General features: G+C 70.6%; 37 protein-coding genes and 1 pseudogene. 25 read left to right on the forward strand and 13 right to left on the reverse strand.

The window, feature by feature from the left end; translation table 11 throughout:
* The 5 genes and pseudogenes from ABZ857_RS41615 to ABZ857_RS41635 form a co-directional block, all read right to left on the reverse strand.
* Positions 1–344: pseudogene (locus ABZ857_RS41615) on the reverse strand (SGNH hydrolase); the annotation flags it as partial.
* A 2-nt stretch (positions 345–346) separates the two neighbouring features.
* Positions 347–472 (reverse strand): hypothetical protein, encoded by a 126-nt coding sequence (locus tag ABZ857_RS41620; protein WP_357055618.1) that lies wholly within the window; start codon positions 470–472, stop codon positions 347–349.
* 692 nt (positions 473–1,164) lie between these two features.
* A complete protein-coding gene (locus tag ABZ857_RS41625; RefSeq protein ID WP_357055621.1) occupies positions 1,165–2,190 on the reverse strand; it encodes a LacI family DNA-binding transcriptional regulator in 1,026 nt (341 codons plus the stop codon).
* A gap of 281 nt (positions 2,191–2,471) precedes the next feature.
* The gene (locus ABZ857_RS41630) at positions 2,472–4,238 is read right to left on the reverse strand and encodes a ricin-type beta-trefoil lectin domain protein (protein WP_357055624.1); all 1,767 of its coding nucleotides are present in this window, start codon (positions 4,236–4,238) and stop codon (positions 2,472–2,474) included.
* A gap of 312 nt (positions 4,239–4,550) precedes the next feature.
* Entirely contained in the window at positions 4,551–5,735 is a 1,185-nt protein-coding gene (locus ABZ857_RS41635) for a hypothetical protein (protein ID WP_357055627.1), read from the reverse strand.
* A 540-nt stretch (positions 5,736–6,275) separates the two neighbouring features.
* Here ABZ857_RS41635 and ABZ857_RS41640 point away from each other — a divergent pair.
* The 6 genes from ABZ857_RS41640 (at position 6,276) to ABZ857_RS41665 (ending at position 12,458) form a co-directional block, all read left to right on the forward strand.
* Positions 6,276–7,616, forward strand: coding sequence for an MFS transporter (locus ABZ857_RS41640; protein ID WP_357055630.1), 1,341 nt, complete (start codon positions 6,276–6,278; stop codon positions 7,614–7,616).
* A 73-nt stretch (positions 7,617–7,689) separates the two neighbouring features.
* Complete coding sequence (locus tag ABZ857_RS41645; RefSeq protein WP_357055633.1) at positions 7,690–8,475, forward strand: N-acyl homoserine lactonase family protein; 786 nt, start codon at positions 7,690–7,692, stop codon at positions 8,473–8,475.
* A gap of 91 nt (positions 8,476–8,566) precedes the next feature.
* Positions 8,567–9,022, forward strand: a complete 456-nt coding sequence (gene aroQ / locus ABZ857_RS41650; RefSeq protein ID WP_357055636.1) for a type II 3-dehydroquinate dehydratase — start codon at positions 8,567–8,569, stop codon at positions 9,020–9,022.
* Complete coding sequence (locus ABZ857_RS41655; RefSeq protein WP_357055639.1) at positions 9,019–9,873, forward strand: shikimate dehydrogenase; 855 nt, start codon at positions 9,019–9,021, stop codon at positions 9,871–9,873. Before aroQ ends, ABZ857_RS41655 begins: the two co-directional genes overlap by 4 nt.
* A gap of 10 nt (positions 9,874–9,883) precedes the next feature.
* Positions 9,884–11,746, forward strand: coding sequence for a TIM barrel protein (locus ABZ857_RS41660; protein WP_357055642.1), 1,863 nt, complete (start codon positions 9,884–9,886; stop codon positions 11,744–11,746).
* Positions 11,747–11,786: 40 nt separating this feature from the next.
* Entirely contained in the window at positions 11,787–12,458 is a 672-nt protein-coding gene (locus ABZ857_RS41665; protein ID WP_357055645.1) for a TetR family transcriptional regulator, read from the forward strand.
* A gap of 25 nt (positions 12,459–12,483) precedes the next feature.
* On the opposite strand, the gene ABZ857_RS41670 is transcribed toward ABZ857_RS41665, so the two are convergent.
* A complete protein-coding gene (locus tag ABZ857_RS41670; RefSeq protein WP_357055649.1) occupies positions 12,484–13,449 on the reverse strand; it encodes a ThuA domain-containing protein in 966 nt (321 codons plus the stop codon).
* A 189-nt stretch (positions 13,450–13,638) separates the two neighbouring features.
* On the opposite strand from ABZ857_RS41670, the gene ABZ857_RS41675 reads away from it, so the two are divergent.
* Positions 13,639–15,789 carry a PQQ-binding-like beta-propeller repeat protein gene (locus tag ABZ857_RS41675; RefSeq protein ID WP_357055652.1) on the forward strand — a complete coding sequence of 717 codons (2,151 nt, stop codon included), beginning with the start codon at positions 13,639–13,641 and terminating at the stop codon, positions 15,787–15,789.
* A 159-nt stretch (positions 15,790–15,948) separates the two neighbouring features.
* Here ABZ857_RS41675 and ABZ857_RS41680 read toward each other — a convergent pair whose 3' ends face one another.
* From ABZ857_RS41680 to ABZ857_RS41690, 3 genes are all read right to left on the reverse strand, one after another.
* Positions 15,949–16,725 carry a citryl-CoA lyase gene (locus ABZ857_RS41680; RefSeq protein ID WP_357055654.1) on the reverse strand — a complete coding sequence of 259 codons (777 nt, stop codon included), beginning with the start codon at positions 16,723–16,725 and terminating at the stop codon, positions 15,949–15,951.
* Positions 16,722–17,939: a CoA transferase gene (locus ABZ857_RS41685; protein ID WP_357055657.1), complete on the reverse strand. Its 1,218-nt coding sequence runs from the start codon at positions 17,937–17,939 to the stop codon at positions 16,722–16,724. The genes ABZ857_RS41680 and ABZ857_RS41685 overlap by 4 nt, the downstream gene beginning before the upstream one ends.
* A gap of 89 nt (positions 17,940–18,028) precedes the next feature.
* On the reverse strand, positions 18,029–18,793 hold the full coding sequence (locus ABZ857_RS41690) for an IclR family transcriptional regulator (protein WP_357055660.1): 765 nt from the start codon (positions 18,791–18,793) through the stop codon (positions 18,029–18,031).
* Between the two features lie 303 nt (positions 18,794–19,096).
* Here ABZ857_RS41690 and ABZ857_RS41695 point away from each other — a divergent pair, with 303 nt between their 5' ends.
* From ABZ857_RS41695 to ABZ857_RS41725, 7 genes are all read left to right on the forward strand, one after another.
* Positions 19,097–20,542, forward strand: a complete 1,446-nt coding sequence (locus ABZ857_RS41695) for an aldehyde dehydrogenase family protein (RefSeq protein WP_357055663.1) — start codon at positions 19,097–19,099, stop codon at positions 20,540–20,542.
* A 2-nt stretch (positions 20,543–20,544) separates the two neighbouring features.
* Positions 20,545–22,287, forward strand: coding sequence for a thiamine pyrophosphate-binding protein (locus ABZ857_RS41700; protein WP_357055666.1), 1,743 nt, complete (start codon positions 20,545–20,547; stop codon positions 22,285–22,287).
* A 153-nt stretch (positions 22,288–22,440) separates the two neighbouring features.
* Complete coding sequence (locus tag ABZ857_RS41705; protein ID WP_357055669.1) at positions 22,441–23,601, forward strand: ABC transporter substrate-binding protein; 1,161 nt, start codon at positions 22,441–22,443, stop codon at positions 23,599–23,601.
* Between the two features lie 49 nt (positions 23,602–23,650).
* A complete protein-coding gene (locus ABZ857_RS41710; RefSeq protein ID WP_357055672.1) occupies positions 23,651–24,520 on the forward strand; it encodes a branched-chain amino acid ABC transporter permease in 870 nt (289 codons plus the stop codon).
* A complete protein-coding gene (locus ABZ857_RS41715; RefSeq protein ID WP_357055675.1) occupies positions 24,517–26,328 on the forward strand; it encodes a branched-chain amino acid ABC transporter ATP-binding protein/permease in 1,812 nt (603 codons plus the stop codon). The genes ABZ857_RS41710 and ABZ857_RS41715 overlap by 4 nt, the downstream gene beginning before the upstream one ends.
* A complete protein-coding gene (locus tag ABZ857_RS41720) occupies positions 26,325–27,041 on the forward strand; it encodes an ABC transporter ATP-binding protein (RefSeq protein ID WP_357055677.1) in 717 nt (238 codons plus the stop codon). Before ABZ857_RS41715 ends, ABZ857_RS41720 begins: the two co-directional genes overlap by 4 nt.
* Positions 27,038–27,895 carry a DMT family transporter gene (locus ABZ857_RS41725; RefSeq protein ID WP_357055680.1) on the forward strand — a complete coding sequence of 286 codons (858 nt, stop codon included), beginning with the start codon at positions 27,038–27,040 and terminating at the stop codon, positions 27,893–27,895. The genes ABZ857_RS41720 and ABZ857_RS41725 overlap by 4 nt, the downstream gene beginning before the upstream one ends.
* 62 nt (positions 27,896–27,957) lie before the next feature.
* Here the strand turns inward: ABZ857_RS41725 and ABZ857_RS41730 are convergent, their stop codons facing one another.
* Complete coding sequence (locus ABZ857_RS41730) at positions 27,958–28,953, reverse strand: LacI family DNA-binding transcriptional regulator (protein WP_357055683.1); 996 nt, start codon at positions 28,951–28,953, stop codon at positions 27,958–27,960.
* Between the two features lie 443 nt (positions 28,954–29,396).
* Here ABZ857_RS41730 and ABZ857_RS41735 point away from each other — a divergent pair, with 443 nt between their 5' ends.
* From ABZ857_RS41735 to ABZ857_RS41780, 10 genes are all read left to right on the forward strand, one after another.
* Positions 29,397–30,788: a cellulase family glycosylhydrolase gene (locus ABZ857_RS41735; protein WP_357055686.1), complete on the forward strand. Its 1,392-nt coding sequence runs from the start codon at positions 29,397–29,399 to the stop codon at positions 30,786–30,788.
* Between the two features lie 455 nt (positions 30,789–31,243).
* The gene (locus ABZ857_RS41740; RefSeq protein WP_357055689.1) at positions 31,244–32,935 is read left to right on the forward strand and encodes an ABC transporter substrate-binding protein; all 1,692 of its coding nucleotides are present in this window, start codon (positions 31,244–31,246) and stop codon (positions 32,933–32,935) included.
* Between the two features lie 9 nt (positions 32,936–32,944).
* A complete protein-coding gene (locus ABZ857_RS41745; RefSeq protein WP_357055692.1) occupies positions 32,945–33,928 on the forward strand; it encodes an ABC transporter permease in 984 nt (327 codons plus the stop codon).
* A 13-nt stretch (positions 33,929–33,941) separates the two neighbouring features.
* On the forward strand, positions 33,942–35,741 hold the full coding sequence (locus ABZ857_RS41750) for a dipeptide/oligopeptide/nickel ABC transporter permease/ATP-binding protein (RefSeq protein ID WP_357055695.1): 1,800 nt from the start codon (positions 33,942–33,944) through the stop codon (positions 35,739–35,741).
* Entirely contained in the window at positions 35,738–36,637 is a 900-nt protein-coding gene (locus tag ABZ857_RS41755; RefSeq protein WP_357055698.1) for an ATP-binding cassette domain-containing protein, read from the forward strand. Before ABZ857_RS41750 ends, ABZ857_RS41755 begins: the two co-directional genes overlap by 4 nt.
* A 66-nt stretch (positions 36,638–36,703) precedes the next feature.
* A complete protein-coding gene (locus ABZ857_RS41760; RefSeq protein ID WP_357055701.1) occupies positions 36,704–37,921 on the forward strand; it encodes an ROK family transcriptional regulator in 1,218 nt (405 codons plus the stop codon).
* An 87-nt stretch (positions 37,922–38,008) separates the two neighbouring features.
* Positions 38,009–40,900, forward strand: a complete 2,892-nt coding sequence (locus ABZ857_RS41765; protein ID WP_357055704.1) for a glycoside hydrolase family 2 TIM barrel-domain containing protein — start codon at positions 38,009–38,011, stop codon at positions 40,898–40,900.
* Between the two features lie 58 nt (positions 40,901–40,958).
* Positions 40,959–43,013 (forward strand): alpha-galactosidase, encoded by a 2,055-nt coding sequence (locus ABZ857_RS41770; protein ID WP_357055707.1) that lies wholly within the window; start codon positions 40,959–40,961, stop codon positions 43,011–43,013.
* Between the two features lie 84 nt (positions 43,014–43,097).
* Complete coding sequence (locus ABZ857_RS41775) at positions 43,098–43,301, forward strand: hypothetical protein (protein WP_357055710.1); 204 nt, start codon at positions 43,098–43,100, stop codon at positions 43,299–43,301.
* 286 nt (positions 43,302–43,587) lie between these two features.
* Entirely contained in the window at positions 43,588–44,667 is a 1,080-nt protein-coding gene (locus tag ABZ857_RS41780; RefSeq protein WP_357055713.1) for an endonuclease/exonuclease/phosphatase family protein, read from the forward strand.
* Here the strand turns inward: ABZ857_RS41780 and ABZ857_RS41785 are convergent.
* Positions 44,657–44,935: an SDR family NAD(P)-dependent oxidoreductase gene (locus ABZ857_RS41785; RefSeq protein WP_357055715.1), complete on the reverse strand. Its 279-nt coding sequence runs from the start codon at positions 44,933–44,935 to the stop codon at positions 44,657–44,659. The genes ABZ857_RS41780 and ABZ857_RS41785 overlap by 11 nt on opposite strands.
* Positions 44,925–45,341: an ester cyclase gene (locus ABZ857_RS41790; RefSeq protein ID WP_357055718.1), complete on the reverse strand. Its 417-nt coding sequence runs from the start codon at positions 45,339–45,341 to the stop codon at positions 44,925–44,927. Before ABZ857_RS41790 ends, ABZ857_RS41785 begins: the two co-directional genes overlap by 11 nt.
* A gap of 71 nt (positions 45,342–45,412) precedes the next feature.
* Between ABZ857_RS41790 and ABZ857_RS41795 the strand changes: the two genes are divergently transcribed.
* Entirely contained in the window at positions 45,413–46,330 is a 918-nt protein-coding gene (locus ABZ857_RS41795; RefSeq protein WP_357055721.1) for a LysR substrate-binding domain-containing protein, read from the forward strand.
* Here ABZ857_RS41795 and ABZ857_RS41800 read toward each other — a convergent pair.
* Positions 46,279–46,550: hypothetical protein (locus ABZ857_RS41800; protein WP_357055724.1), on the reverse strand; the 272-nt coding region annotated here is incomplete at its 5' end. The genes ABZ857_RS41795 and ABZ857_RS41800 overlap by 52 nt on opposite strands.

A 46,550-nucleotide genomic window follows, 5' to 3' on the forward strand; every position in this document is an offset into this window, starting at 1 on the left:
GTGCGCGGGGTGAAGGTCCGCAGCCAGCCGGTGATGTTGGCGTCGATCTGGTCGATCCGCCACCCGGGGTGCCCCTCGTGGTCGTGGTCACCCAGACTCGCGGGCCCGTTGTACTGCGACCCGACGAAGTCGATCGTGTAACGGCCCGCGGCCAGGCGCTGCCACAGCCCGATCCGATAGCCGCCGGGCACCTGGGTGCCCTCGGTGATCGAGTCGCCCAGCGGCATGACCCGCACCCCGCCGTTCGACTCCGCGATGGCGGTACCCGTGCCCATCAGCGTGCCCGTCACCGCCACGACCATGGCCAGCAGTGCCGCGGTCGACCACCGTCTCCACGTGCGCACGGTCAGCCCTCCAACCGGATGTCGGTGAGGCCGGTTCGGCCCATGGCGGAACCCCGGCCGGCCTTCGCCGAGCCGGCTACGACGGTGACTCCGGCGCCGACCGGGCGCAGAAGGCATGCGATCTTCATAGGTGCTCCTGGGAGTGTGCGGGACAGACTGTGGAGCGTGCGGGACAGACTGCGCTGTTACCGCTCACATGCAGAGGGTGGACTAGGGGGCCGGTTCGTCGCCCGGCCCGCGCAGGAGCCGCCTTGATTCCGGCGGAATCCTGTTAACGCTAACATCAACGCCTACAAGGCCGCGCCTCCTCTCCCCGCCGACGTAGGTGGTGGTGCGGCGGAGCAAATACGACGCGCCGATCCCGCGTCAAGGCTCCCGTCCCTCTCCGGCCGGCCCTCCGGTCTGCCGGGGTGCCTCATCTGCTGCGACTGAGGCGGGCCTCGACCGCTGCGGGGTGCGGGAAATGAAAGTTTCACGACAACGCGCCGGCGCCGGCGAGTCGATCGAGCCTTCCGCGAGGGCTGACGAAATTTCACTCAGCAACGATCGGAAGAAATGCCAGCGTGACGGCCAGAGCTTCTCTTGTGGTCATCGAAACGATCTGTCTTGTTCTTGACGCGTTTCGCGATGGTTTCCAGAGTGACTGCCCGGACGGTCGTCTCCTGCGGGGCGGTGGCGGACGGCAGGGGCCGCCGTACTGCGGCACCAACCTCCGATGGGCCATCACCGCGGTGTGACCGAACTCCCGCGCCGCCCGCGTGCGACAGCCGGCGCGAGGGGAAGCACTCGCATGACGGCCGGGCGTGCCGCAGTGAAGGCGTCAGGAACGGTGATCCCGGGCGCGCGCGGGTCCGGTCGTGCCACGCAGGGAGATGGGCGGCGCGACCAGGAAATGGCCGTGCGGGGTGGCGGGATCGGCGATCAGCCGGATGAGCATCTCGACGGCGCGGGCGCCGAGCTCGCCGGCGGGCACGTCGGCGGCCGTGAGCGGAGGATGCAGGTTCTCCGCCCAGTGCCGCGCGGAGACGCCGGCGATGGAGAAGTCGCGGGGCACGACCAGGCCGGCCTGGGCGAGCGCGTGGTACATCCCGGGGGTGGCGGCCTCGTTGATGGTGGCGATGGCGGTCAGGTCGGGGTGCTCGTCGAGGAGCCGCTCGACGCAGGACACCCCCGATTGGGCGTCGTCGGCGCAGCACGTCTGCACACCGTGCAGACGACGCTCCGCCATCGCGCTGGTGAAACCGGCCTGGGCGCGGTGGCCGGGACCGTACCCGGCCGCCACCAGCTCCTCCGAGCGGTTGACCAGGGCGATGCGGCGATGCCCGAGGTCGGCGAGGTGGTGCACGCAGTTGGCGATCAGCTTCTCGTAGTCGATGTCCACCCAGGAGAGCTCCTCGGGGCGGCTGGTGCGGCCGATTCCGACGAAGGGCAGCCCGGCCTGCCGCAGGCGGGTGACCCGGTCGTCCTCCAGCCTTATCTCCATGAGGATGACGCCGTCCACGCGCCTGCCGCCGACCACACGCTCGAACGACCGGTCGTGCTCGCCCCCGGACGGTGACAACAGGACGTCCAGGTCGGCACGTGCGGCGGCGTCGACGACGCTGGCCACGAAGCCGAGCTGCATGTCGGTCAGGCGCCGGCTGGCAGGGGGGATGACCAGGCCGACGGTGTGGGTCCTGCCTTCCTTGAGTGCCTTGGCGGCGGCGTTGGGCCGGTAGCCCAGCTCGTCGATGACCGCTTGGATGCGCCGGCGGGTCTCCTCCGACACAGGGCGCTTGCCGCTGAGGGCGTAGGAGACGGTGCTGCGCGCCACGCCCGACCGTTTGGCGATCTCCCCGATGTTCACCGGCGCTCCTCACCTGATCCGACCGATACGCACATCGTAGGGTCGAATCGAGCGCGTGGAATGACGTCTGCGAATCCTGCGGTCTTCTACTCGGCCCCGTTGACTGTGCCGTCTACAGGCTTCGAAGCATGCGAACCGATTCGACTCCTCGGGGGACGAAGCGTGCGGGTCCTGCGTGCGGGCCGTGAGCCCACGAGGCCGGACGCCGGTTGGACGGGCGGTGCACGTCCAACCGGCGTGGCGGCTACAGGCGAAGCGAATGGGCGACGCCGGTCATCGAATCAGCTTCGGGTCCACTTCTGGCTGGTCGTGCCGGTGCAGGACCACAGTTGTGCCTTCGTGCCGTTCGAGGTGCCGAAGTTGCTCGCCTCAAGGCACAGGCCGGACTGCACGCCGGTGATGGTGCCGTCGGCGTTGACGTTCCACTGCTGGTTGGCCTGCCCGTTGCAGTCCCAGATGATCGCCCTGGTGCCGTTAGCGGTTCCGGCGGCCTCGGCGTCCAGGCACTTGTCGCCGTACACCTGCAGCTGCCGGGAGGAGGTGTACGTCCACTGCTGGTTGGCCTGGCCGTTGCAGTCCCACAACTGGAGCTGCGTGCCGTTCGTCCGCGACAGGTTCGGCACGTCGAGACAGCGGCCTGCGTTGACGTTGCGCAACGCCGACGTCGACCCGCCGCCGGTCGAGGGGGGCAGGAGCGTGATCGTGAAGGTGTCGTCGATGGCGGTGTGCGGCAGGTTGACGGTCGTGCCGTTGCCGGACAGGGTCGCCACGGTGTTCTGGACGGTGACGGGTCCCTGGACCGCGCCGCCGCCGTTGTACGGAACGCGCTCGACCACCACCCGCACCTGGTTGTTCTGCACGATGCCGCTCGTGGTGTCCAGACGCTGCAGGTTGACGGCGACGTTCCCGGTCGTGCTGCCTCCGCCGACCAGGATCTTCGCGTTCCCACTCGCCTTGGTGGCGAACGCGTCGTAGGAGGTGCTGGGGGTGACGGACACGATCTGGCCGGTCTGCGAGCCGTAGAAGCGGTAGACCCACCACTCGCCCTTCGGGGAGTACTGCCCCGCCGAGTTGTGGACGAGGAGACTGGCCAGGTCGTTGTGCAGGTTGCTTCCACCGGCCCAGTTGGCCCGCAGACCGTCGGCGCCGGCTCTTTCCAGCCGTGCGATGTACCAGGCGCCGTCGGCGGGGTTCTGCTCGTTGGACGCCCCGTACTCGTTGATCTGGTACGGGCGGGGGTGGGCGATGCCGCGGGAGTTGAGAGTGGTGTCGGCGGTGGCGACGTTGGAAACGGGGTCACCGGGCAGGGAGTGCCAGCTGACGATGTCGGGCACGACGTTGTTGGCCTTGACGTAGTCGAGGTACTGGGTCCACCAGCCGCTGGTGGACGGCACGCAGGCGCAGCTGGGGCCCACGATCAGGTGAGAGGGGAAGGCGGCGCGGATGCGCTGGTAGGCGCGGCGCCACATCTCGAAGTACTGCGACTGGGGACGGTTCCAGAACAGGGTGATGTTGGGCTCGTTCCAGATGTCCCACTGGACCGGAGCGCCGGTCGCCCGCACGTCGTCGATGACGCGGGTGAGGAAGTTGTCGTAGTCGGTCCAGTTGCCGCCGTCCCCCGGGAAGCGCGAGATCGGGTAGCCGTCGGCGCCCCACAGGTCGTGCACCAGCAGGACGAACTGGCCGCCCAGCGACCGGGTGCGCAGCAGCTGGGCGCGGGTGGCGTTCCAGCGGCGGTCGTACTTGCCCGACACCCATCCGCCGGGGCTGTCGAGCTGCGCGCCGCCGGCGCGCATGTACCGGAACTTCACGTCGGTGAAGTAGTTGTCCGGGGGCGCGGCCGCGTTCTCGGTCATGCCGTAGATCCACCCCGATGCCCGGTAGGCCGGGGAACCACCCGCGACCGAGAAGTCGACGGTGATGGACTCGTTGGCGGCCTGGGCCGGCGCGGCGGTCGCGACGACGGTCGCGACGACGAGCGTCGCGGCGGAGAGGAGGGCGGCCAGGCCGCGGCGGCGTCCATGCCGCCAACCGGAAGTGATGTTCACTCGTGACTCCTTCGACGGAAGGGGGGTGGGGATCGCAGGATGAGCCGCGGGCCTCGTCCTGGAGCCTGTGGTGTCGCCGTCCGGCGGTCGGGTGAAGCGAACGGGCGGTCTCAACGCGGGCGGCGCTGTCGAATCGATTCGCACACAGGGTAGATTTGGGCGAGAAGGCATGTCAATCACATGTGTCCCGTGTATGAAGGCCATATGACCCGATACCTGAACATGTGATGGTTCTTCGGGTTGGGGCGCGAAACTTTCAGCTCATGGCTGGTTTCGAATCGTTTCGCCGCAGTGCTTCGGCAAGCCCTGATATCAGTCGCGCGTGGTGAAAGCGCCGGCGGCGGACATGGCGGCGATGAGCCGGTGCCCCGGATAATCGGCGAGCCGAGGGAACCGCCCGCGGTGGTAGCAGGCCCAGTAGCTCGCCACGCGCTGCCGCATGAGGGCGAAGAGCCGGGGATTGTCGGTGAGGAAACGGCTGTAGGCCAGGTGGGCGGGGGAACCCGGGACGCCGAGGTCGCCGAGAGCGGCGTCGATGTCGGCCACGATCTCCAGGACGTATTCCCCGACGAGATGAACGACGTAGGGGAGGACCCATGGTTCAAGGCTGCCGATGATTTGTTTGAGGTGGTGCTGACGCACGAAGCCGTCGTGGTGGCGGGTGTAGAGGCAGTGCAGGATCGTCCGCTGGAGCGGTGTCAGGCCGTCGAGCCTTTCAGGGGAGACTTCCGGGTTGTAGATCCGTCCGGGGATGGTCACCCGGTCGTCGCCGACGGTCGCGCGGAACGAGCCCACCGGAGAGAAGCGGGCCTTGGGCAGGACGCGGACGGCGGCGCGGACCTCATGCGCGAGGGCATCGGGGAAGGCGCAGGTCGGCGACTCGTTCAGGCCGGAAGGGCCCGGCTCCCGGGCGTCGTCGACGCAGCCCACAACCTGACCGTGTAGCTCGGCGACCCACACCTGCGTGGCCGGGAGCATGACGTCGGTGATCCAGGCCTGGGTCTGCTCGTCGGAGTGCAGGCGGGGCAGGTAGGTCATCTGGGCGCGGGCGGCGAGGAAGACGTCGGTGATGGGCCCGGCGTCGCCGGACCAGGCGCGGCGGATCAGCGGCAGGGCGTCGTGCGCGATCAGTTCCGCCATCTTTCGAACGGTTCGAGGTCCGCCGGGCGATACGGCGCGTCTGTCGAGGTCCTGGACCCACTTGACCGCGACCGCGGCGACCTGGATGGGTTCGGTGCGCAGGCGGTCGGCGTCGTCCTCGGCGAACGCTTCGAGCACCTCTTCGTGCAGGATGTGCCGCCAGGTCGGCCGGCCTTCGGCTGAGGCGTCGGTCACGGCCCGTTTGGCGAGGTCGGCCTCGGGCTCGTACGCGGGCCCGGTGCCGTCGGGGTGTTCCTGCGGGCCCCACATCGCGTCCTGGGCGGCGCGTTCCGCTGCCACGTCGGTCAGCACTCGGTTCAGCGAACCGGGCAGGCCGTAACCGCCGGGCTGCGTCATCGTGTCGCTGTCCGTTCCTTGGACGCTGGTCCGGATGCCGGTCAGTCGAATCGACCGCCTGACCACTGTGCACGGTGGTGACGGCGTCGGGCGGCAGGACAAGGAACGCGACGGCGGGGTGACGCAACCACCTGGGCGGGATGATGGGCCGAAGTTGCCATGGACGCGGGAACCGAGCGTCCGGGCCACCTCGGCCGGTGGCGGCGCACGGCTGGAGGCGGGAGAGCCGGTGACCGGATCAGAGTGACCGCAGCCCAGGGGATCAGCGCGGGTAGACCTTGGGCTGGGGCGGGGTGGACTGTGAAGGACCTCTCACGGCCACCCTTGTAATGAACGAACTAGTGAGTTAACTTCAACGTCACAAGTCGCACTGGAACGGACACCCCGCACCAGACAGGGCTTGGCATCCTGTTATCCCTCAATAGGTAACTTTGCTATGGGTGAGCCCCTGGCCCGACACGGCACCCCCGTTCTCAGCGGTCACCCCACCCCCTTCGCGCGCGACCCGGGTCGCCGCCCGATGTCACAGAGGAGACCGCCGTGTCGGCTGTTCCCGAGGACCGTCCCCATGCCGCACCGGGCAAGCCCCGTAAGGCCGCGCTCGCCGCGTGGATCGGCAGCGCCCTGGAGTACTACGACTTCTTCATCTACGGCACCGCCGCAGCGCTGGTCTTCAGCAAGATCTTCTTTCCGGAGTCGGCCCCGGCGACCGGAACGCTGCTGGCGCTGGCGACCTTCGGCGTCGGCTATCTGGCCCGTCCCGTGGGCGCCTTCGTGCTCGGGCACATCGGTGACAAGTTCGGCCGCAAGCGGGTGCTGGTCGCCACGCTGGTCCTGATGGGACTGTCCACCTTCCTGGTCGGCTGCCTGCCGACGTACGCCGACATCGGCGTGCTCGCCCCCGTGCTGCTGGTCGTGCTGCGGCTGCTGCAGGGCTTCTCGGTGGCGGGGGAGCAGGCCGGAGCCAACTCCATGACCCTGGAGCACGCCCCGCCAGGACGCCGCGCCTACTACACGAGCTTCACGCTCAACGGCACCCAGGCCGGGCAGATCCTGGCCACGGCCGTCTTCCTCCCGATCGCGGCGCTCCCCGAGGACCAGCTGCTGACCTGGGGCTGGCGGGTGCCGTTCTGGCTCAGCCTGGTGGTCGCCGCGGTCGGTCTGCTGATCCGCAGGACCCTCGAGGAGACTCCCGCCTTCGAGCAGGAGGTGGCCGAGGGCGGCGTCGCCAAGATGCCGCTGGCCGTGCTGTTCCGCGACCACTGGAAGGACGTGCTGCGGGTGGTGGTGGCCGCCGTCATCGCGTCCGTCAGCACGATCTTCACGGTTCACGCGCTGTCCTACGCGGTGAACACGATGAAGCTCGACCGCACGCCCATGCTCTGGGTCGGGGTCCTGGCCAACGTGGCCGCCCTGATCGCCATCCCGCTGTTCGGAAGGCTCTCCGACCGGGTGGGCCGCAAGCCCGTGTTCGTCGGCGGCTCGCTGGGGTGCGCGCTGCTGATGTTCGGTTACCTGTGGTCGATCTCGGCGGGCGACTACCTGCTGATCTTCGTGATCGGCATCCTCATGTTCGGCGTCGTGCACAGCGCGACCAGCGGCGTGTGGCCGGCCTTCTACGGCGAGATGTTCAGCACCCGCGTGCGGTTGTCGGGGATGGCCGTCGGCACCCAGATCGGCTTCGCGATCGCCGGGTTCGCGCCCACGATCGCCACCGCCGTCGCGGGCACCGGCCCAGACAGCTGGTTCGGGGTCGCGGCCTTCACCGCACTGCTGTGCCTGGTCAACGTGGCGGCGGTGGCGACGGCGCGGGAGACCTATCGGGTGCCCACCGACGAGCTCGGTCTCGTGGGCGCGGCGCGGGTCAAGGTGCCCGCATGAGCGAGCGTAGCGAGCGAATCAATAGGCACAGTGTCTGGCGAATGCCACTCCGAGCCGAAGGCGAGGAGGTGGCATGAGTGAGTTCCGCGTCCACGCCATCCGGTACGCCGAGCGCGAGGGCCGCCGCGGCCAGCACTTCCACGGATACGACGACCGCTGGGATGAACCGCATCCCACGGCCTACTACGTGTGGCTCGCGGTCTCCGAGAACCACACCGTGCTGATCGACAGCGGCATCCGTCCGGAGCGCGCCGCCGGCATCGCGGGGATGACCTATCTGGCCTCGCCCGCGCGGACGCTGGCCGAGATGGGCGTCGACCCGGCGTCGGTGGATCACGTGATCCTCACGCACCTGCACTACGACCACACCGGGACCGCCCGCGACTTCGACCGTGCTCGATACGTCCTGCAGCGGTCGGAGCTCGACTACTGGACGGGGCCATGGGCCGAGCGCGTCACCCGCGAGCAGTGGCTGCTCGACCGGGACGACGTCGGCCACCTTCTGAAGGCGGGCGAGGACGGCCGGCTGCTCCTCGTCGACGGGGACGTGGAGCTTCTCCCGGGATTGAGCGTCCACCTGGTGGGCGGGCACACCGCCGGCATGCAGGTGGTCCGGATCGCCACCGCGCGCGGCGACGTGGTCGTGGCCTCCGACGCGAGCCACTACTACGAGAACATCCGCGAGGACCGGCCCTTCGCGATCCTGCACAGCATGACCGGCATGTACGCGGCCTTCGACCGCATCAACGAGCTGGCCGGAGGGCCGGAGCTGATCCTCCCCGGTCATGATCCCGAGGTGCTGGCCGTGCACCCGCCTTTCTCGGAGGCCCTGACGGGACGGGTCGCGGTCATCGCCTGACCCTTACGCCGGCGCCGGCCGGTGCGGCTTTCCACACCGGCCGGGCTGGTCTATAAAAGTAACGTACTAGTTCGTACATAAGGGAGCGCCGATGCCGCCCGACCCCCGCGTACTCGTCCTCAACGGGCCCAACCTCAACCTGCTCGGCCGCCGTGAGCCCGCGGTGTACGGGACCACGACCCTGGCGGACATCGAGGCACTGTCGCTCGCCGCCGCCCGCGAGCACGGCCTGGCCCTCGACTTCCGGCAGAGCAACCATGAGGGCGTGCTCATCGACGCCGTGCAGGAGGCGGGGCGCGAGATGGACGCGATCGTGATCAACGCGGGCGGCTACACGCACACGTCCGTCGCGCTGCGGGACGCGCTGGCCGCCGCAGGACTGCCCGTGGTCGAGGTTCACCTGACCAACATCCACCGGCGGGAGCCGTACCGCCGTCACTCGTACGTGTCGGAGGTCGCCGACGCGCTGATCTGCGGCGCGGGGGCGCACGGCTACGCGCTCGCCCTCGCCCACGCGGCCGTGCTCCTGAAGAAGGAAGGACGATGACGTCATTTCTGGTGGGGCTCATCGGGGCGGGGATCGGACCCTCGCTCAGCCCACCCCTGCACGAGCGCGAGGCCGGCTTCCACGGCCTGCGCTACATCTACCGGCTGATCGACATCGCCGAACTCGGGCTGCCCGCGGAGGCCGCCGGCGATCTGGTGACGACGGCCCGCCGTTTCGGCTTCACCGGGCTCAACATCACCCATCCCTGCAAGCAGACGGTCATCGAGCATCTGGACGAGCTGTCGCCCGACGCCGAGAAGCTGGGCGCGGTGAACACCGTGGTGTTCGACGGCGACCGCGCCGTCGGGCACAACACCGACTGGACCGGGTTCGCCGAGTCGTTCGCCCGCGGCCTGCCCGACGCGGCGACCCGCCGGGTCGTGCAGCTCGGCGCGGGCGGGGCGGGCTCGGCGGTGGCGCACGCGCTGCTGACCCTGGGAGCCGACCGGGTGACGCTGGTGGACGTCCAGCAGGACCGGGCCGTCGAACTGGCCGTCAAGCTGGCCCGGCGCTTCGGGACGGGCCGCGCCGTCGCCGCCACGGCAGACCGGCTGCCCGCGCTGCTCGCGGGGGCCGACGGGCTGGTCAACGTCACTCCCACCGGGATGGCCGCGCATCCCGGCCTGCCGCTGCCCGCCGAACTGCTCACGCCGGACCTGTGGGTGGCCGACGTGGTGTACCGGCCGCTGGAGACCGCGCTGCTGCGGCAGGCCCGCGCGATCGGCTGCCGCACGCTCCACGGCGGCGGCATGGTCGTCTTCCAGGCCGCCCATGCGTTCCGCCTGTTCACCGGCCGCGAGCCGGACGCGGAACGGATGCTCGCCCACATGACCGACCTCGTCGCCGCCTGAGGAGCCGCCAATGCGCAAGGCCATCGCCACGGTGTCGCTGAGCGGCACCCTGGCCGAGAAACTCGACGCCATCGCGGCGGCCGGCTTCGACGGCGTGGAGATCTTCGACAACGACCTGGCCGCCAGCGCCATGTCGCCGGAGGAGGTGCGTGCGCGGGCCGCCGACCTCGGCCTGAGCATCGACCTCTACCAGCCGTTCCGGGACTTCGAGGCCGTCCCCGCCGACCTGCTCGAACGCAACCTGCGCAGGGCCCGGCACAAGTTCGCGGTCATGGAACGACTCGGCGTCACCCGGCTGCTTGTCTGCTCGAATGTCAGCGCCGCAGCCGTGGACGACGACGCGCTGGCGGCAGGGCAACTCCGCCTGCTCGCCGAGGCGGCGGCCGGCCACGGCATCACGATCGCCTACGAGGCCCTGGCCTGGGGGCGGCACGTCAACGAGTATCTGCACGCCTGGCGGATCGTCCGGATGGCCGACCACGACAGTCTGGGCACCTGCCTGGACAGCTTCCACATCCTGTCGCGTGGCTCCGATCCGGGCGGCATCGAGGCCATCCCCGGCGACAAGATCTTCTTCCTGCAACTGGCCGACGCGCCGCTGATGGCGATGGACGTCCTCCAGTGGAGCAGGCACCACCGCTGCTTCCCCGGTCAGGGCGGTTTCGACCTCGCCGGACTGCTGGCACACGTGCTGCGCACCGGCTACAGCGGTCCGCTGTCGCTGGAGGTGTTCAACGACGTGTTCCGGCAGGCGGACACCGCCCGCACCGCCGTGGACGCGATGCGCTCGCTGATCGCCCTGGAGGAGGAGACCGCCGCGCGGCTGCCGGACGCCGCCGCGCTCGCCGTTCCGCCGCCGCCCGTGCAGCCCACCGGGTTCGCCTTCGCCGAACTGGCCATGCCCGAGACCGCCGCGCCACCGCCGGCCGGGGCCGCGCCGGGACGGAACGCGCTGGAACCGCTGCTCGTGGCGCTCGGGTTCGCCCACACCGGCACACACAGGGGTAAGCCGGTCCAGTTGTGGGAGCAGGGGGAGGCCCGGATCCTGCTCAACACCGGCGAGCCCGCCGACGTGCCGGCGGTGGCGGCGATCGGGCTGGAGTCACCCGATCCGGCCGGATCGGTCAAACGCGCCCAGTCGCTGCTGTCACCGGTGCTGCCGCGACGCCGTGCTCCGGGCGAGGCGCCGCTCGACGCGGTCGCGGCCCCCGACGGCACCGCGTTGTTCTTCTGCCGTACGGCACAGCCCGACCACCCGAGCTGGACCGGCGACTTCGCCCCGGTCCGGGCGGGACGGCCCGGCGACGAGATCACCCACATCGACCATGTGGCGCTGACCCAGCCCTGGCACCACTTCGACGAGGCCGCCCTGTTCTACCGCGGCGTGCTCGGACTGACCCCGCAGGAGAGCCTCGAACTGCCCGACCCGTACGGACTGCTGCGCAGCCGGGCGATGACCAACGCCGGCGGCACGGTCAGGATCGCGATCAACGTGGGCTACGTGGGCGGCCATCCCTCGGCTCCCGACGCTCCCTGGCAGCACGTCGCGCTGGCGAGCCGCGACATCCTCGCCACGGCCCGGCGACTGCGTGAGGTCGGCGGGCTGGTGCTGCCCGTCCCCGCGAACTACTACGACGACCTGCGCGCCCGGCACGACCTCGCCCCGGAGCGGCTGCGGACCTTACGGGAGCTCGACCTGCTGTACGACCGCGACGCCTCGGGGGAGTTCCTGCACCTGTACACGGTCACCGCCGGCCGGATGTTCTTCGAGGTCGTCCAGCGATTCGGCGGATACCAGGGGTACGGGGCGCAGAACGCGCCGATCCGGCTCGCCGTCCAGCACGGCCCCGTACCGTCGGCGGGACGGCAATAGGATGAGGCCGACCCTGACTCACCGGCCTCAGTGGAGCGTCATGTCCTCCCAGCCCGCCACCCGTCCCCCCGGGGATCGCTTACGTGACGCCGAGCGGACCAGGGCGGAGATCCTGGAGGTCGCGCAACGGGAGTTCGCCAGGAACGGGTACGCCGGGGCGCGGGTGGACGAGATCGCCGCGCTCACCCGCACCACGAAGCGGATGATCTACTACTACTTCGGCGGCAAGGAGCAGTTGTACGTCGCGGTGCTGGAGAAGGCGTACTCCGACGTCCGGGCCGTCGAGCGGACCGTCGACGTGGAGCATCTGGCGCCGGTGGAGGCGATCCGCACGCTCGCGGAGCTGACCTTCGACCACCATGACGCCCACCGGGACTTCATCAAGCTGGTCAGCATCGAGAACATCCACCACGGCGAGCACATCCGCAAATCCGAGGTGCTGGCCAACCTGGGCACCCCGGTGCTGGACCTGATCTCCCGGATCCTGGACGCCGGGCAGGCCCAGGGCGTCTTCGTCACCGACGCCGACGCCATCGACGTGCACATGATGATCAGCGCCTTCTGCTGCTTCCGCATCTCCAACCAGCACACCTTCGGCGCCCTGTTCGGCCGCGACATGACCGCGCCGGAGCACCGCGAGCGGCAGCGCGCCATGATCGGAGAGATGGTGGTGGCCTACCTGACCGGGGCGGGCAGGCGCGCCGCGACGTGACCGCGGCGCGCTCCCGGTGTGCCTTCTACCTGCAGAAGGGCGCCATGCCGAGCACGGACTTGATCCCGCCCAGGAGGTGCTGGAGGAAGTACTGGTCGCCCTCCATGGGCTCGTCGGTCCATGCCTTGACGTCGTGCCCCAGGGTCGTGACCCAGGAGCGCCCGCCGTCGTAGTACTGACACCACGAGACGGGGTGGTCGCCGCCGTGCCCGGGGTGGCCGAGGTTCCCGCGCGTGCCCTGCGGCATGGTGGTCTCGTCCACCCGCGCGAGGAACCGCACCTCGGTGGGGAAGGGCACCAGGTTGTACCACTCGTCGGTGAAGTTCCAGCGCTTCGGCAGGCCCTCGGTCGAGGCGTCGTGCTTGTCCACCACCTCGACCGTGCCCGGCTGGTTCGGGCCGTGGTCGTAGAAGTTGGCGTTGCCGAGCAGGCCCTCGTACCAGGGCCAGTTGTACTCGGTGCCGAACGCGTTGTGGACGCCGATGAAGCCGCCGCCCGCGCGGATGTACTGCCGCAGCGCGGTCTGCGCGCCGTCGTCCAGGGCGTCGCGCGTCGTGCTGAGGAACATGACGGCGTTGTACTTCAGCAGCGTCTGGGCGCTGGCGAGCTGGGTGACGTCCTCGGTGTAGTCGACGGCGAAGCCGTTCTCCTGCCCGAGCTTGATCACCGCCTTGACGGCGACGTTGTTGTCGTTGAGCGGCGGGTTGAGGCCGGGGCCGAGCGCGGTGCCGAGGTGCGCGTGCCGGGGGCCGGCCGTGCGGGTGTAGACGAGGACGCGGTAGCCCTTGGCCGGGTCGAAGTTGCCCCAGTCGTGATAGCAGCGTGGATCCACGCCGCGGCAGACGCCGTAGTCCGGGTCGCCGAGATTGGTGGCTCCCCGGGGGTTGCCCGCGGTGGTGCCGGCCGAGGTGGGAGCCGCCAGCGTGACGACGGTCGCCGCGGCCGCGGCGGAGAGCGCGGCGGTGAACAGGGTGGAGCGTCTGATCCTCATGGGAGGCCTTTCTCGATCCGCTAGATGGACCATCAGAACCATCTAGAGGTCGAAGGTAACCACCTCCCTGTAGTCACCACAACCCCTTGTGATGGTTATGAAACCTCTTGTTTCCGGGTTCCAACCGGCCTATTGTGCGTCCATTAAACGGATCTATAGGTCCATTCTATGGACCATAGGAGAGCTCCCGTGGACAGACGACGATTCCTGGCCGGCGCCGCCGGCGTCACGGCGGGTGCGGCCGCGCTGACCGTCCCCGCCGCCGCCCGCGCCGACGTGCAGGACGACCTCGCCGTACCGGCGCCTCGCCAGCCCAAGGCGTTCGGCGAAGCGGGCCGCGACTACCCCAAGGTCTGCGGCAACCTCGCCAACACCAACCACTCGACCCTGAAGCGGATCACCCCCCGCAACGTGAAGAAGCTGGGCGGGGCCTGGCACGTCAACCTGGAGGGCGGCAGCACCGCCAGCCCGCAGCAGAGCACCTGCGTCGTCCAGGACGGCGTCATCTACGTCCAGACGACCCAGCAGAACGTCTTCGCCGTGGACGGCCGTACCGGACAGATCAAGTGGAAGACCAACCTGGGCACGAAGACCACCAACATGCGCGGCGTCGCCGTCGCGGAGGGCCTCGTGTTCTCCACCTCGGGCGCCAACATCGTCTACGCCCTGAACAAGGACACCGGGGCGGTCGTCTGGCAGAGGCAACTGATGACCGAGGGCGAGGCGGGCGGCGCCGACAGCGGTTGCGACCCGTCCAACGGTCAGTGCGGGGGTCTCACCGGCACCCTCGCCGGGGCGATCGTCCACTGGGACGGCCTGATCTACGTCGGCATGCAGGGCAGCACCGGTGGCGCCCGCGGCCGGGCGTACGCGCTGGACGCCGCCACCGGTGAGATCGCCTGGATCTTCTGGAGCGCGCCCGGCGAGGGGCAGTTCGGCAACGACACCTGGGAGGGCGACTCCTGGAAGACCGGGGGAGCGGTGCCCTGGATCCACCCCGCGATCGATCCCGAACTCGGGCTGGTCTACTGGACCTTCGGCGGCTCCTATCCCCGCCTCGACGGGTCGAGCCGCGGTGGCGACAACCTGTTCGCCAACTCGATCGTCGCCCTGGACGCCAAGACGGGCAAGCGCAGGTGGCACTTCCAGTCGGTGCACCACGACATCTGGGACCTGGACAACGTCATGGCGCCGGTCCTGATCGACGTGAAGATCGACAAGCGGGTACGCAAGGCCGTGGTCTACGGCAGCAAGGTCGGCATGTTCTACATCCTCGACCGGACGAACGGCGAGCCGCTCCACGGGATGGAGGAGCGGCCGGTGCCGCAGGACGAGCGGCAGAAGACGTCCAAGACCCAGCCGTTCCCGGGCGGCGAGTCGTTCATCCCCCAGGCTCCGCGCTTCGACAACGCCACCCGCCCGGTGCCGTTCTACGCCTGGGGCGGCCTCTACACGCCGCACTGGGACCGGGCCACGATCATCTTCCCCGGCGCGGGCGGCGGTGGCGACTGGGCGCACCTGTCGTTCAACCCCGAGACCGGCTGGATCTACGTCGGGTACGGCCTGATCAACTCGGGCTTCTCCAATTCCAGGGACGGGCGGGTCAACACCTCCCGGCCGCTGGGGGAGTACTTCGCCGGCGGGATCGCGGCAGTGGATCCCCGTACGAACAAGCCGGTGTGGACGCTGGACCGGGAATGGTCCCTGGCCCACGGCAACGGCATTCTGACCACGGCGGGCCGAGTGATGTTCCAGGGCGGTCCGGACGGCGTCCTGCACGCGATGGACGACACCAACGGCGACGTCCTGTGGAGCTTCCAGTGCGGCGCGGGCGTGCACACCAGCCCGGTCAGCTACGAGATCGACGGCGAGCAGTACATCGCGGTGTTCGCCGGCGGCAACGGGTTGCCCTATCCCGACATCCCGCGCGGCGACCACCTGTGGGCGTTCAAGCTCGGCGGGACCGTCCCGCCCGCGCCGGCCCCCGTGCCCCCGAAGAAGCGCAACGACATCCGCGTCGCGGCCGTGAACGGCACGACCGTCACCCTGGGCCGCGTCTGGGACAACGCCACCCAGCGCCCCGGCGCCAAGGAGAACACGGTCGCGCAGAACGCGATGGCGCCGCAGCATCTGCGCGTCCCCGTCGGCACGACCGTCACCTTCGTCAACCCCGCCGACAACGCCTACGCGCACGCCGCCGTCTCGTTCTTCGAGTACGAGTTCGACAGCGGTGTGCTGATGCCCGGTCAGTCGTTCACCCACACCTTCGACACCCCGGGTGAGTTCTTCTACAACGACGCGATCTTCCCGCAGAGCACCGGCAAGATCGTCGTCTACTGACCCCCAGGACGAACGCGGAAGCGCCCGCCGTGACCTCGCGGCGGGCGCTTCGGCATGGTGCGCCGACGAGCCTCCGGACGCGTTTCGCATCGCCGGAGGCACAAGAAGGAGGGGCGGAGGCGATAAGAGGAGGGCCGGCGACCCGGCCCTCCTCCGACCTCAGAGCTGGGTGGGCAGGATCGACGGCGGGATGGGGCCCTTGTTGCGGCGGCCCTGCTGGGACTCCTCCCAGGCGTGGGCCAGGATGCCGACGCTGCGGCTGAGCACGAACAGGCCTCTCGCGAGCGGCGCGGGGAAGCCGAGCTCGGCGTAGACGACCGCGGTCGCGCCGTCGACGTTCATCGGGACCGGCCTGCTCCTGCCCCTGTTGAGGATCTCTTCCACCTCGCGTGCCGCCCGCAGATGGCGCCCGGGGACGACGCCGCCGGCGACCGCCTCCTCCACCAGGCCGAGCAGCGGATCGCGACGCGGGTCCCTGCTGTGGAAGCGGTGGCCGAAGCCCGGCAGGTATCTGCTGCGGGCACGCCAGGCGGCCACCGCCTCCTCCGCGGACCCCCGCTCCAGCACGTCCTCCAGGAGTTCGACGCATTGCTGACCGGCCCCGCCGTGGGAGTCCCCGAGCAGGTTGACGCCGGAGGCGACCGCGCTGTTGAGGCCGACGCCGCAGGTGGCGGCCATCCGGGCGACCGCGATCGAGGGAGCGTGCGGGCCGTGGTCGACGGAGCACACGAGCGCCGCCTCCAGCAGCGCCGCCTGCCGGGGCTCGGGCAGCGCGCCACGCAGCATCAGCCACACGATCTCGGCGAACCCGGCCTTGCCGATCAGCTCCTGAACCGGTAGTCCGCGCAGCTCGATGACGTCCGGGGCGATCCGCGACACACCGGTCGCCCACCAGTCGGCCGCCGCCGTGGCCTGGCCGAGCGTGTCGTGGCTCATGAAGTGGCCGCCTTCCCCGCCGCGGCGGCCGGAGCCGCATCGGAGATCGCCGGAGCGGCCGGTGCCGGTACGAAATCCGCGGTGTGCTCGCCGAGAAGCGGAGGCGGCGCGGACGGCCCCAGTGGACGGCCGTCCACCACGACGCCGTTGCTCACGACGGTGAGCCGCCGCGCCGAGCCGTCCGGGAAGGGCAACTCGGTGAAGAAGCCCCGATGCGCCAGTTGCTCCAGGGTGAGGGTCTGGCGCAGGGTCAGGATCCGCCCCGCGGGGACGCCCACCTCGGACAGGTCCTGCTCCCACTCCTGCGCGGTCCTGGTGCGTAGCACGGCGTTGAGCTCGGCGTTCAGCTCCTCCCGGTTGCGCTTGCGCGCCTCACGGGTGGCGAACCTGGAGTCCTGCGCCAGGTCGGGACGCCCGATCACCCGGCACAGCTTCAGGAACTGCTCCTGACGGTTGGCGGCGATGTTGAGCGGGCCGTCGGCGGCGTCGAAGGTCCCCGACGGCGCCGCCGTGGCGTTCTGGCGCCCCATCGGCTCGGGGTCGATCCCGCTGATGAGGAGGTTCGACACCGCCCAGCCCATCGCCGAGATGGACGCCTCCAGCATGGACAGGTCGAGGAAACACCCCCGGCCCGTACGGCTCCGCCCGGCGAGCGCCGCCGACACCGCCATGGCCGCCGACAGGCCGCCTATCGTGTCGCACACGGGGAATCCGACCCGGAGCGGCACGGTCTCCGGGGTGCCGGTGATGCTCATCATCCCCGACAGCCCCTGCACGATCTGGTCGTACGCGGGCGCGGTGCTCATCGGCCCGCTCTGCCCGAAGCCGGAGATGGCGCAGTAGACCAGGCGCGGGTTGAGCTCGCGCAGGCGATCCCAGCCGTAACCGAGCCGGGCCATCACCCCGGCGCGGAAGTTCTCCAGCAACACGTCGGCGCCGGCGACGAGCTCCTCGAAGGCGGCACGTCCGGCGTCGTCCTTCAGATCCAGTTCCACGGACTTCTTGCCCGCGTTCTGCGCGAGGAACGACGCGCCGATGCCGGCCTCGTTGAGCTCGGTCTCGGCGCCCAGACGGCGGGCGAGATCGCCTCGCCCCGGCACCTCCACCTTGATCACTTCAGCGCCCAGCAGCATCAGCTGATAACTGCAGTACGGTCCGGCGAGCACGTTGGTCAGGTCGACGACCCTGATCCCCGCGAGGGGTAACTCCTGCATTCGGGCACACCTCCAGCGGCGCCGTCACGGACGACGCCGTCTTGTCACGTGGTTGTGGAAAGTCGTTGTCCCCGCACGCTCGCCGCGAGCTAGGCGAGCGGGTGGTCGAAGCCCCGTTCCGACATGCGGCGGGCCACGTCGGCCAGCTCCTTGGCGAACTCCCGGACCCGGTCCTCGGTGAAACGCTGGGTCGGTCCGCTCAGGGTCAGCGCGGCCACCACCGAGCCCGACGCGGCGACGACCGGAACGGCCACCGCGGACAGACCGGTGTCCCGCTCCCCGTGGCTGGTGGCGTATCCGGCCCGCGTCGCCTCGGCGATCCAGTCCCGCAGAGTCGCCAGGTGTGCCGCTCCGTGCGGCGAGGTGGCCGCGATCCGCTCCAGCAGCTCCGGCTTGGCATCCCTGAGCAGGACCTTCGACGAGGCTCCGGCCCACATGGGCAGCTCGTCGCCGATGCGTACGACGTGGCGCAGGGCCTGCGTGCCTTCCTGCTGGGCCACGCAGACCCGGAAGATGCCGCGGGCGACGTACAGGTTGACGGTCTCGCCCTGCCGCAACGCGAGCTGGCGCATCATGGCCTGGGTCTCCGGCGGCAGCTCCCACGCCCGCTTGGCCAGGTGGGCCCAGCGCCACAACGCGGGGCCCGCGGTGTAGCCCTTGGGCGTGGCCCACAGCAGCCCCATCTGCTCCAGCGTCTGGAGCAGCCGGATCGCGGTCGTCTTGGCCAGGCCGGTGGCCTCCACGACCTCCCTGATCGTGATCGCCGGCCGGTCCTCGGTGAGCAGCGACAGGATCTCGAACGCGCGCTGCACGCTGCGGACGCCGCCGGCTTCGCCGGATTCGGATGAAGGCACAGGTCCTCACTAGACAGTAGGGATGGCGCGGTGGTGTCACCGCGACCTCGGTCGCGTCGGACAAATCATGCCCTGCGCGCCTGGTCCGGATGGTGCGTCGCCGCGACATCGCTGCGACGCGTCCGTCCGGCTCCACGCGCACGGCGGGCAGCCTTTGCCAGGCACTCCCAGCGGCCGGGATGCCGTGCCCGTAACGGCTCTGAAACTTCCTATTGCCAGAACGTCCGGGCACCCGTACGTTAACACCCAGTCCACACTGCGGTCCATAAGTACCGCTTAGCGGATCAGCTTGAGGAGAGGTCTTTGGACAGCATCAGCCGAGCCGGCTGTTTCATCGCAGGTCAGTGGGTGTCCGAGGGGGAGTGGCTCGAACGGGCCGGCCCCTATGCCGGGCACGTGGTCAGCCAGGCTCGGATCGCCGGGCCCGACGACGTGACCACCGCCCGCCGGTACGCGCGAGAGCAGGCGAGAACCGTGGCCCGGCTCACTCCCGCGGTGCGGGCGGCGGTCCTGGAAGAGGCGGCGCGGATGGTGATCGGACGGAGGGACGAGTTCGCCCGCCTGCTCGCCCTCGAACTCGGCAAGCCGCTGAAGGACGGCCGGGGCGAGATGACGCGCGTGGCCGACACGTTCGCGGTGTGCGCGGCCGAGGCCCGTTCCCTGGGCGGGGAGGTGCTTCCCGTCGCGGGCTGGGAACGCGGTGCGGGCACCACGGCCCTGACCTACCGGGCGCCCGCGGGCGTGGCGCTGGCGATCACCCCGTTCAACGCCCCGGCCAACCTGCTGGCCCACAAGCTCGGCGCATCGTTCGCGGCGGGCAACACGACGCTGGTCAAACCGCCCCCGCAGGCGCCGGCCGTCTCCGCCGCGCTGGTGGGCCTGCTCCTGGAGGCGGGAATGCCGCCCGAGGCCGTACAGGTGCTGCACGGAGACGGCGCGCTCGGCGCCGCGCTGTGCGCCGCGCCCGAGGTGTCGGTCGTCAGCTTCACCGGCAGCGCGGCGACCGGCGCGGCCGTGGCCCGCGCGGCCGGGCCGAAACGGCTGGCGCTGGAGCTGGGCGGCAACGCCGCCACCATCGTCTGCGAGGACGCCGACATCGACCGGGCGGCGAGGATCTGCGCGGCCACCGGCTACAGCAACTCCGGGCAGAGCTGCATCTCGGTCCAGCGGGTGTACGTCCAGCGCAGCCGGTTCGACGAGTTCGTCGAGACGTTCACCACGCAGGTGCGGTCGCTGGTGGTGGGCGACCCGCTCGATCCGGCCACGGACGTGGGGTCGATGGTCGACGAGGAGGCCGCCGAGCGGGTCGTCCGCTGGACCGCCGAGGCCCGCGACCGCGGGGCCGTCGTCACCACCGGTGGCACCAGGAACGGTGCCGTGGCGGCGCCCACGGTCGTGGCCGGCCCGCCGCCGGACGCCACGCTGGTGCGCGAGGAGGTCTTCGGCGCGCTCGTCGCGGTCCTGCCGTACGACGGCTTCGACGAGGTCCTCGCCGAGTGCAACCGCAGCAGGTACGGCCTGCAGGCGGGACTGTTCAGCCACGACATCCGGCGCATCATGACGGCCTGGCGCGAGCTGGAGGTGGGCGGCCTGGTCGTCAACGGTTCCTCCAACTTCCGGCTCGACCACGTGCCGTTCGGCGGCGTGAAGGACTCCGGCATCGGCCGCGAGTCGCCGCGGTGGATGCTGGAGGACTTCACCGTCGTCAAGACGCTGCTCCTGCGCGGCGTCTCCGTGTGGGGGGAATGATCATGACAACAGAGGGAACGCCGATGACCGCCGCCCACGCGCTGGTGGCGCAGCTCGAACACCTCGGAGTGGAGTACGTCTTCGGGACGTGCGGCCACACGAACATCGCGGTGCTGGACGCCCTCCGCGACAGCCCCATCGAGTTCGTCATCGCCCGGCACGAGCAGGCCGCCGCGCACGCGGCCGACGGCTACGCCCGCGCCTCCGGCAAGCCCGGGGTCCTGCTGGTGCACGTCGGCCCGGGCCTGACGAACGCGGTCACCGGCGTGATGACCGCGGCGCTCGACTCGATCCCGCTGGTCGTGATCGCGGGCGACGTGCCGTCCTACTACCGCGGCCGGCACCCCCATCAGGAGGTGAACCTGCACGCCGACGCCGACCAGACCTCGATCGTCCGGCCGTTCGTGAAGCGGGCCTGGGAGACCCATCGGGCCGAGGACCTGCTCCGCAACGTCGAGCGGGCCTTCTGGACGGCGACCTCGGGCCGGCCGGGCGCCGTCATGGTCAACGTGCCGATGGACCTGTTCTCCCGTCCGCTGGCGGCCGGTCCGCGCCCGCCGGTGCGGCTCGCGGCCCCGCCCGACCTGCCGCAGGCGGTGGCCGAGCGCATCGCCGACGCCCTGGCCGGCGCCGAGCGCCCGCTGGTCTACCTCGGCGGCGGGGCCAGGGGAGAGGACGGCGGCGCCGCGCTGCTGTCCCTGATCGAGCACCTGGACATCCCCCTGGTGCACTCGCTCATGGCCAAGGGCGCGGTGCCCGACGAGCATCCGCTGGTGCTGGGCATGCCGGGCTTCTGGGGCCTGGAGCTGACCAACCGCTACACCCGCGAGGCCGACGTCGTCCTCGCACTGGCCACCCGCTTCGCCGAGACCGACGCCAGCTCCTGGGATCCCCGCTACACCTGGGCCTTCCCGCCGGGCAGGCTCATCCAGATCGACATCGATCCGGCGGAGATCGGCCGCAACTACCCGGTGGAAATCGGCGCCGTCGCCGACGTCACGCTCGCGCTGCGGGCGATCGCGGACGCGGTCAAGGCGCGGCGTCCGGTCAGCAGGCCCGAACTGCGGCAGGAGATCGGAGCCGCACGCCGCGAGCTGTTCACGGCCAGCCGGGAACGAGGCACCAGCGAGCAGTTCCCCCTTCGGCCCGAGCGCATCCTGGCCGACCTTCGCGACGCCGTGCCGGCGGACACGATCCTGGTCACCGACGTCGGCTGGAACAAGAACGGTGTGGCGCAGTGCTACGAGCTGCCGCCCGAGGGGAGGTTCATCACCCCCGGTGGCGCCTCCACCATGGGATTCGGCCCGGCGGCCGCGGTGGGCGTGCAGATCGCCCGGCCGGATGCCACCGTGGTGGCCCTCATCGGGGACGGCGGGATGAGCGCGCAGCTGCCCGCCGTTCCGATGGCCGTCGAGCAGGGGGCGCCGGTCGTCTTCGTCGTGATGAACAACCGCGCCCACGGCACGATCTCCGACCTGCAGTCGGCCAGCTACGGGCAGAGCTACGGGTGTGACTTCCGCACGCCGGAGGGCGAGGCGTACAGTCCGGACTTCGCCGCGTTCGGCCGCTCGTGCGGAGCGGACGGGTACTCGGTCGCCGGTCCGGCGGACCTGCCGGCCGCGCTGCGTGCCGCCCTGGCCGCCCGCCGGCCGGCGGTGATCGACGTGCCGATGGTCAACGAACCGGTGCCTACGCCGGGGCACTGGAACATCAAGGACATCTACCACGGCGTGTTCGCCGACTGACCCGCTCCGCCGCCGCCAACCGTTGCGCTTTCGAGATTCCCCGCGGCGACGTGGCGTCGTATAACTAACGTACTCGTTCGTACATTACGCCCGTGCGTCCGCGAGATGCCGGGCCCCGCACCACCACCCCCCTCTCGTAACGAGGTGACAGTCATGTCCTCCATCTCCTGGCGCCGATCCCTGGCCGTGCCGGCCATCGCCGCGTCCCTGGCCACGCTCGCCGCCTGCGCCGCACCCGGCGAATCGAACGAGTCCGGCGCGAACGCCACGGGACCCATCAAGATCGCGAACATCAACGCCCAGAGCGGGCAGCTCAGCCCGCTCGGCAAGTGGGAGAGCAAGGGCGTCAAGCTCGCCGTCGACGAGGCGAACAAGGCCGGTGGCGTCAACGGCCGGCAGATCCAGCTCGACCTCTTCGACGACCAGGGCGACCCGACGATCGGCACCAACCTGGCGCGCAAGATCGCCAGCGAGGGCTACATCGCGATGTTCGGCACCGCCGAGAGCGCGGTCACGCTCGCCATGGCCCCCATCCTGAAGGACGCGAAGATCCCCAACATCACGTCCGGCCAGTCGCCCAAGCTCGCGGACCTGAAGAGCCCCTTCCTGTTCCTGAACGCTCCGACCAGCGTCGCCTACGACGAGACGCTGGCCAAGTACCTGGTCGAGTCCAAGGGCTTCAAGAAATACGCGCTGATCAGCAACAACGGCTCGTACGGCGCGGGCGAGCACGACGCCTTCCTCGCCTCGCTCAAGACCCGCGGGATCACCCCGGTCGCCGACGAGGTCGTCACGCCCGACCAGAAGGACTTCAGCGCCGCGCTCACCGGCATCCGGCAGAAGGACCCCGAAGTGCTGTTCATCGGCGCCGAGGAGGTGGAGTCGGGCCTCATCGCCAAGCAGGCCCGGGAGCTCGGCCTCAAGGCGGTCCTCGCCGGCGGCGCCCCGATGGGCACCGAGCCGTACATCAGCACGGCGGGGGAGGACAACGCGGAGGGCTCGGTGGTCAGCTCGCCCTACCTGAGCAACGACGCCACCGACGCGAGCCGCGCCTTCGCCGCCGCGTACAAGGCCGCCTACAACGAGGAGGCCGAGTTGCACGGCGCCAAGGCCTACGACGGCGCCCGCATCGTGATCGAGGCGCTCAAGGCCACCGGCGGCGAGGGCGGGCAGAAGCTGGCCGACGCCATCCGCGCCACCAAGCACTCCGGGCTGCTCGGCGACTTCGCCTACGACGAGTCGGGGGTCGGCCTCCACTCCACCCGGATCGCCGTCATCAAGTCCGGCAAGCTCGTCGCCGAGAGCGCGAGCTGATCTCGGCCGTCGTCCGGGGCGGCCGGTCCGCCCCGGACCAAGGAGAACCATGCAGGTATTTCTGCAGACCCTCATCGGAGGGATCGGCTTCGGCGCCGTCTACGCCCTGGTGGCGATGGGATTCTCGATCGTCTACCGGACCATGGGGCTGGTCAACTTCGCCCACGGCAACGTGGTGATGATCGGCGCGTACGCGGCCTCCACGTTCTACATGTCCGCCCATCTGCCGTTCGCGGTGGCCATGGTGGTCGCCATCGTCGTGACCGGCGTCGTCGGCCTCGTCATCGAGCGGATGCTGCGCCGGCTGGAGGGCCGCGACTTCGACCTGATGCTGATCGGCACCATCGGCTTCGGCACCGTGCTGGAGGCGCTGGCCGTGCTCATCTGGGGCGCCACCGGGCACGCCGTCCCCTCCCCGGTGGGCAGCGCGCCGCTGGACGTGTTCGGCATCCGGATCCGCACCTACAGCCTCGTCGTCATCGCCATCGCCGCCGTGGCGACCGTGCTGCTGGCCCTGTTCCTGCAGCGAACCAAGCTCGGCGCGGCGATGCAGGCGGTCGCGATGAACCCGCACGCCGCGACCGCCGTGGGCGTCCACGTCGGCCGCAGCAACGCCATGGCCTTCGCCATCGGCGCCGGTCTGGCCGCCCTGGCCGGTGGCCTGGTCGGGCCGCTGCTCTACGTCAGCCCGGTCATGGGCGGATCGCTCGGCATCAAGGGCTTCGCCGCGGCCATCTTCGGCGGCTTCGGCAGCATCCCCGGCGCGATCGTCGGCGGCATGGCCTTCGGGATCCTCGACTCCTTCGCCGCCGGCGCCTTCCAGGGGTACTCGGAACTGGTCGTCTTCCTGGTGTTCGCGGTCGCCGTCATGATCCGCCCGACCGGGATCTTCGGTGAGAGGACGGTGAACCGCGCGTGAAGCGCCTGACCCCCGTCGCCCTCGTCCTCCTCGCGGTCGCCGCCTGGCTGCTGCCGTACGGGCTGGACCGCTACGCCATCCACGTGGTCGACGTCGCCGTCATCTTCGCCCTGCTGGGCATCGGCCTGGGCCTCGTCATGGGTGTGGCCGGGCAGATCAACCTGGCCCAGGTGGCCTTCTTCGGCATCGGCGCGTACGCCTGCGCGATCCTGACCACCCGGGCCGGGCTCGGCTTCTGGGTCGCCGCCGCGCTGGCCGTCCTGGCGGCCGTCGTCGTGGGCCTGGTGGTGTCCGTCCCGGCGCTGCGCGTGCAGTCCCACTACCTCGGCATCGTGACGCTGGGCCTGGCCCTGGCGTTCATCAACTGGATCACCAACGCGGCCCTGGCCGGCAAGTCGGAAGGCATCAGCGACCTGCCGGTGCCGCCGATGTTCGGCGTCGACCTGAGCAGCGAGTACCTCTTCTACTACGTCGAACTGGTGGTCTTCGCGATCGCGCTGGCCTTCGCCCTGTTCGTGGTCCGAACCCCGCTCGGGCGCCGGATGCGGGCGATGCGCGACGACAGCCTCGCCGCCGGGGCGCTCGGCGCGGAGATCCCGCTGCTGCGCATCACCGCGTTCGTCCTGTCCGGCCTGTACGGCGGCGTCGCCGGCGTCCTGTACGCGGGCCTGATCCGCTACGTCGCCCCGGAGACCTTCAGCGTCGCCAACATGTTCCTGCTGCTCGCGATGGTCATCATCGGCGGCAGGCAGAGCATCGTGGGCTGCGTCGTCGGCGCGCTGGTGCTGTCGTTGCTGCGGGAGGTCCTCGTCGACTTCTCGGTCTACGCCCAGCTCGGCTACGGCTCCGTCGTGGTGCTCATGGTCGTGTTCGCCCCCACCGGGCTCGCGGGCGTCCCCCGGCTCGTGCGCTCCTGGCTGCGCCGGCGTACGGGTCGCGACGAGGGCCGCCGGGCCGCGCTCGGACCGTTCGCGCCGTACGAGCCCGCGCCCGTGCGCGGCGGCGGCGTGATGCTGGAAGTGCGTGGCGTGGGCATGAGCTTCAAGGGCCTGCGCGCCCTCGACGACGTGACGCTGAGCGTGCCCGCCGGCCAGATCCGCGGCGTGGTCGGGCCCAACGGTTCGGGCAAGACCACGCTGTTCAACATCATCAGCGGCTTCTACGTCCCCACCTCCGGGCGGGTCCTCCTGGAGGGGCGCGGCATCGGCGGCACCGCGCCGTACCGGCTCTCCCAGCTCGGCGTGGCGCGCACCTTCCAGAACCTGCGCCTGTTCGGCGACCTCACCGTCCGGGAGAACGTCCTGGTCGCCCTGGACCGCACCCGCACCCGATGGATCTGGCGATACGTGCTGCTGCCCTGGGGCGTCGTACGGCACGACCGGGACCTGCGCCGTCACGCGGACGAGATCCTCGGCCGCTACGGCCTGGGCGACTACGCCGACGCCCAGCCGAAATCCCTGCCGTACGGCATCCAGCGCCGCATCGAGATCGCCCGCGCCATGGCCATGTCGCCGCGTCTGCTGCTCCTCGACGAACCGGCCGCCGGACTGAACGACGAGGAGGTGCGGCAGCTGGCCGCGATGGTCCGGTCCATCCGCGACTCCGGGGTCACCGTAGTGATCATCGAGCACCACATGGGGCTGGTCATGTCCCTGTGCGACCAGGTCACGGTGCTGTCCGGCGGCCGGGTCATCGCCGACGGCCCGCCCGCCGAGGTCGCCGTCGTGCCCGAGGTCGTGGAGGCATACCTCGGCGAGGCCGGCTACCTGAACGCCGGGACGCAGGACGCACAGGAGGTCACCCGATGAGCGGACCGGAACTGACCGTCGCCGGGCTCGGCGTCACCTACGGCGGCGTGCGGGCCGCGCACGACATCGGCTTCTCCGTCGCGCCGGGGGAGTCCGTGGGCATCATCGGGGCCAACGGCGCGGGCAAGACCTCCACGCTCAAGGCCATCATGGGGCTCGCCCCGAGGGTGGTCCGGTCGCTGCGCTTCGGCGAGCACGACCTGTGCCGGATGCCCGCGCACCACGTGGTGCGCGCCGGAATCGGCTACGTCCCCGAGGGCAGGCACGTCTTCCCCGGCCTGTCGGTGGAGAAGAACCTGCTGCTGGGGGCCTACACCCGCCCGTGGAGGGCGCAGACGCGGGCGTCGCTGGACGAGGTCTACGACCTGTTCCCGGTGCTCGGCGAGATGCGCGACCGGCTCGCCGGGGCGCTGTCGGGCGGCCAGCAGCAGATGCTGGCCATCGGCCGGGCGCTGATGTCGCGGCCCCGGCTCATGGTGCTGGACGAACCGTCCATGGGCCTGTCGCCCAAGCTGGTCGGCCAGATCGTCGAGGTGCTCAAGAAGCTCAACGCGGAGGGGCTGAGCATCCTGCTGGTCGAGCAGAACGCCAAGCTCACCTTCGAGGTCACCAGCCGCTGCCTGGTCATGGAGAACGGCGAGATCGCGATGACCGGAAGCTGCGAGGACCTGCGGGGCGACCCGAAGGTCCGCAGCATCTACCTCGGCCTGTGAGCCGCCGTTCGCTGGCGGTCCTCATCGGCTGCGGGGCCGTCTTCGGGCTCTCCTTCGTGTTCGTCCGGGCGGCCGTGCCGTACCTCGGCCCGGTCGCCCTTTCCCTGGGCCGCACGCTCATCGGGGGAGTCCTGCTGCTGGCCGTCGTACGCGCCCGCGGGTTGAAGCGCGGCGACGTGCCGGCCCGGCGGTTCGCGCTGCTCGGCGTGCTGTCGGCCGCGGCGCCGTTCCTGCTGCTGTCGATCGCCACGACCAGCCTCGACGCCGGGACCACCGCGGTGGTGAACGCCTCCAGTCCCGCGTTCGCGCTGCTCATCGAGGTCACGGCCCGGCGGGAACGGCTCAGCCGCAGGCGCCTCGCCGGCCTCGTCACCTGCATGGCCGGGGTGACACTGGCGACCGCCCCGCGCGGCCTCGGCGTCAGCGGCGACGGGGTCGCCGGCGTCGCGGCCGTTCTGCTCGGCGCCTTCGTCTTCGCCTACGGCGGCTCGTACGCGGGCCGGGGCTTCGCCGGAGTGCCGCCCCTGGTCGTGGCGGCCGGGCAGCAACTCGGCGCGGCCGCCGTCCTGGCCCCGCTTCTCGTGCTGTCCCCGCCGCCGGGCCCGTTCACCGCCGGGGTCGCCGCGGACGTCGTCGGACTCGGCGTCCTCGGCAGCGGACTGGCCTACCTGTTGTTCTACTGGCTCATCGACCATGTGGGACCCGTCCGTACGGCCGGCGTCAACCTGTTGGTGCCGGCCTTCGGCGTCCTGTGGGGCTTCCTGCTGCTGGGTGAGCCGCTGTCACCGGTGACGATCGCCGGGATCGGCGTGATCGTGGTCGGCCTGCGGTGGGTCCTTCACCCGCTCTCCTGAGCGTGGCAGGACTCCGGGCGCTTCGGCGTGGTCCGCTCGGCGCCCGGCTGTCCGACGCTTGTTCACGCGGACTCACGCCACAGGAGGCGTGACCGTACGACGTGCCGGATGGGTTCCGTCTCAGCGAAGTTGATCGCGGCCAGCGTGTCCACCACGTCCAACGCGCGTGCCGCGAGCGTCTCGCGGTCGATCGAGATCGTGCTGAGCGTGGGATGCACCGCTTCCCCCAGGCTGAGCCCGTCGATGCCGAGAATCCTCACCTGCTCGGGGACCTTGATATTGAGGGTGTGCGCGGCGTGGATGGCGCCGATGGCCATCAGGTCGTTGAACACCAGCACCGCGTCGACGTACGGATGCGCACGCATGAGCTCCACGAAGGCGAGCGAGCCTCCCCTGATCGACTCCTCCCCGGCCACTGCCGCCTTCGGCTGGCCGGGACCGATGAGCTCTTCGAAGTCGCGGCGCCGCGAGGAGGGCACATATACCGAGGACTGGCGCAGCGAATAATCGGAATCGATCATCCCGATGCTGCGGGCGCCTTTGGCGCGCAACGCGTGAATCGCCTCCTCGATCCCGGAACGGAGGTCGAGTTCCACCGAGTGCGTCCCCGGCAGGTGCTCGGTGCGGTCCAGCACCACGACGGGAACGCCGTCACGCGCCTCCTCGATCCGCTCCATCGACGACCAGAAATGGCCTACCACCACGTCCACCTGCGGGGACAGCATTCGCAGCGCCGCGGTCTCGTCGGCCGACTCGCTCGAGGCCATGATGACCTGCCAGTTCCGGGAGGCCGCGCAGTCGAGAAGATCACCGGCGATCTCGGTGTAGTACGGGTTGCGGAAGGAGCTGACGACGAGGCCGAGAGTGCGTGTCTTCTCCCGCGCCACCAGGCTGCGGGCGAACCTGCTCGGGCGGTAGCCCAGCCTCGCGCTGGCCTCCAGGACGCGTCTCTTCGTCTCGTCGTTGATCCCGTCCATGTCGTTGAGCGCCCTGGTCACGGTCTGACGAGAGACCCCGGCGAGGGCTGCCACGTCATGGATCGTCACCCGCTTGGCCATCGATGTCTCCGGCTCCTGTGGTCGGCATCCTGAGCGGTCACCCGGCAGAAACACCACTCTGCCGTCGCCGGCGATCGGCTGTTGCCCGGAAGGCGGCAGCCGGGGGCGTTCTGGGATCTGCCGCAAAACGTCAGGCCGCACCAGCCTATCGATCCGCTGCTCCTGACAATCGGGCCGGGCCGCCGTCTCTTGATCACTGCTCGCCTTAGCCCCCGGGCCCGGTCTGAAACTTTCCAGGCAGTGCTCGCCGGTCTCGCGCTCCGACGGTCCGGGTCGTCGCAGGTGGAGGGGCATACGAACACGGCCGAGCTTCCTGCGTGAATCCGTCGTGAACGTTCACGGCTTCCCCTCTTCCCGGCTCGTTTGTAGCCTGCAGGCCTTCCGGCCACCGGCTGGAAGTCTCGCCCCCGCTTGCGCGGGGCCCCCCAACCACGAGGTAGGTCATGAGAGGAAAGCTCGTCGCCCTCGGCGCCGCCGTACTCGCGGCTTTGGCGTCGATCCTGGTCGCGGTCCAGCCCGCGTCCGCGGCCGTGGGCCTGCACGTCAGCGGCACGAAGATCGTCGAGGCCAACGGCCGGGAATTCGTCATGCGGGGCGTCAACCACCCCCATGTCTGGTACGCCAACCGGACCGGCTCGTTCGCCGACATCAAGGCGCTCGGCGCCAACACCGTGCGTGTGGTGCTGGGCAGCGGCAAGCGGTGGGGGCCGTCCAACGACGTCGCCAACGTGGTCGCGCTGTGCAAGCAGAACCGGCTGATCTGCGTGCTTGAGGTGCACGACACCACCGGGTACGGCGAGGAGGGCGCCGCCGCCTCGCTGGACGAGGCGGTCGACTACTGGATCAGCCAGAAGAGCGCCCTGGCCGGCGAGGAGAACCACGTCGTCATCAACATCGGCAACGAGCCGATCGGCAACACCAACGCCGCCCAGTGGACCGACGCCACCGCCAACGCGATCAAGAAGATGCGCAGCAACGGCTTCGAGCACCTGCTCATGGTCGACGCGCCCAACTGGGGCCAGGACTGGCAGTACGTCATGCGCGACAACGCCCAGACGATCCTGGACGCCGACAGCCGGCACAACACCGTGCTGTCGATCCACATGTACGCCGTGTTCAACAGCGCCGCGAGCATCGTCGACTACCTCAACCGGTTCCAGGCCAAGGGCTGGCCGCTGGTCATCGGCGAGTTCGGCTGGCAGTTCAACTCCGGCGAGGTCGACGACCAGACGATCCTGTCCGAGGCGCAGGCGCGCGGCCTGGGCTGGCTCGCCTGGTCCTGGAGCGGCAACAGCGACCCGATCCTGGACATGACGCTCAACTTCGACCCGAAGCAGCTCACCACCTGGGGTAAGAGGGTCTTCGACGGCGCCAACGGCATCAAGGCGACCGCCAAGGAGGCCTCGATCTACAGCGGTGGCAGCCCCTCGCCGTCACCCAGCCCGTCGCCCAGTGCCTCGCCGTCCACGTCGCCGTCACCCAGCCCGTCGCCCTCCCCGAGCCCCTCCCCGAGCGCCTCGCCGTCGCCCAGGCCCGGCGGCTGTACGGCCACCTACTCCGTCGTCGGCCAGTGGCCGGGCGGTTTCCAGGGTGAGGTCAAGGTCACCGCGGGCAGCTCGGCGATCAAGGGCTGGACCGTGACGTGGACCTTCGCCAACGGCCAGACCGTCACCAACGCCTGGAACGCGACGGTCACCGGCAGCGGATCCGGTGTGACCGCCCGCAACATGAGCTACAACGGCAGCCTCGGCGCCGGAGCGAGCACGACCTTCGGGTTCCTCGGGTCGTGGAACGGCGGCAACAGCGTCCCCACGCCGTCCTGCGCCGCGAGCTGACGAACACCGGCGCGGGCCGGGTGTGCCGTACACCTGCCGTACATCCGGCCCGTGCCACCGGCTCGCGCCACCGGCCCGCGCCACCGGCCGGGAGTGGCCGGGGCTACGGCCGGCGCCCTTCACGCGGGAGTGTTCCGGTCCCCATGCCGGGGCCCGCTGCCGTTTCGTCATGCCCCAGACGGCTCCAACCCGCTTATTTTGCTGCCATAAATAAGTTCGCCACCGTTCATCCTGTTTAGTCCAATTTATCCTGATTACTACGCCCTAAAGGGGCATCCGCGCGCCGTGTCGGCGGAGCGGAGGCGCCTCTGTGATTTCGTGCTGACTTACTGCGATTTCTTCGCATCGGCGGGCTTGCGGAACGCCTGTGCCCGAGCACCCGGAAAGCCTTGACCTCCTTATTTAATCCAATTAATAATGCTCGGCATCGAATCGGCGGTCTTGGAGGAACGGCGATGATGGGGAAGACGAGGGGGCCGGGAACGCGCGCCTCGGCCGTGTTAGCCGCAGCGGCCCTGGTCATCACGGGATGTAGCTCCTCCAATGGAGGACAGGGCACGACGAACGGCGCTCCGGACGTCACATTGGTCGCCTACACCGGCCAGTCGAGTGACTACCAGGTCAACTTCAACCCGTATTCGAGCAACATCGGCGGCATCGGCACGATCTTCGAGCCGCTGTTCTACTTCAACATGCTGCGGGCCGCCCCGCCCGAGCCGCGTCTGGCCACGGCGTACTCCTGGAACAGCGACGGCACGCAGCTGTCCGTCACACTGCGCGAGGGCGTGAAGTGGTCCGACGGTCAGCCGTTCACCGCGCGGGACGTGCTGTTCACGCTGGACATGCTCAGCCGGCACAAGGAGATGAACGGCATCGGCTACGACGGCGAGGCGACCGCGCCCGACGACACCCACGTGGTGATCACGTTCGACCGTCCATCCTTCGTGTTCGGACCGCAGGTCCTCGGCCGGGTCTACATCGTGCCCGAGCACAAGTGGAAGAGCGTCGCCGATCCGGCGACCGACACGGTCGCCGGCCCTGTCGGCACCGGGCCGTACACGTTGGCGGAGTTCAAGCCCCAGGCGTTCACCTACGCCGCGAACCCCGCCTACTGGGGCGGCGCGCCCGCGGTCAAGAAGGTCCGCTTCCTGGCGTTGTCCGGAAACCAGTCCGGCGAGCAGGCGCTGCGGGCCGGTCAGATCGACTGGCAGTCCGCGCCGATCCCGGACGTCAAGAACGTCGAGAAGAACTACCCCGGATACAAGGCGCTCATCACCCCGCTGAACCAGATGGTGCTGACCACCTGCAGCAATCCGGCACTCGGCTGCACCGGTCCGCAGACCGACCCGGCGGTCCGTCACGCGATCTACTACGCCCTCAACCGCACGCAGATCAACTCGCTGGCCTTCGAGGGCACATCCAGCGAGATCTCACCCGGCTTCGGGCTGCTCGGCCGGGACACGGCGGTGATCTCCGGCGCGCTGCGGGACCGGATCGCCCCGATGCGGCCCGACCTGGCCAAGGCCCAGCAGGCGTTGCAGGACGCGGGCTACAGCAAGGGGAGCGACGGCTTCTACGCCAAGGGCGGCAAGCCGCTGTCGCTGACCGTGAAGACGGTGGCCGGGTGGGCCGACTACATCACCGCGCTCAGCACGATGAGCCAGCAGCTCAAGGAGGCCGGGATCAGGCTGACCGTCGAGCAACTGTCCTGGAACGAGTGGACCGCGCAGCGCCAGAGCGGCAGGTTCCAGCTGATCATGGACTCGCTGAACCAGGGCCCGGCTCCGGACCCGTACTACCTGTACAGCTACTTCTTCGGCACGGCAGGGACGGCCAAGGTCGGTGACAAGGCCGGCACGAACTGGAGCCGCTTCTCCGACCCCAAGGCGGACGAGGCGCTCGACGCGTTGACCCGCCTCGACCCGAAGGACACGGCGGCGCGGCAGAAGTACTTCGACACCATCCAGGTCGAGGCCGAGCAGGCGATGCCGTACATCCCGGTGCTGACGCAGGGCACGGTCACCGAGTATCACGACGCGAAGTTCACCGGGTGGCCGACCGAGGCCGATCCGTACGCCATGCCCGCGGTCTGGCAGGCGCCGGACAACGCGGAGGTCCTGAAGCGCCTGCGGCCCACGGGCAAGTGAGCGTCGCCGATGCGGTACTACCTGCGCAAGGTGGCCTTCTACCTCGTCGCCCTGTGGGCGGCGCTGACGCTGAACTTCCTCATTCCGAGGATGATGCCGGGCGATCCCGTGGACATCCTGCTGGCCAAGCTCCAGCAGCGGGGCGGCAGCGTCGATCCCGCGACCCGGCGGGCGTACGAGCTGCTGCTCGGCACGGACACGCACGAGTCCCTCCTGCACCAGTACCTCGGCTATCTCGGCAACATCGCGCAGGGCCGGCTGGGGGTCTCGGTGAGCGACTTCCCGGCTCCGGTGTCGTCGGTGATCGCGACGTCGCTGCCGTGGACGGTGGCCCTGGTCGGCCTGGCGACGCTGCTGTCGGTCCTGCTGGGCACCGGCCTGGGCGTCCTGGTGGGGTGGCGGCGCGGCAGCTGGCTCGATTCCCTGGTGCCCGCGACGACCGTGCTGTCGGCCGTGCCGTACTTCTGGCTGGCGCTGATCCTGGTGGCGGTCTTCGGCTCGGCGCTCGGCTGGTTCCCCCTGCTGGGCGGCTACGACGTGACGCTCACGCCCGGGGTGAACGGCCCGTTCCTGGGGTCGGCCGTCTACCACGGCGTGCTGCCCGCCATCACCATCGTCGTCTCCTCGGCGGGCTCGTGGCTGCTCGGCACCCGGAACATGATGGTCTCCACCCTGGCGGAGGACTACGTGCTCACCGCATGGGCCAAGGGACTGCGCAAGCGCCGGATCATGGTGTGGTACGCCGCGCGCAACGCGGTCCTGCCCACGGTCGCCGGATTCGCCATCTCGCTGGGGTTCGTGGTCGCGGGCTCCGTCGTCACCGAGCAGGTGTTCGCCTACCCGGGCATCGGCTCCAAGCTGCTGCAGGCCGTGCAGGGCAACGACTACGCGCTGATGCAGGGCATCTTCCTGGTCATCACGGTCGCGGTGCTCGGCGCCAACCTCCTCGTCGACCTGCTGTACGGCCTGGTCGACCCGAGGGTCAGGACGTGAGGGGCGGAGCGACGTGACGAACCTCAATCCCGACCTGGCGGCCGTCCGGGCCCGGGCCGGCCGGCGCGGTCCGCTGCCGCGCAGGTCACCCAAGCTGGTCGTCGGGGCCGGCCTCATTCTGGCGATAACGGCGTGGGCCGTCGCCGGCCCGTTGCTCGTCGGGGACCCCGACGCGATCAGGGACATCGGCCTCACCGGTCCCAGCGCGGCGCACCTGCTCGGCACCACGCAGACCGGCCAGGACGTGCTGGCCCAGCTGGCGTACGCGACCCGGGGTTCGCTGTACATCGGCGTGCTTGTCGGGATCCTGGCCACCTTCCTGTCCGCGCTGTTCGGCATCGTCGGCGGCTATCTCGGCGGGCTCGTGGACGAGGCGTTCTCGCTGATGTCGAACGTGATGCTGGTGATTCCCGGCCTGCCGCTGGTCATCGTGATCTCCGCGTTCGTGCCGGCGGAGGCGCGCGGCTCGTGGACCATCGCCGTGGTGCTGGCCGTCACGGGATGGGCCGGGTCGGCGCGGGTGCTGCGCGCGCAGACCCTTTCGCTGCGGGGCCGCGACTACGTGCTGGCGTCGCGGGTGGGCGGGGAGCGGCCCTGGCGCATCGTCGCGGTGGAGATCCTGCCGAACCTGCTGCCGCTGCTCGCCTCCCAGTTCGTGTTCTCCGTCATCGCGGCGATCCTCAGCGAGGCGGGCCTGTCGTTCCTCGGCCTCGGCGCCTCGAACTCCGCGACCCTGGGCACGATGCTCAACTACGCCCAGAACGGGTTCGCGCTCCAGCGTGGCGCCTGGTGGTGGTTCGTGCCACCGGGTCTGATCATCGCGCTGTTCGGCTGCGGGCTCGCGCTGGTGAACTTCGGCATCGACGAGATCATCAACCCGCGCCTGCGGAACGTGCCGCGCCGCGGCCGGGCGGATCGGCCGAGGGACCCCCGGCCGGTGCCGCGCCAGGACCCGGACGTGGTGCTGACCGTGCGGGACCTGTCCGTCACCTACCAGGCCGAGCGCCCGGTGGAGGCCGTACGGGCGGCGTCGCTGACGCTGCACCGAGGAGAGATCCTGGGGCTGGCCGGCGAGTCCGGGTGCGGCAAGACCACGCTCGCGTACGCCGTCAGCAGGCTGCACCGCCCGCCCGCGGAGATAACGGCCGGCACGGTGACCTTCCACGACCGGTCCGGACGCGACGTCGACGTGCTCGCGCTGGAGCCCGAGCGACTGCGCGGCTTCCGCTGGGCCCAGCTGTCCATGGTGTTCCAGGGCGCGATGAACGCGCTGAACCCCGTCATGACGATCCGCGCGCAGCTGGAGGACGTGCTCACCACCCACCGGCCGGACCTGTCGCGGCGCGAGCGGCGCGCCCGCTGCCACGACGCGCTCACGATGGTGGGGGTGGACCCGCGACGGCTGCGCTCCTACCCCCACGAACTGTCCGGCGGCATGCGGCAGCGCGTGATGATAGCGATGGCGCTCCTGCTCGACCCCCAGGTCGTCATCCTGGACGAGCCGACCACCGCGCTCGACGTCGTGGTGCAGCGCGGGATCCTCCGCGAGATCCTCAGGTTCCGCGACGAACTGCGCTTCGCCGTCCTGTTCATCACCCACGACCTGCCGCTGCTGCTGGAGGTGAGCGACCGCGTCGCGATCATGCGGAACGGACAGATCGTCGAGCAGGCCCCGGCAGGGCGGATCCTCGCGGAGCCGAGACACCCGTACACCCGGCACCTGCTGGATTCGTTCCCCAGCCTCACCGGCGAGCGCGGCCGGTTGATCCGCGCCGCCGGGTCAGAGGCGGTACCACCGGGAGGTGAGCAGTGAGCATCACGCTCGAAGCACGGGATCTGGTCAAGGACTTCCCCATCCGCGGCGGACTGCGCCGGACGCGGCTGCGGGCGGTCGACCACGTCTCGTTCACCATTCCGCCCGGCCGCACCCTCGGCCTGGTCGGTGAGTCGGGCTCGGGCAAGTCCACGATCGCCCGCATGATCACTCGGCTGGAGAAGCCCACCGCCGGCGGGATCACCCTGCGTGGTGCGGACGGCGCGCCGGTGCCGGACGCCGTCCACCGGGACCACGTGCAGATGGTGTTCCAGGATCCCTTCGCGTCGCTGAATCCCTTTCACACGGTCGGGCACCACCTGGCCCGGCCGCTGCGGCTGCACCGGCGCGCCCGGGACCGGGCGGACACCTGGCGGCAGGTGCTGGAGTTGCTGGAGCGGGTGAGTCTCCCGGCCGGGGAGGTCGTGCACCGCCGGCCGCACGAACTGTCCGGCGGGCAGCGCCAGCGCGTCGCCATCGCCCGGGCGCTCGCCCCCGGCGCGAAGGTGATCGTGGCCGACGAGCCGGTGTCCATGCTGGACGTCTCCATCCGGCTGGGGATCCTCACGCTGCTGGCGCGCCTGCAACAGGAGGAGAACCTCGCGGTCCTGTACATCACCCACGACCTCGCCACCGCGCGGCACTTCTCCGACGAGATCCTCGTGCTGTATCGGGGGAGGGTGGTCGAGCGCGGGCCCGCCGACGACGTGATTCTCAACCCGCGGCACCCCTACACCAAGCTGCTGGCCGCCGCGTCCCCCGACCCGCGGGCCGGGCGCCGCCCACCGGACATCGACCCCGGCTCGGTCGCCGCCGCCGGCGACGTGGGCGGATACGACCACTACACAGCACGATGGGAGGATCCCGTCGATCAAGGATCTGACCGTCATCGCTGAACCACATGAGACACGTCCCCGCCGAGCCCCGAACCCGCGGCCGACCGGTGGCGTCAAGGAGGCCGAATGGCGACCAGCCCCGCCGGGGCCGGGAGGCCGAAAACCCGCGGCATCGTGCTCGACCACATCAGGGCGGCGCGCACCATCAGCCGGATCGAGCTCGCCGCCGTCACCGGCGTCACGCCGGCGACCATCACCCAGGTCGTCCGTGAGCTCATGGCTCACGGGCTCGTCGTGGAGGTGGGGCGCGGCGCGTCGACCGGCGGCAAGCCCCCGACACTGCTGCAGCTCAACCCGCACGCCCGGTACGCGGTGGGAGTCCTGTTCGAACGCAACAGCTGCGTCATCGTGATCGTGGACCTGACCGGCCGGCAGGTCGCGCGGACCTCGTTCCCCGGGACGGCGCTGCTGCCGCCCGAGCAGGCCCTCTCCATAGTGGCCTCACGGGTGGAGGCCCTGATCGGCGCCGCCGGAGTCGATCGCGGCAGGGTGCTCGGGGTGGGGCTGGCGACCTACGGACCACAGGACCGGCAGACGGGCGTGCTGCTGACCCACCAGCCGACCGCCGAATGGTTCGAGTATCCGGTCGGGCCGCGCCTGTCCGAGCTGCTGGGCCTGCCGGTGCTGCTCGACAACGACGCGGCGGCCGCGGCGATCGGGGAGCACTGGCTGGGCGCGGTGGAGCAGGACACCTTCGGGTGTCTCTACATGGCCAGCGGAATCGGCGGGGGAGTCGTCGTCGACGGTGAGGTGTACCGGGGCGTCTCCTCCAACGGCGTTGAGATCGGCCACATCACCATCGACGTCAACGGAGGACGGTGCGATTGCGGCAACTACGGCTGCCTCGGGAACTACGCGGATCCCTCCGCCGTGATCAAGCAGGCCTTGGAGGACTCGAGCCTCGGCCGGCGGCTGGGGCTCGACCCCGCCGACACCGACGTCATGACCGCGTTCGGGCGTGTCGCGACGGCCGCCGGGGCCGGAGACCCGGCGGCACGGGGCCTCGTCGAGGGCTCCGCCCGGCACCTGGGCACCGCGGCGGTCACCATGGCGAGCCTGTTCGACCTCGACCTGATCGTGCTCGCCGGCCCCAGTTTCGCCGCGGCCGGCTCGATCTACCAGTCGGTGATCGAAGAGGAGGTGCAACGGCGTACCTTCGCCCGCCGGGCGCACCCGGTGCGGGTGGTCACCTCGGTCAGCGGCTCGGACGCGGCCGCGATCGGTGGCGCCGTGCTCGTCCTGCAGAGCGAACTGGCCTTCCTGGAGCTCGACGCACGAGCCTGACGCACGAGTCCGACGCACGAGTCCGAGGGGTGCCATGCCGTCACCGGCGGCTCGGTCACGCCGACATCGAATCCTGGGAGATGAGTCTTGTCCTACTACGAGGACTACGCGCCTGGATCCGGCAGGCGTCTGCCGCGCTCCTTCTTCACCTCCGACGCCCCCGTGCTCACCCTCAACGGCGACTGGCGCTTCCGGCTCTCGCCGACCCCTGCGGCGGCCGGAGGCGGCGTCGAGGCGACGGGCTTGGACGATTCGAACTGGGACCTGCTCCCCGTGCCCGGCCACTGGCAGCTGCACGGCCACGGCGATCCGGCGTACACCTGCTGCATGTTCCCCTTCCCGGCCGACCCGCCTCACGTGCCGGACGAGAACCCGACCGGCGACTACCGCCGCGTCTTCGACGTGCCCGCGTCCTGGCAGGGCCTGGACGCGGTCCTGCGCTTCGAGGGGGTGGACTCGTGCTTCGTCGTCTGGCTCAACGGGCACCGGCTCGGCTGGTCGACCGGCAGCAGGCTGCCCGTCGAGTTCGACGTCACGCCTCACCTGCGGGTGGGCCGCAACGTGCTGGCCGTACGGGTGCACCAGTGGTCGGCCGGCAGCTACCTGGAAGACCAGGACATGTGGTGGCTGTCCGGCATCTTCCGCGATGTGACCCTGCTCGCCCGGCCGGCCGGCGGGATCGAGGACTTCTTCGTCCGAGCCGACTACGACCACCGAACCGGGCGTGGGTCCTTGCGGGTGGAAACACCGGCACCGGCCCGGCTCACCGTACCCGAACTCGGCCTGGTCGACGTGCCGGCAGCGGGTCCGTACGAACTCGACGCCGTCCAGCCGTGGTCGGCCGAGCAGCCCCGGCTGTACCGGGGGACGCTGCACACCGAGGCCGAGCGCGTCGACATCGCCGTCGGCTTCCGCACCGTGGCGGTGACCGACGGCGTGCTCACCGTCAACGGCCGCCGCGTCGTGTTCCGCGGCGTCAACCGCCACGAGTGGCATCCCGACCGCGGGCGTGCGCTGACCGAGGAGGACATGCGCGCGGACCTGCTGCTGCTGAAACAGCACAACGTCAACGCGGTGCGCACCAGCCACTATCCGCCCCATCCGCGGTTCCTCGAACTCTGCGACGAACTCGGCATGTGGGTGGTGGACGAGTGCGACCTGGAGACGCACGGCTTCTGCGAGTTCGGCTGGCGTGGCAACCCCAGCGCCGACCCGCGCTGGCGTGAGGCGTTCCTGGACCGGATGGCCCGGATGGTGGAGCGGGACAAGAACCGCCCGAGCGTCATCATGTGGTCCCTGGGCAACGAGTCCGATTCCGGGGCGAACCTTCAGGCCATGGCCGAATGGACGCGTCACCGCGACCCCACCCGCCTGATCCACTATGAGCACGACCTCGACAGCCGCTACGTGGACGTCTACAGCAGGATGTACCTTCCGGTGGACGAGGTGGACGCGATCGGACGGCGGGCCGAGCCGCCGCTCCCCGACCCCGAGGCGGACGCGCACCGCCGGGCGCTGCCGTTCGTCCTGGCCGAGTACGCCCACGCCATGGGCAACGGCCCGGGCAACCTGGCCGAATACCAGGCGTTGTTCGACGCCTACCCCCGCTGCCAGGGCGGCTTCGTCTGGGAGTACATCGACCACGGCATCCGGCGGCAGGCCGCCGACGGCCGGGAGTACTTCGCCTACGGCGGGGACTTCGGCGAGGAGCTCCACGACGGGAACTTCGTCGTGGACGGCCTGTTCTTCCCCGACCGCACCCCGTCGCCCGGCGCCCTGCAGTTCAAGAAGATCATCGAGCCCGTCCACATCGAGGTGGACGCATCCCGCGTACGCATCACCAACCGGTACGACATGCGGGATCTGTCGCACCTGGAGTTCCGGTGGCGGCTGGAGCAGGAGGGGCTGCCGGTCACGAGCGGTGTGCTGCGGGTGCCGCCGGTGCCGTCCGGCCGGACGGTCACCGTGTCCGCCCCGCCGTTGCCGTCCTGCGACGCGGAGGCGTTCCTGACCGTGCGGGCGGTGCTCGCCAAGGACGAGCCGTGGGCACCGGAAGGGCACGAGGTCGCCTGGGGACAGGCACAGGTGCACGCGGGCGCCTCCAGCCTCGCGCGGTCAGGCCCCTCGGCACCGGCGCCTCCGGTCTCCGGCGGGGAACGCGTCCTCATCGGGCCGGCCGAGTTCGACCGGGTCACCGGCCGGCTGCGCCGCATCGGCACCTTCCCGGTGGATCACCCTCGGCTGGACCTGTGGCGCGCGCCCGTCGACAACGACCGCTACCTGCACACCGAGTGGCGGGCCTACGGTCTGCACCGGCTGCGGCACCGCCTCATCGGCGTCGACGCCGACGGGACGAGCCTGGTGGTGCGCACCAGGGTCGCCCCGGCCGGCCGGAACATCGGCATGTACGCCACCTACCACTGGTCTTCCGAGGACGACGGGCTGTGTCTGACGCTGCACGTACGGCCGGAGGGGGAGTGGCCCTTCCCCCTGCCCCGGCTCGGGCTGCGCCTCGCGGTGCCCGCCGCGCTGCGCCACGTCGAATGGTTCGGGCGCGGGCCGGGCGAGGCGTACGTGGACTCGTGGCAGGCGGCCCCGGTCGGCCGGTACGTGATGACGGTGGAGCAGATGCAGACTCCGTACGTCTTCCCGCAGGAGAACGGCTCCCGCGCCGACGTACGGTGGGCCACACTCACCGGGCCCGACGGCACGGGGCTGCGTTTCGAGGGCCAGCCGGTCTTCCAGTTCACCGCCCGCCCCTGGACCAGCGAGGACCTGGACGCGGCCCGGCACACGATCGACCTCACGCCCCGGGACGAGATCCACGTCAACCTGGACCTCGCCCAACACGGGCTGGGCAGCGGCTCCTGCGGGCCCGGTGTGCTCCCCCGGTACGAGTTGCGCGCCGAACCCGTGACGTTCCACGTCGTGATGCGCCCGTGGAGCCCGCGCCTCGACGCCGTTCGCCCTCCGGAATAGCCCCGGCGGCTGTTCCTTTCATCCGCGGTGAACCCCGTCCCCGCAGTTTGGAGTCCTCATGCTTGTTCTTTCCGCCGACGGCGTCGGCCTCGTCCTCGACGTGGCTGGTCCGCGCCTGCCCCGTGTCCTGCACTGGGGCGCCTGCCCGGGGCCGCTCGCGGAGCTTCCCCCGATGCCCGCTCAGGACCTCGTGCCGAGCCAGGGCGACGGCTGGTTCGGCCGGCCGGTGCTGTCCGGGCACCGCGACGGCGCCTGGCGCCCGCCCCGCTTCACCCTCCTCCGCCCGGCCGAGGTCGAGGGCGGGCGCGTGGAAGCGCGCGCCGCCGACCTCGAGGGCGGGCTGGAACTGCGGACCGAGATCGAGCTGACCGTCCAGGGCGTGCTGCGCATCCGGCACGAGCTGGTCAACACCGCGTCGTCCCCCTACACCCTGGACCGGCTGGCGTGCCTGATGCCGCTGCCGGCCCAGGCCGGGGAGGTGCTCGACTTCGCCGGCCGGTGGGCGCGAGAACGCTCCCCCCAGCGCGCCCCGCTGCTGCAGGGCGTGTGGTCCAGGGAGAACCGCCGCGGCCGGACCTGGTTCGACGCGGGTCCGCTCGTCGCCGGCACCCCGGGCTTCGGGTTCCGCACGGGCGAGGTGTGGGCCGTGCACGTCGCCTGGAGCGGCAACCATGTCCAGTATGTCGAGCGGCTCGCGGAAGGGGACACCGTGCTCGCCGCCGGCGAGCTGCTCGAACCCGGAGAGGTACGGCTCGGCCGAGGCGAGTCCTACCGTACGCCGTGGGTGTACTTCGCCAGCTCGCAGGACGGGCTGGACGGCCTGAGCCGCCGGTTCCACGAGATGCTGCGCGCCCGCGACGGCCACCCGAGGTCGGCGCGTCCGGTGACGATGAACACCTGGGAGGCGGTCTACTTCGACCACCGCGAGGACCGGCTGCTCGCGCTGGCCGACGCCGCCGCCGAGGTCGGCGCGGAGCGGTTCGTCGTCGACGACGGCTGGTTCCGCCACCGCAGGGGCGACGACGCGGGCCTGGGAGACTGGTATGTGGACGAGTCCGTCTGGCCGGACGGCCTGCACACCCTGGTGCGCCGGGTGCGCGAGCACGGCATGCAGTTCGGGCTGTGGTTCGAGCCCGAGATGGCCAACCCCGACTCGGATCTGATCCGCGCCCATCCGGACTGGCTGCTGGCCGACCCGCAGCGGTGGCCCCTGCCCCTCCGCAACCAGCACACGCTCGACGTCGCACGGCCCGAGGTGTACGCCTACCTGCTGGACCGCATCGGCAGCCTCGTGGCGGAGTACGGCATCGACTACATCAAGTGGGATCACAACCGCGACATCGCCGAACCCGTCCACGAGGGCGTGCCGGGCACCCATGCCCAGACCGAGGCCGTCTACCGGCTGCTGGACGAGCTGCGCGCCCGGTTCCCGGAGCTGGAGATCGAGTCGTGCTCCTCCGGCGGCGCCCGGGCCGACCTCGGCATCCTCGAGCGCACCGACCGCATCTGGGGGTCGGACAACATCGACCCCATCGAACGCCAGCACATCCAGCGGTGGACCGGCCTGCTGCTGCCGTACGAGCTGATCGGCTCACACGTCGGCTCCTCTCCCGCCCACATCACCGGCCGCGCCACCACCCTCGGATTCCGGGCCGCAACCGCGTTGTTCGGCCACGCGGGTGTCGAGGCCGACATCACCGCCTGGACCGCCGACGACCGGAAGGCGCTGGCCGAGTGGATCGCGCTGTACAAACGCCTGCGACCGCTGCTGCACACGGGCGAGCTGGTGCGTGCCGACCACCCCGACCCCGCCGTCCTGGTCCACGGCGTCGTCGCCCCCGACCGCGGCCGGGCCGTGTTCGCCTACGCGCAGGTGGCCACCTCGGCGACGGAGCGGCCTGTGCCGGTCCGGCTGCCCGGTCTCGACCTCGACGCCGAGTACACCGTCGCGGCCATCCCCGGTGCGGTGTCCGGGCCGGTCGACCGCCGGCCACAATGGGCGGCCGGCGACGTACGGCTCACCGGCAGGGCCCTCGCCGTGATCGGCCTGCCCGCCCCCCTTTTCCACGACAAGCCGGGCAATGCCTTCCTTGTCGAGGCAATCCGCACCTGACGAGGGTCGGCGACTCAGGGCGACATCCCGTCCGGCACCATCGGGATCCAGCTGTTCACGGTCCGTGACCTGACGGCCGACAACATGCTCGACCTGCCGGGCACCTTCGAGCTGCTGGCCGACGCCGGCTATGCCGAGTTCGAGATCGGCGGGGACTACGACGGGCGGACCGCGCAGCAGGTGCGCGAACTCGCCGCGACCTATGGCCTCAAGGTGGCAGGGAACCACGCCGAATTTCACCGTTCGTCGACGGCGGCCACCGTCGGCGCGACCGTGACACAACCATGACACGGCGCGGACGAGGCGGGGACACGGCCGGTGGACAGTGGACGGGGTTGACCGGCGGGCGAGTTACGGAGCGTGCTGTGATACTCGGCGGCGTGTCGCGAGTGTTGTTGATCGAGCATGACCCGGCCGGCGGGGGGGCCTTGAGCTGGACCTGACCCGGACCGTCCACCGTGGGACTGGAAGCGGTGTCCGGGCAAGCCGGAGGTGGACCGGGGCGTGGTTGTCCGCGTGTCCCCACCCAGGCCCCAAGGATGCAGCGGTGACCGGCAGTGAGCGAGGACAGACGATGACGACGGTGGACACGGCGGAGACCGGACAGGGCGGCGCCGGCCGCCAGGATCCCGGCGGCGGAACCTGGCGCGCGCACATCCGCCGGGCGATACGCGCCGCCTCCCGGCCGGGCCCCTGGAAGCGCGGCCCGGTGCTCGCGGCGCTGGCGCTGCTGCTGGGCCTGTTCATGCTGCTGCACGCGAAGATTCCGAACCGTGTCGGGAACCTCGGCAGCCTGGTGGAGACCTTCCTGCCGTGGTTCGGCCTGTTCATCCCGGTGCTGCTGGCCGGGGCGCTGTTGCGCCGCTCCGCCTCCGGGGTGGCCGCGCTGCTGCTGCCGGTCATGGTGTGGCTGAACCTCTTCGGCGGGCTGCTCGGCGACAAGTCCCACCCGGGCAGCGACCTCATCGTGGCCGGCCACAACGTCGGCGCCGGCAATCCCGACCCGGCCGGCACCGCCCGCGACCTGGCCGCCTTCGGGGCGGACATGCTGGCCCTGGTGGAAGTGACCGAACAGGCCCGGGGCACGTACGAGAGGGAGCTGGCGAAGGCGTACCCGTACCACACGGTGCAGGGCACGGTCGGGCTGTGGAGCAAGCTGCCGCTCTCGGACACCCAGCCGGTCGACATCGAGATGGACTACGGGCCGCTGGCGGACACCATACCGGCCGACGCCAAGATGCCCTATAACCGGGCGCTGCGCACCACGGTGGCCACCAACCAGGGTCCGCTGGCGGTGTATGTGGCCCACCTGGGGTCCGCACGGGTGAATCCCAGGGCGGGCTTCTGGACGGACTCGCGGGACAGAGGCGCGCAGGCGCTCGGCAAGGCCGTCGCCGCCGAGCAGAACGAGCGGGTGGTGCTGCTCGGCGACCTGAACGGCAGCATGGACGACCGTGCGTTCGCCGACATCACCTCGCAGCTGCGCTCGGCCCAGGACGCGGCCGGGGATGGCTTCGGCTTCAGCTGGCCGGCGAAGTTCCCGGTGGTGCGGATCGACCAGATCCTGGTCCGCGGCGTGGAGCCGGAGAGGTCGTGGGTACTGCCTGCCACCGGCAGCGACCACCTGCCGGTGGCGGCCGGAATCAGCTGGTGAACAGCGCGTAAAGGCCGGCGCGTCCGGTCATCCGGGGACGGAGATCGGTCGACGACGTCGTCACGGCGTCGACCTGAGACGGCTCGCTGACGTCGCACACCAGCCCCAGCTTGTCGCCGCGGCCCTTCAGCTTCTTCACGCCGTCGGCCGGGTCGTCGATGTCGACGGCGACCACGTTCGCGCCGTCCGCCGCGAGCCGCCGGCAGTACGCGTACCCGATGCCCCGCGCCGCCCCGGTCACCACCGCCGTCTTTCCGTCAAGCGCCACGGCTGAGCTCCAGTCCGAGCTGGTGCGCGATCGCGAAGTAGTCCTCCAGGTGCCACGTCCGCACGATCCGGCCGCCGGCCACCTGGTGGAAGTCCGACGCCCGGAACTCGACCTCGCGGCCCGTGCCCTCGACGCCGAGCAACTCGCCGGCGTGTACGCCGCGGTCGACCGAACGCACGGCCACCATGTCGCCGGACTCGACGATGTGCTCGATCGTGACGGTCAGGCCGGAGAACACGCCGCGAAGGTGTTCGATGCTCTTCTTCCAGCCGTCCGGGCCGGGCCCGCTTCGCATGGCCGGGACGGCCTCCCAATCGGGGGCGAGGGCCTCGTCGACCAACGCCGTGTCACCGGTGGCGAGGGCGTCGTAGAAGCGCCGGACCGCGATCTCGTTGTCAGTAGGCATGGATCTCACGGTAGGGACGCGCATCCTCGCTGATCAAAGACCTGTTCCGGAACACGTAATACGATTCGGGCATGACGGACCTCGACCTGCGGCTGGTGCGCTACTTCACCACCGTCGCGTCACACCTGCACTACGGCCGCGCCGCGGCCGAGCTGCGCATCGCGCAGCCGTCGCTGAGCCGGCAGATCAGCCGGCTAGAGGCCCGGGTAGGCGCACGGCTTCTCGACCGTACGCGGCAGGGCACGCGGCTCACCGAAGCGGGAGAGGCCTTCCTCCCTCACGCACACGCATTGTTGCGTTCGTCCGAGCAGGCCATGGCCGTCGCCCGGGCCGCCGCGCGGCCCACCCGGATCACCGTCGGCTACACCGCGGGCGTGATCGTCACTCCGGCGGTGCGGAACCTGCGGCGCAGGCATCCCGACGCCGACGTACGCACGCTGCACCTGGAGTGGAACGAGCCGCGCGAGGCCCTGCTCGACCGGCGGGTCGACGCGGCGATCACCCGGCTGCCGCTGCGAACCGACGGCCTGGACGTGACGATCCTCTACGACGAGCCGAAGATGCTGCTCGTGCCGGTCGGGCACCGGCTGGCCGGGAAGGAGTCGGTCACCCTCGACGACATCGACGGCGAGCCGATCCCTCGCTTCCCTGATCCGGAGTTCGACGCGTACTGGCGCATCGACCCGCGGCCCGGAGGCCGCCCCGCGCCCGGCGGCCCCCCGGTCGAGACCATCGAGGACAAGCTCGAATACATAGCCGCCGGGCAGGCCGTGGCCATCGTCCCGGCCGCTCTGCACGCGGCCGGCATCCGCCCCGACCTCACCGCGATCCCGCTGCACGGCGTCGAACCGGGCCACGTCGTCGTGGCGACCCGGGCCGCGGACCGCGGCCGTCTGGTGGCCGCGTTCCGCACGTCGGCCCGCGACTGCCTGAGCGCTCAGGGCAGCACGGCCGCCGGCTCCGGCTTGTGCACGCCCCACGGCCGGTAGCCCAGCGCATCGGAGACACCCACCAGATCGGCGAGCCGCCAGAGCGGTGCAGGCTCGGGACAGGGCACCGGAAGCCCCGACCAGGCGAAGGCGCCGCGGGAGGCCCGGTGGAAACCATTGACGACCTGCAGCAGCCCGTCCGCCCGCCGGGGCGAACCCGGCCGCCGCCGGGCCCCCGGGCCCGCCCCCCGGGCGGCGGGGGGGAGTTGGGCGGGTGGGC

Origin of the sequence: Microbispora sp. NPDC046933, from assembly GCF_040644635.1 — a bacterium.
Classification (GTDB): Bacteria; Actinomycetota; Actinomycetes; order Streptosporangiales; family Streptosporangiaceae; genus Microbispora.

Bases quoted from the DNA above. Each gene is read 5' to 3' on its own strand.
- ABZ857_RS41620 (WP_357055618.1), bottom strand. From the start codon at position 472: ATGAAGATCGCATGCCTTCTGCGCCCGGTCGGCGCCGGAGTCACCGTC.
- ABZ857_RS41635 (WP_357055627.1), bottom strand. From the start codon at position 5,735: ATGACGCAGCCCGGCGGTTACGGCCTGCCCGGTTCGCTGAACCGAGTG.
- ABZ857_RS41645 (WP_357055633.1), top strand. From the start codon at position 7,690: ATGAGTGAGTTCCGCGTCCACGCCATCCGGTACGCCGAGCGCGAGGGC.
- aroQ (WP_357055636.1), top strand. From the start codon at position 8,567: ATGCCGCCCGACCCCCGCGTACTCGTCCTCAACGGGCCCAACCTCAAC.
- ABZ857_RS41655 (WP_357055639.1), top strand. From the start codon at position 9,019: ATGACGTCATTTCTGGTGGGGCTCATCGGGGCGGGGATCGGACCCTCG.
- ABZ857_RS41660 (WP_357055642.1), top strand. From the start codon at position 9,884: ATGCGCAAGGCCATCGCCACGGTGTCGCTGAGCGGCACCCTGGCCGAG.
- ABZ857_RS41665 (WP_357055645.1), top strand. From the start codon at position 11,787: ATGTCCTCCCAGCCCGCCACCCGTCCCCCCGGGGATCGCTTACGTGAC.
- ABZ857_RS41670 (WP_357055649.1), bottom strand. From the start codon at position 13,449: ATGAGGATCAGACGCTCCACCCTGTTCACCGCCGCGCTCTCCGCCGCG.
- ABZ857_RS41680 (WP_357055654.1), bottom strand. From the start codon at position 16,725: ATGAGCCACGACACGCTCGGCCAGGCCACGGCGGCGGCCGACTGGTGG.
- ABZ857_RS41685 (WP_357055657.1), bottom strand. From the start codon at position 17,939: ATGCAGGAGTTACCCCTCGCGGGGATCAGGGTCGTCGACCTGACCAAC.
- ABZ857_RS41700 (WP_357055666.1), top strand. From the start codon at position 20,545: ATGACAACAGAGGGAACGCCGATGACCGCCGCCCACGCGCTGGTGGCG.
- ABZ857_RS41705 (WP_357055669.1), top strand. From the start codon at position 22,441: ATGTCCTCCATCTCCTGGCGCCGATCCCTGGCCGTGCCGGCCATCGCC.
- ABZ857_RS41710 (WP_357055672.1), top strand. From the start codon at position 23,651: ATGCAGGTATTTCTGCAGACCCTCATCGGAGGGATCGGCTTCGGCGCC.
- ABZ857_RS41720 (WP_357055677.1), top strand. From the start codon at position 26,325: ATGAGCGGACCGGAACTGACCGTCGCCGGGCTCGGCGTCACCTACGGC.
- ABZ857_RS41730 (WP_357055683.1), bottom strand. From the start codon at position 28,953: ATGGCCAAGCGGGTGACGATCCATGACGTGGCAGCCCTCGCCGGGGTC.
- ABZ857_RS41735 (WP_357055686.1), top strand. From the start codon at position 29,397: ATGAGAGGAAAGCTCGTCGCCCTCGGCGCCGCCGTACTCGCGGCTTTG.
- ABZ857_RS41740 (WP_357055689.1), top strand. From the start codon at position 31,244: ATGATGGGGAAGACGAGGGGGCCGGGAACGCGCGCCTCGGCCGTGTTA.
- ABZ857_RS41745 (WP_357055692.1), top strand. From the start codon at position 32,945: ATGCGGTACTACCTGCGCAAGGTGGCCTTCTACCTCGTCGCCCTGTGG.
- ABZ857_RS41760 (WP_357055701.1), top strand. From the start codon at position 36,704: ATGGCGACCAGCCCCGCCGGGGCCGGGAGGCCGAAAACCCGCGGCATC.
- ABZ857_RS41770 (WP_357055707.1), top strand. From the start codon at position 40,959: ATGCTTGTTCTTTCCGCCGACGGCGTCGGCCTCGTCCTCGACGTGGCT.
- ABZ857_RS41775 (WP_357055710.1), top strand. From the start codon at position 43,098: ATGCTCGACCTGCCGGGCACCTTCGAGCTGCTGGCCGACGCCGGCTAT.
- ABZ857_RS41780 (WP_357055713.1), top strand. From the start codon at position 43,588: ATGACGACGGTGGACACGGCGGAGACCGGACAGGGCGGCGCCGGCCGC.
- ABZ857_RS41790 (WP_357055718.1), bottom strand. From the start codon at position 45,341: ATGCCTACTGACAACGAGATCGCGGTCCGGCGCTTCTACGACGCCCTC.
- ABZ857_RS41795 (WP_357055721.1), top strand. From the start codon at position 45,413: ATGACGGACCTCGACCTGCGGCTGGTGCGCTACTTCACCACCGTCGCG.